Genomic DNA, 57,671 nt, shown 5'->3' on the forward strand with positions numbered 1-57,671 from the left:
GCACATTTTTCTGATTGTTCCCAAATCACTGGTGCCAGCACTTTGGTAATCTGCCCCGACTGCAACTGTATCAGTGGACGAAAAGCTGTCCGTGCCACCAGCATGCGCAAGCCATTCACGCCAAGCAGGCGGATGGCATTGTCCAGACTGCTGATCTTATCGACGGGACTGTAGTAAGAACTGTTGACTTCAGTGATCAGCTCCGCAACCAGGGCCACATCCCTGGAAATATGCCTGGCCAATTCTTCCCCCGATACATTTTCGTCACGCAGGCTTTTCAATAATTGCGGCAAGACGCTGGGTACGCGCGGTATCAGATTGGAACCGGCAAATTCTGAGCGGCACAGGCGATCCAGTGCCGCCAACAGGGGTTTTTCTGTGACATTTGCAATGAGACTGCCTTTCTCGCCCAACAGCCAGGGATAAAAGCGGGAATCCACGTCAAGCGCTGGCCGCCATGCCGTCGCCGTTTTCTCCGGGGCAGCCGTATTTTCTGGCGTATTTTCTGAGGCAAGTATTGGCTCATCAGCAGTTTCTATCTTTGCTAACCCGAAGAATCGTCGCAGGAAAGCAATCATTCTGCCCCCATACGCGATATCGACGGTTTGTCCCGATGACAGACACAGGTCTCGATTACAATAAAACCGCATAAGCAGCTAAGCATGTCACTCCGTCTGATGGGCAGTAATGCCTGCTATATTCGCATAAACTGTCAAGGTATGGCAGATCAGGCACGGTGTTTTTGACAGAGTCCAAATTTAAATAATTTGCATCCTTATAATATTCGAGGAGTAAGTCATGGTGTCTCCACACATGAATTCTTTCAACAAGGCAAATCACAAACTGGCTGTGATTACCGGTTGTTTTTGCCTGAGTCTGGTCATGGCCATGCCTGTCGCTGCGGCCAGCCTGCGGGAAAAAATCATGGAGCGCCGCCAGGAAAGAAAAGAACAAAACGCGGCACAACAGGCTGAAAAAAATGAAATGAGTGATGCGGATACAACAGACGCAACACCAGCAGGATTACCCGCCGGTACCAAAGTCTTGCACGATGTGGCCTACGGCAGCGACAAGCGCCAGACCATGGATGTTTATCTGCCTGCGAATGCGACTATTCAGAAAACCATGCCCATCATTTTCATGGTGCATGGCGGGGCCTGGAAAATAGGCAACAAGTCCGCCCGTGGCGTCGTGGAAAACAAGGCTGGGCACTGGCTGCCCCAGGGTTATATTTTTATCTCCGTCAATTACCGCATGTTGCCAGATATTAAACCACTGGAGCAAGCCGATGATGTGGCCAAAGCCCTGGCGACGGCGCAGAACAAGGCGACAGAATGGGGTGGCTCGCGCAATCGTTTTATCATCATGGGTCATTCTGCCGGGGCGCATCTGGTCGCCCTGCTTGCCAGTTCCCCTGCTATTGCCGCCAAGGCCGGCGCATCTGCCTGGCTGGCGACGATCGCGCTCGACAGTGCAGCTTACGATATCAGCAAGATCATGGAACAAAAGCATTACCGTTTTTATGATGAAGCTTTCGGTGCTGACCCTGCTTATTGGCAGGCCAGTTCTCCAACCCTGCAATTGCGGCAGGCCGCCGCGCCTTTTCTGGCGGTATGCTCAAGTATCAGGCCAGACAAACCCTGCGCACAGGCCGGCGTGTTCGTCGATAAAGCCAAATCTCTGGGCATGCAGGCCATGTTACTGCCACAAAGTATGAGTCACGCTGATATCAATAAAAACCTGGGGCTGGATAATGCGTATACCGCGGCGGTGGATAATTTCTTGAAACCGCTTGCTACCGCGCGTGACAATCCATGATTAAGCGTGGTGATATATTCTGGGCCAATCCAGATGAAGAGCGAGGTACGGTCTCCGGCCTGGCCCATCCGCATGTCGTTATTCAGGATGCAGATTGATTGTTTAAATTTTATTGGTTATTAGGGCTTAAAATGTCCTAATACCTGTATATGCTGGGCTCCGCTGCGTTATCACGCGATAAATTGTTATGGAGAACAGCGATGAACACTTCTACTATTGCCCTGATGGGTGCCACTTTATTGGGAGCGGTCGCTACGTCCAGTGCTGCTGAACTAGTTGGCAATGCTGTCACCAGAGAATGCTGCAATGTTGTAGAGTTGCGCCAGTATGTGACCTATCCAGGCAAGCGGGATGTATTGATCTCGCTGTTTGAAAACCACTTCATAGAAACTCAGGAAGAAACAGGCATACGTGTGCTGGGTCAGTTCCGCGATGTCAACGATCCTTATCACTACACCTGGTTGCGTGGCTTTCGCGATATGGCAGCGCGTAAACAAGCGCTGACGGATTTCTACTCAGGCAAGACCTGGCAGGCATATCGCAATGAAGCCAACGCAACTTTGTATGATAACGACGACGTATTGTTATTGCGCCCGGCTTCGCCTGGTAGTGGCTTCAAACCCGGCTCACGTATAAGACCTGCAATTGGTAACGCTGGCCCGCGTAGCGGTTTTGTCGTGGCAACCATTTATTACTTCAAGCAAGAAATAAATCCTGACTTCATCAACAAGTTCAATGAGCAACTCATGCCCATGTTTGAACGCCATGGTGCGCATGTCATTGGGCGTTTTGTCTCAGAAAAGAGTCCTAATACCTTTGAACGTTTACCCGTGCGTGAGAATGTGAATGTCTTTGTCTGGTTTGCTGCCTATGCTGACCGCCCGGCGTATGAAAACTATCTGGCACATCTGGCAAAGGATGTGCAGTGGCGTGACCAGGCTTTTACTGAATTGTATAAATCATTACAGCGCTGGCCGGAATTATTGATGCTGGAACCGGCATCGCGTTCGCTTTTGCCCTGACGGGCATTTTAATAATGCACACCGCCTGCAAGATCGATTTCTGGCGTCTTTTCATGCAGATTTTTGTATAAGCTGCGCAGCAGACTAGCGTCATCATCATCCTGCCCCAGATGCCAGAACATGGCGCCTGCCAGTTTATATTTTTTCAGGTAGGCGATTTTATAGGCGAAGGATTTTCCATCGTCATAGCTGATAAAAATTTTCTTTTCGACGTTATAAATCCAGGGTACTTTGGTCTCATTGCTGAAATGAGATTGGTAGCCCAGATCAGCGGCGAGCAGTTTCTTGATTTCACCGTAGCCAGGTGTGCGGGGGTCTTTGCGGGCCGTGCAGGCATCGCAGCCAGTCAGCAAACCGGGGTCGCCCGCATACACATCTCCAACTGGTGTGAGATGGGTTTGGTACAGGCCATGGTTTTCTCCGGCTTCTACCTGAAAGTAAGCACGTCCATAAAACGGCAGGCCCATGACCAGCTTGCTGGCAGGTACACCCGCATGCAGATACTGTTGTACCGTCGCATCCACCGTCAGCACCATGGGTGAGGGGAAGCGCTCTTCCATCTCTTGTTGTGTCAGGGTCGGTTTGAAAGCCAGCTTGCGCAAGGGGTTTTCATACATATGTTCCCGCGCTTCGCCAAACAGATGGGCATTGTGGTTCGTCAGTTTTTCCCAGGCGCCGTTAAAATCATAGCTCATGAGATTGACGTAATCGACTTGGGCGGCGATCTGCGGCAATTGCAGATAGGTGCGTGCCATATTGAAAGCACCGCCAGCAACAGCAATCGATAGCTGATTTGTTTTTCCTGCCTGCTTTAGTTGCAAGCGCATTTCCTTGAGCAGCGCCACAAAATTCTGTGCATCTTCTGCACGTGGATATTCCCAATCCAGATCAAGGCCATCGAAACCATATTCACGCATGAAGTGCACGCATGACTGCGCCAGCTTTTTTCGATTTTCTGCCGTCGCAGCTGCCGTGTGGTAGCGCCCCACAGTAGGGCTGTCATCATTGGTATACGCCCAGCCACCTATGGAAAACTGCAAACGCAAATCGACATTATATTTTTTGAGACCTTGCAATTCACGAAAGATTTTGCCTGCCGCCTGCAAATTGGTTCCCTCTTCCAGCGCACATTGACCGTCTTCGTTGATTGTCAAAAACGAGAAATTCAAATGCGTGAGCATGCGTGCTTTTGTTGCTGTAATGGCCGCTACAGGGAATGCGGTCTTTCCGTCATCGTAGTGATTGATATCTTCTTTGCCCAGCGCGTAATACGCCATGACCACGGGCTTGCTGGCATCTCTGGCCAGGCTGGCAGCATTGAAGCATAAGACCAGTGTGCCGGACAGGCATGAAACCAAAATTTTTTGAGTAAGGCAGGCGATTTTCATGTTCATAGCATGCAAGCTGGGGGTAGGCAGGTCAACAGGTTTTTGTTTTTGACGAAAGTGAGTCATACCACTTGCCCGTATAGCTTGTCAGGCGGGCATACCAGTCCACTAAGATACCAGACTGGTATGGCATACTGTGCGCTTATCTTGTAAGGAAGCGACATCATGACAACAGAAGAAAGACTGATTGATCTGGAAATACGCCTGACACGTCAGGATGATCTGGTAGATACCCTCAATACCCAGGTATATCGCCAGCAAAAAAAAATCGATGAGCTGGAGGCATTATGTACAGCGATTGCGGCGCGCCTGCGGGAAGTGGCGGTCGCCGCGAGCCAGCGGACCGCTGTAGTAGATGAAAGGCCACCGCATTATTGAGATGGATGAAAGTGTTTCCTGCTTATTTTTGTCGTTAACAACGTGGGTGTTCTTCGTAGAGCCAAGCCGGGTTGCCAGGCCCTAAGCGGGATAGCTAAAAAACACGTCAAACAAGGTCAGAAACAACCGTACCACTGTGCCAGTGGCTGCAACGAGTGATGAGCGGTCAGTTATAATTTAATTGGATGCATCAGAAGGAACGACCTTCCCCGTTTTGGGAACGAATGTCCGGGACGGCCCGGCTCTTTGAAAGGAGAGTCATCATGGCTTGGATAATGCTGGTCATTGCGGGGGTTTTTGAAGTCGTCTGGGCTTACTCAATGAAGCAGTCACAGGGATTCACAAAATTAATCCCGTCTGTCGTCACCATCACCGGCATGATCATCAGCTTTGTTTTGCTGGCACTGGCCATGCGCACTATTCCGCTTGGCAGTGCCTACATGATCTGGACAGGCATCGGTGCCATAGGTGCGTTTATCGCAGGCATCGTATTTTTGGGTGAGCAACTGAATTTGACCCGCATCTGTGCTGCCTTACTGATCGTCACCGGACTCATCATGATGAAAATAGCATCGCGCTAGGTGTTGCTTTAAGTTTCTGTTTTTGTTGACCGGGCTTACCGTGCCCGGTCAACCTATCTGATAGGCGTTAATCCGCCTGATAAACCCATTTGCCGCCCTTGATCTGCACCATCACGCGTGCCCTTTGATCCAGGCCCAGATGGTCGTTCTTGCTCATGTTGACCACACCATTGGTGGTTGCCACGCCTTGCGTTGCTTCCAGCGCATCGCGTAATGCAGCACGAAATTCGACAGTACCTGGGCTGGCTTTTTTCAGGGCCACCGGTATTGCCTGCTGCAATAATAAACCGGCATCCCAGGCATACGAGGCAAAGGCGGCAAGACTACCGTTACCATACATGGCTTCAAATTTATTGGAAAAATCCAAAGCGGCTTTTTTGACCGGGCTGCTGTCAGGCAATTGCCTTGCCACCATGACCGGGCCAGTCGGCAGCAAGGTGGCGTCACAATCCTTGCCGCACACTCGCAGGAAATCGCTGTTGGCAACGCCATGGTTATGATAGATGCGGCCCTTGTAGCCACGTTCTGCCAGCGTCTTTGGCGGCAGTGCAGCCGGTGTACCGGATGCGCCGACGACAATCGCATCGGGGTTGCCAGCCATCAGTTTCAAGACCTGGCCAACCACGCTATTGTCATTGCGGCTATAACGTTCAACGGCGACGACCTTGATTTTTTTTAGCTCGGCATATTTGCTGACTTCAACCAGAAAGGCTTCCCCCAGTGCATCAGAGAAACCGATGAAGCCCATAGTCTTGACACCCTTCCTGCTCATGTCTTCGGCAATCGCGATCGCCATCATGGTATCGGTTTGCGGCGTCTTGAACATCCAGGCTTTATTGGCATCCATCGGTTCGATAATGCGGTTGCTGGAAGCCAGGCTGATGGTCGGGGTCTTGCCTTCGCCAATCACACCCAGCATGGCGAGGGAATTTGGCGTGGTGGTGGAACCGATAATCGCATCCACCTTTTCTTCAGAGATCAGTTTGCGGGTATTGGTGACAGTTTGCGTGGTGTCAGACGCATCATCAAGGATGATGTAATCGACTTTCTTGCCGGCGATTTCTTTGGGCAGCATGGCAATCGCATTTTTCTCTGGTATCCCCAGCGATGCTGCCGGCCCGGTCGATGAAATGGTGACGCCAATTTTAATCTGTGCCTGTGCCGTCAGGCTGCTGCATAGCAGGCCAGCGCCCAGGGCGAGCAGGCCAAGTTGGTTGTGGCTGTTTTTTTTCATAGGGTCTCCGTTTTTGTTATGGGATGAAATAATCAGGAATTCAATTTTTCAGCTGACAAGGTACCGATAAAAACCCGCGAAAGCGCGCACGTCCACCTCGCACAAGTGCAGCTGTTAACCGGTATTCAGGAAAGCGCGCCAGCAAGCGTGAAATGGCAACCCTGCCCTCCAGCCTTGCCAGAAACATGCCCGCGCATTGGTGTATGCCAGACGCAAACGCCAGGTGGCGGTTGGGGTGGCGGCTGATATCAAGGGTGTCGGGGTTGGCAAATTGCAGGGGGTCGCGATTGGCTGCTCCTATGCACAGGCTGATACGGCTGCCGGCGGCGATATCGGTATTACCTATCCTGCTGGCGACAGTGCTGATGCGATTGCCCAACTGGTTGGAACTTTCAAAGCGCAAAAATTCTTCGATGGCGGTATTGATCAGGGTTGGCTCAGCGATGAGGCGTGCTTTCTGGTCTGGCCATTCCTGTAGCGCTACCAGGCCGTTGCCGATCAGGTTGGTGGTGGTTTCATGACCTGCATTGAGCAGGAAAACACAGTTTTGCAGCAATTCGGTTTCTGTCAGTTTTTCGCCATCGGCTTCACCCTCAATCAGGCGTGTCAGCATATCGGTCTTGGGGTCACCCGGATGGAGGCGGCGCTGGGCGACCAGTGCTTTCAGGTAGTCGAGAAATTCAGCCAGGCAGTGGTTCGCATGGGCAAAAAACTCTGGCGTGATCGCCGGTTCCAGCGCCCCCAGTATCGCCAGAGACCACTCACGCAAGGGTTCGCGTTCATCATGCGGTACCGCCAGCAGGTTGCCAATGATTTCTACCGGTATGGCTGAGGCAAAATCGCTGATGAGATCAACTTCAGCCTTGTCTGCCATCTGGTCGAGCAGGCCATCGACCAGCCTGATCAGACCGGGCTCCGTATCGGCCATGGCACGCGGTGTCAAACCACCCATGATGAGGCGGCGCACCCGCGTATGTAAGGGCGGGTCGTTGAAAACCAGGCTGTTTGTGTGGTGTTGGTAGAGCAGCGAATCACCAAATCGCGGTTTGAATTCCACCCGCTTGTCGGAACTATAAGTCTCGGTATCTTTATACACACTGACCAGGTCGGCATAGCGTGTCAGCAGGTAAGAACCGTCGGGCATCAGGCGCACCGGGGTTTGCTCACGCATGGCGTGGTAGTAGGGGTAGGGGTTGGTGTAGAAGTCAGCAGGCAGGTGTCGCAGATCAAAGTCATCCGTGATCAGCGGAGCTGATGCAACAGTATTTTGATACTCAGGATTCATGGAAAAGCCCGGCAAAGGACAGAAGATGCACTGTGTCCGATTTGCCGGGTGCTGTCAATCATGCGGATGACAATTCAGATCATGGCAGTGGCGAATAATTCACTGGTGTCCAGGCATAGCCTTTGCCCTCTTTGCGTACATAGCCTATGCCAGGGAATGACAGATGGGCGGCACCCACCATATACCCATGTTGCGCTGCATCGGCATAGGCTTTTTGCCTTTGGGCATAAGCAGCCTTGCTGTCACTGTCAAACTGTATGGTGACGGACGGATCTTCAAACTGAACTGCGGCGACGTGCATCAGATCACCCCACAAGACCAGCGTCTGGCCTTTGCTTTCAATCTTGTAGATGCTGTGCCCAGGCGTGTGACCATGGCTGGCCACAGCCTTGATGCCCGGCGCCAGTTCAGTATCGCCTTCAAACGGTTTCAGCTTGCCTGCCTGTACATAGGGTTTCAGGATGGCGATGGATTTTTCAAAACTGCCTTTGGCGTCGCCCGTAGCTTTGTCCAGATTGGCCTGGCTTAACCAGTAATCGGTGTCATGCTGGTCTATGCGCACAATGGCATTCGGGAAGGCAGCCTTATCACCATCGACCAGGCCACCGATATGGTCGGCATGCATGTGGGTGATATAAATTTCGTCGACCTGTTCTGGCAAGTAACCAGAGGCCTTCAGGTTGGCCTGCAATTTGCCAAGCGTAGGGCCGAAGAAAACACCGGCACCGCTATCAATCAAAATCAGTTTGCTGCCGGTATTGATCAAAAAGCCATTGACCGAAGTTGCCAGGGGCGCTTGCTGATGGTATTTGGCTAATGCCTTGCCGACTTTTTCTGGTGTGGTATTGGTCAGGATTTTATCGACTGGCAAAGCAACCGTGCCGTCGGATAAAACAGTGATTTCGAAATCGCCCAGCATGCTGCGGTAAAAACCTGGCGCATTGGTTTTTGCCATCGGTGCTGCCGCATAGGCACTTTCAGTCGCAAATCCAAGTGTTGCGATAGCCGCCATCATGGCGCTGGAAAAGAGGCTGGAGCGTAACAAGCGTGTCAATTGCATGATGTATCCTTTTTGAGTGACGGGATGGCTGGAGTAAAAAAATCAACAATCGCATTCGGGCAGTCAGGCCCATGCAGAACGCACAGGCGTGGCGATAGCAAATGCATAAATACAGCCTTGCATTATGCCGAAATTTTGAAAAACTTGTTGTCAGCAGAAAAAGCTAGCTGATCAAGGTGGCGGTCAGTGAAGCGACTTCTTCCGCCGATTCGGTAAGGATGGAGTGCAGTGTACCTTCGCCGACGGAAAAATCGATTTCCGATGCAGCCTGACGTATGCTTTCTGGTGACCTGGTATCCAATGGGGAAGGAATGGCAGCCAGTTCATTTGCCAGCAGCAGGGTGTCGCCCAGGGTTTCTGGCGGCATGACACGCATCCCATACCATAGGGCTTCTACGGCAGTGACGACGCGTTTTGGTACCAGCAGCTTGTTCAGTACGGCACGGCCGATAAAAGTCTCATCTGTTTCTGCCAGCGGGTCTTTGCTGACCGGTCTGGCGGCATTTGCCGGGGTATCAGGCTGATAGTCGATTTCCAGCAAGGACGGGAATTCCTGGGCACGTGACAGCAAATAAAACCCACCGACTTCATGCACGATACCGGCAAAGAGGGCCGTTTCTGCATCGACCTTGCTGACTTTGCGGGCGATCAGGTGAGCCAGTGCTGCTACATAGGCAGAATGCCGCCACAAACTTTCCATGCGCGCGCGTATGGCGGGGTCAGAGACGGCAGCGCTCAGTTGGCGCATGACAACCGCAGCTGTGACAGAGCGCAGGGTATTAAAACCCAATATGGTAATGGCGGTGCGGATGTTGGTGACGCCGCCGCCAAAGCGGTTGTAGGCGACGGAATTGGCAATGGCTACCACGCGGGCAGCCATCAGGGGTTCGGTCATGACCAGCTTGGCGGCAGTTTCTATGCCGCAATCGGGGTCATCCAGAGCTTGTTGTATCTTTAGTGAAGCATTGACATTGGTCGGAAAAACCAAATCGCCTTTGCTGGCTTGTGCGACGATACTTTGTAGTGCTTCCGACTTATTCATAATTTTTTGACAGAGAACAGGCCGCTTGCCTGCCCCCGACCAGCATCCCGCTTAATTTTTGTTGAAACCCAGTGCCCTCACTAGTTTACCAGCAGTTGCCATAATCATGGAGGGTTCATTATCTTCGCGGCTTTCTGTTGCTCTTACAACATGAACGCGTCTGGCATTGCTGCTTGCTTGTCTGATGGAGGCATCCAGTTTGAAAGCCGATACGGTACGGGCCAGGTTGCCGGCCTGTTCTTCCATACTTTCAGCTGCGGCAGCGGCTTGTTCAACCAGTGCGGCATTTTGTTGCGTCATTTCATCCATCTGGTTAATGGCGCGATTAACTTCTTCTATGCCTGAACTTTGCTCCTGACCAGCCGCAGTAATTTCAGTCATGATTTCAGCCACATGCTTGACCGAGCTGACGATTTCATTCATCGTTTTGCCTGCCGCATCGACCAGCTTACCACCGGCATCCACTTTTTCTACCGAATCACCAATCAGGGTTTTAATTTCCTTGGCGGCACTGGCGCTGCGTTGCGCCAGATTTCTGACTTCCGATGCGACTACGGCAAAACCACGCCCCTGTTCACCGGCACGGGCGGCTTCTACCGCCGCATTCAACGCCAGGATATTGGTCTGGAAGGCGATGCCATCAATGACACTGATGATATCGACAATTTTGCGTGAACTCTCTTTGATCGAGTTCATGGTGTGCACGACCTTGCCAACTTCTTCACCGCCCTTGACGGCAAAATTGGATGCTGACGTGACCAGTCCATTGGCCTGACGCGCATTGTCTGCGTTATGCCTGACCGTGGCCGTGATTTCTTCCATGGAACTGGCCGTTTCTTCAAGGGCACCTGCCTGGGTTTCTGTGCGTGACGACAGATCAGCATTGCCGGAAGAAATTTCACCCGCAGCAATGGCGATGGCATCAGTGCCCTGCCGGACTTCACTGACGATATTGTGCAGGTTGTCGTTCATTTCTTTCAGTGCGTTCAGCAACTCACTGATCTCGTCAGTACCATCAGCAGTTTCACGGAAAGACAGTTCACCAGCAGCCACACGTTTGGCAATGGCAACCGCGTCACGCAAAGGGGTAGTGATGCTGCGTGTCAAGAATACCGAGAAGCCAACACCAAATAACAGAATGACAGCACCGATGGCGAACAGCGTAAATGTCAGTTGCTTGCCGCGACTTTCAGCAATGGCTGATAATTCAGAGGCAGCCTTGTCTTGAATATCCACCAGTTTGTTAATTTCGAGCAAGGCAGTTTGTTGCAGGGGATCGACCTTGGTGGCAATCAGCTTGACCGCTTCTTCACCATTAAATGCCAGCAGCATTTTCATGGCTTCCTTGGTTGGCACGTCGACTTGCTTATCGAGTTCAGAGACGGAATCGATGATCTTTTTTTCTGCATCACTCAGACCAAGCGCTACCAGTTTGTCGCGTGCTTCTGCAAAGCGTGCCTGCTGTTTTTTGGAAACTGCTTTTTGCTTGTCAATTTCAGCGATATCACTTTGCAAGCCGATGTTGCGAATGGCAATGCCGCCTTCGAGCATGCTGCTCTTCATGGTTGCTGCCAGCTCGGTTTTGCTGTGTGACAATTCCAGCCCTGCCACCATCTGCTTGCGGTTGCTGGCGCTGAAGATACTGTCAATGATCAGGATAAGCACCAGCGTGGCTAAAATCACGCCAAAACCAACAGCAAGTCGGGTTCCTATGCGCAAGTTACGCAAATTCATAGTGAATCTCCCAGAGAGAAGTTTCGTAGGCTACAAGATAAGAAAAAAATATTTTTCAAAAATCAACATATCAGAGTCTGGGGAAGAGAAAATCCGGTATGTCTGCGTAACGGTGAATAAGCTTCGGGCTTGCTTTCAGGCAAACTGTTTTACATCGCGGGCTTTGTCTCCATACTATGCCAAAATTGCCTGAGCGCAAAGCTGATCTATGATGAAATTACTGTGCTGCAACAAGGATTTATAGAAAACTATTGTTAAATCCCATTCGGAGAAAGTAAGTATTGTCATGCCCATCATTCTATCCATCTTCGTATTGCTGCTCTCAGTGAGTGTATTTTGGTTGTGGTTGCGCTGGCACCGGGCTGCTCAGGCTGACTATATCCGCAGCTATATGTTTCCACCTGGTTTGTTGGAACGTTTCCACAAACAACGTCCGGATTTGTGCTTGAAAGACCAGCAATTGGTGGCGCGCGCCATGCGTCAATTTTTCCTGGTGTATCTGAAGTCAGGTTTCAAACATATTTCCATGCCTTCGCAGGTGGTCGATGATATGTGGCATGAGTTTATTCTCTATACAAAAAACTACGAGCAGTTTTGTAAAAAAGCGTTTGGCCGTTATATGCATCACACACCGGCTGCGATATTGGGTGCCAGCCAGCGCAGTAATGATGGCTTGCGCCGTACATGGTGGTTTGCCTGCCTGGAAGAAAATATCAATCCGCGTCGCGCTACCCGCTTGCCTTTGCTGTTTGCGCTCGACAGCAAATGGAATATCGCCGATGGTTTTCGCTATGAACCTGATTGCAGTGCCCTGCGCAAAAATGGCGATGGCACTGTGTATTGTGGTGGGGATTTTTATGGCGGCGACAGCAGCGATGTGTCTCACGGCTTTAGCCATCACGCCAGCGACGGTGCTGCCGGTTGCAGTGCCGATAGCAGTAGTGACAGTGGCGGCGGGGACAGTTCAGGATGCAGTGGTGGTTGTGGTGGCGGCTGTGGCGGAGGTGGAGATTAAGTCGTCACCACACGGCGTGATGGGCGAAATTGTTCACGATACGCAGCAGGTGACAAACCCGTATGCCGCTTGAACAGGCGGCGGAAAGAACTGGGGTCACTATAGCCAGTGCGCTCTGCCACTTGCTCCAGACCCAGTGTGGTGGTCTCCAGCAGGCGTTTGGCGATATCCATCTTGACTTGCTGGGCATAACTGGCTGGTGTGGTATCAAGCGTCTGATGGAAATGCCGTATCACAGTACGCTCACTGACCGCCAGATGGTCAGCCAGCGCTGGCAGACGGAAGGGCAGGTGATGATTCAGGCTTAGCCATTTTTGTGCACGCTGCACTAGGATGTTTTCATGCTGATGGGTGTCTTGCTGGGTCAGGCTCAGCATTTGCATATACGGCATTTGCGAAGTGCGGTTGGCATCGATAAGCAAGGTTTTGGCGACGCCACTGGCAATATCCTGGCCACCAAAGCGTTCTACCAGATGATAGGCAAGATTGAGAAAGCTGGTGGCTGCACCGCTGGTCAGGATATTTTCATATTCATCCAGCACCTCAGACAGGCGCAGGCTGACTTCAGGGTAACGGGTTTTGAATGCCCTTTCCAGCCACCAAGTGGTCGTTGCATGACCACCATTGAGCAAGCCTGCTTCGGCCAGCAAAAACGTGGCGCTGCAATTTGCCGCCAGCACACAGCCTTGCGCATGCCTGGCGCGCAATATAGGGAACAAATCCCGCATGGCATGCATGCCGCTCGCCAGGCCAGTGATGCCCTGTTCGATATACAGGCCGGGTAATAAAATGATGTCCGCCTTGCTGTCAGCCCTGATGGTGGCGTCCGCATTCAGGCTGACTTTGGCAGGTGTCATGACAGGCTTGCCATCCATGGAATGGGTAGTCCAGGTGAACAGGGGATCTACTTCATCCACGTTCTTGAACGACCAGATCGCATTGGCAACAGCAAACACATCCAGCGGGCCAGTGACCGCAGATGCCATGCATTGAGGGTAGAGCCAGACTTCGATATGCGCCATTTGTCGTAATCTGCATTAAAAGAGTCAATACTGACACTGTCAGCACTTTCCTGCAATAACTACAATGTAGCCGATGAGTAGTTTACATGCGCAAAGGAAAAATGATGACCTCAGCAGATACCGCCACTAACACGGTAGCAGTACAAGAACAGGCACAACGCCTGAACCAGTTTGGTGCCAAATTTTTACCTGGTCATTTAGGCATCAACATCCTGACCGTAGAAAAAGGCAAAGTCACCGCAGAATTGCCGGTCTTGCCCCACTTGCTGGCCCCCAACGGGTATCTGCATGCAGGCAGCGTGGTTACCCTGGCCGATACCGCCTGTGGCTATGGCTGTGTTGCCAGCCTGCCGGAAGGCGCGCAAAGTTTTACGACCATAGAACTGAAATCCAATCATCTGGGCACGGCCCGGGAAGGCACCATCAGTGTTGTGGCGACAGGTGTACACATGGGTCGCACTACCCAGGTCTGGGATGCCGTAGTCAGCTATCAGGGTAAAACCATTGCCCTGTTCCGTTGTACGCAAATGATTTTATTCCCCCGGAAGGACGCATGATGAGTGATGTAAAGAGTGACGCAAAAGGTGACGCAACTGCAGTCTTGAAACAATGGCAGGAACAGGAAGCCGCAGTCCGCGCCCGTATGGCAGAACCCGGGGTGCTGGGTCTGGAGCAATTGAAAGCCGTCAGCGGCATCGATTTTCTGCGTGGCATTCTCGAAGGGAAATACCCGGTCGCCCACATAGGCAAGACCCTGGATTTCATCCCGGTAGAAGGGGAGCCTGGCCGTATCGTCTTTCAGGGTACGCCGGGTTTGCAACATTACAACCCGCTGGGCAGCGTGCATGGCGGTTACTTCTGCACTCTGCTGGATTCTGCCGTTGGTTGTGCCGTGCAATCGATGCTGCCTGCCGGCGTTGGCTATACCACGCTGGAAATCAAGGTGAACCTGATACGTGCGATGAACGCCAGGACCGGGCCAGTGCGCGCAGAAGGCAAAGTCATACAGGTAGGCAAACAGGTGGGAACGGCCGAAGGCCGTATTGTTGATGCAGCGGGGAAGATTTATGCGCATGCAACGACGACTTGTTTGATTTTTCCTTTGCCTTGATAGGGCTTGATAAGCCTGTCTTCAAGCCCAAGACGCTGGTCTGAGCTTACGTTTATCCAGCTTGGTTATTGTTGCTAATGCTGTTAGTTGTACAGATCTTGCTCCTTCTCCTTCAAGGAGATTCGTGGAAAATTGCAAAGCGCAGCTTTGTGCCACGAATCTCTAAACCGCTTGCAGGTGCGGTGGAGAAGCTTGAGATACGGATGGGTTTTTGTTGTTGATTGACCACCCTATTTTTTAGCCGCTTCCTTCTCCTGCAAGGTTCTCCACATTACTTTCCCCGTTCCTGACTTCGGCAGACTATCCACAAACTCCACAAACTTGGGTACCTTGTAAGCAGCCATTTTTTCATGCGCCCAGGTCATGATGTCTTCCGCAGTCACGTCATTGCCAGGTTTTCTGACGACCACGGCTTTGACAGTTTCTCCGCGGTAGGCGTCGTGGGCGGCGATGATGCAGCATTCCTGGATAGCCGGGTGTTGATACATCATGGATTCGACTTCAGCAGGCCAGACCTTGAAGCCACTGGCGTTGATCATGCGTTTTAAGCGGTCAGTAAAAAAGAAGAAGCCTTCGGGGTCCATGTAGCCCAGATCGCCAGAGCGGAAGAATTGTTTGCCGTTGAGTTCAGCAAAGGCATCGGCGGTTTTTTGCGGATCATTCCAGTAACCCTGGAAGACTTGCGGGCCGTGTATCCAGATTTCACCTGTCTCGCCCTGCTTCACTTCTTGCAAAGTGGTCGGATCAACGATGCGTGAATCGACATTGAAGTAAGGCATGCCCAGGCATTGCTGCTTCATGCGCTGGGGTGGATTCAAATGCGATGGGGCCATGGTTTCAGACAGGCCATAGCCTTCCATGTACACCTGTCCTGACAGTTCCAGCAGTTTTTGTGCGATCGCAGCTGGCATGGCTGCCCCACCACCGGATACCCGTGTCAGCCTGGAAATATCATATTCAGCCAGTCTCGGATTCGACAAAAAGTCTATCATCATCGATGGTACCAGGGTCCAGTTGCTGACGGCGTAGCGGGTAATCAACTGTCCGGCAACATCCTTGTCCCAGCGCGGCAGGATAACCAGCGTGCCGCCGCAATAGATCATGGCATTCATGACGGACTGCATGCCGGTGACATGAAAGAACGGCAACACGGCGAGCGCCACATGGGTGGCCACGATGGCACCGGACCAGGTCGGGCTGCCAACGATGTTGAACATGACCGAACGGTGATTATGTATGCAGCCCTTGGGTTTGCCTGTCGTACCAGAGGTATAGGGCATGCAGGCCAGGTCGTCTGGACCAGCTTCGTGAGTGCGTGGCTGGTGAGCAGCCTTGATGGCTGCCTGCCAGCTGATGACGCCCGCCTGTTCCGGCACCTGCCGTTCGGCCTTGACGAAGTCGGGGATGGCCAGGCTGGTTGCTACAGTCAAATGATCAGAGTAAGTAGCCACTATCGCGTTTTGCAATATGCTGCTGCCTACCAGTGGTTGCAGGCGTGAAAAAATCTCTTGTGATACCAGAGCAGTTCTGGCGCCACTGTCACTGATGTAATGCGCGAGTTCGTCCGTCATCAACATCGGATTGACCGGTACTACCATCGCGTCGGCACGCATGATGGCATAAAAACCGATGACAAATTGCGGGCTGTTTTGCATGTTCAGCAAGACCCTGTCGCCCTTTTTAACACCACAAACCTGTTGCAAATAGCCAGTCAGTGCCAGCACTTCTTCATGTAATTGCCGGTAAGTGATGACCGAGTCGTAAAAGATAATGGCAGGTTTGTCGGGGAAACGTAAGGCCGATACCTGCAAATTGGTATAGACGCTGGCCTCAGGCGCGATCAGATGGTGGGGCAAGCCTTGCGGCCAGTGGGCATAGTGCAAAGTATTCATCAGGTGTCTCCTGCGTGTGATTTTTTATCCGGGCCCAAGTCCAATATCCGGCAGTCTGGTTTTGCCTGCGGGAATTATTTTGCTTTTGCTCTGTTGATATTAGAGTGCCACATCTAAGCTATTTTTGCACGGTCGTTCTAAAACCTGCAAGATGAAACTTTTTGTCAACAAATCCAGCGTGGGTATTGCAATTGCCTGCATGACGCTACAATGATGGTAATTTCCTCATTTTATTCCTACCCATCCAACGGAGTCAGCGTGTTTCAGCAAATCAGACTAGCCTTGATCGTGTTTTTCAGCCTGGCACTGGCGGCCTGCGGTGGTGGTGGCAGTTCCGGTAGCGGCAGCACAACTGGCAGTGGCGGTACTGGTGGCACAGGTACGATGGCAATTGCCGTGCCTGACGCATTGACCGTCATCAGCAGCGACCCCTTGAGCTTTAATGGTCAGGTCAGCAGCACTGCCGGTGTCATTACCAATATGTTCTGGCAGGTAGAAGCGCTGACACTGGGTGCGAACGCACTTACCTCGGTTACCAATGCCGACTGCAAGCTCATGACAAAAAGTGCCACAGGCGCGGATGCCAGTTGCATTCTGCAAGTGACACCGCCTACACTATTGACCGCAGACTATACCTACAAGCTGACCCTGAACGGTACGGATGTCAAGGGCAATACCATCAAGGCATCGACGACCTTGCTGGTCAAGAAAGAAGCATCGGCGACATTTAACCCTGTCGCCAAGACGGGTGGTGATGTGACTGCAACTTCCGGGGACAAAGTGACGTTGAGCTGCGCTGGCAGTGGCGGCACTCCGGCAGTCACAGGCGATCCCTATGCCTATCAGTGGGTGATTACTGACGCCGCAGGCACGACCTTGAAACTGGCAACCACAGATACCGCGACAACCAGTTTCATTGCGCCCGTTGTAACGGCGCAGACCACGTTGAAATTCCAGTGCCGCGTGACCGATGACAAGCAAAAACTTGGTACGGCCGTGCAAACCGTCGTGGTCAACCCCATCATCAAGCCAACGGTAGTCCCCATCTCTTATAGCGGTGGCGTGGTGGCGGCCGGCGCGACCGTCACCCTGGATGGCAGCAAATCCGTCAAATATGATGCCAATGGCAAATTGATAGATGGCGGCGTGATCTTCTATTTCTGGAAGCAAAAATCCGGCCCTGCCGTGGATATCTTCAATGCCTTCAGCAGTGTCGCCAGCACCGCCCTGCCCAAGTTGGTCAGTACCAGGACCACTTTCGTCTTCACGCTGAACGTCTCCAATGCAGTGATTACGCCTGGCGGCTTTTCGACCGATCCGATTACGTCGATGGACGTGGTATTTTATGTCGACCCGTTGCCACCTATCTCCCTGGTGTCCTACACGCCCACGCAAGTGGTTGCCAGCGGTAGCGCAGTTGTCCTGAAAGTCGATGCACCTTCCAATACCGGGACCAGTCTGGTCTATTACAGCTGGACCCAGGTGTCTGGCCCACCGGTCATTCTGGCAGGCTCAACCACGGGCAATGCCGGTTTTGTGGCCCCTACCGTAAGTGCGGATACGCTGATGGTGTTCCGTGCCAGTGGCAGCTATCAGCCAATTACCGTTTCCAACCCCGGCACGGCTGCGATTGATGTCCTGGTGCTGGTACAGGCAGTACCTATACCGAAGAGCAATTAATCGCCTGAAATGGCTTGAACCCTGCAAAAAGCCCGTACCAGTTCAGAAACTGGTACGGGCTTTTTAATGTAGATCGCTACTGCCGGGTGGCAGTTATATCGTCGTTTGATTAACGTGCGATGATTTTATGTCGTCCCAGTTCGCGCTGGCGTGTCAGGGTTTTTGTCGCGACGAAAATCTCACGCAAGAAGTAAATGAAGCTGCCTATCAGGGAAAAAACGCCGGCAACAAACAGCGCGGCAATGAGTTTATCCAGGCTCAGGCTGGTAGCGTCACCCAAAAACAGGGTGGCGATCACCAGACAGATGAACAGGCCGCAACAGGTGCTCAGGGTGATCGCACGGTTAATCAGGTGTGAACGTTCATACAGCTCATGCAGTTCTTCTTCCAGGCCGGGAGCGGGAGGTACGACTGCACCGCTGCCATGCAGCATTTCTTCTGCCACCCTGGAGCGGTCTATGATGCGCGCCAGCCGGCTGGTTAGTACAGACAGCGTGGTGCCGACGCCGGTGAGCAGGAATACCGGTGCAATCGAGAGCTGGATAATATGGCTGACATCGCCTAGTTGTAAGTTGATCATTTTTCATCCTTGAGCTTTTTCGCGATTTTACCGTGGCTACCGCTGTTTGGGTTCACGCGTATGCATGCCTGTGCAAGCTATTTTCATGGATTATGGAATTTGCAAAGAAGGGATGGAGGAAAAATCGTGTCACAGGTGGCTGTGATGAGTCGATAAACTTGCAGTTGCAATGTTTTTTTAATCAGACGGCGGGTATGACAGACGCAGTACGAAGTTGAACAGAGATGGGGATATTGCGTATAGGAGTGCATGGACAAGCGCACCCGGCCTGTCCATACACGCGTGCTTTGTTATCAGGCCAGTTGCAAAGGCAAAGTCAGCCGCACTTCCAGCCCGCCCTCGGTCAAGTTGGTCAATTGCAGCTTGCCGCCATGTTGCTGGGCGATATTTTGTGCAATCGTCAGGCCCAGGCCGGTACCGCCGGATTCTCTGGAACGGGAGGTTTCTATGCGAAAGAAGGGTTCGAATACCTTGCTTTGCAATTCTGCCGGTATGCCGCTACCGCCATCACGTATCAGGACATACAGGACATCACTGGCGGCTTCCTTACCCGCCACCAGGCTGACGGTAGCGTAATGGCCGTATTTGACGGCATTATCGATCAGATTGGTCAGACAGCGGCGTAATGCCTGTGGCCTGGCCATGACGGTAACACCTGGTTTGCCCTCAAAACTGACATTTTGCCCGGCATCGGCCGCGTCTGCACACACACTGTCAAGCAAGGAATCAAGATCAAGTGGCCTCAAGGGTTCGTTGCTATCCATGCTGCGGGCCAGGTCCAGGCCTTCGCGTATCATCATTTGCATGCCCGACAAATCGTCGATCAGCTTATCGCGCAATTCTTCATCCTTGACTTTTTCCAGACGCAGGCGCAAACGTGTCAAAGGGGTTTGCAAATCATGGGTAATCGCCGCCAGCATATGGGTGCGCTGCGAGATGTGCTGGCGTATGCGTGCCTGCATGGCATTAAAGGCACGGGTGGCCTGCAAAATTTCAGTCGCCCCTTTTTCAGGCAAAGGCGGGCGGTTGATATCTTGTCCCAGGTCAGTTGCTGCTTGCGCCATTTGCTGCAAGGGACGCATGGTCATGCGTGAAATCAGATACGCCAGTACGGCAATACTGGCCATGAACAAAAAGAAATACTGGATAAAATCCGCACGCAAAGGTGGTGCCGGGTTGCGTGGTGGCAGTACCGTCAGGCGCAGGGCAGTACCATCATGCAGAGTAATACCCAGTGCTTCACAGGGAAGTCGGTTGGTTTGCGCATTTTGTGGCAGGCGCGGGCAGGATTCGGGGTCCTGGGCCAGCGACATCACGCGGAAAGTCTTGCCCAGACGCTCACTGACAGCTGCTGCATATTCCGAGCGCGGTGCCTGGTCTGTGGTTTCTGATGGAAGTGTGGCAACTTTCAGACCCAGCCGGGGGGCTGTTGCCAGAAAGGTTTCCCGGTTGGCAACAGGCAGTGCATCCAGCGCCAGTACCAGTTGTTCTGCACGTTCAACGGCATGTGAGTCACGATATTGTGAAATGGTCTTTTGCCGTTCGCCAAAAGCCAGTGACCAGGTCAATACTGCCGAAGCGATCACTCCCAGCAAAAGGATGGCAAATACCCTGCCCCACATGGACGCTAAAATTTTCATTCTTCCTGCTCCACCGTGACAGTCACGGCCAGCACATAACCGCCGTTCCTGACAGTTTTAATGATTTGGGGTGAGCGCGCATCTTCGCGCAATTTTTGCCGCAAGCGGCTGATCTGGATATCGATGGACCGGTCAAACGGATCAGCATCGCGCCCGTGGGTCATATTGAGCAACTGGTCACGGTTCAACACGCGGTTTGGATGTTCAAGGAAAATATTGAGCATGCGGAATTCGGCGCCCGACAAGGACACTACCATCCCGTCCGGGCTGACCAGATGGCGTGCAGTCAGATCCAGCGTCCAGTCGGCAAACTTCAGTTTTTGCAGTGCCTCGCCAGTATGTGAAGTGAGATTGGTCTGGGTGCGCCGCAACACACTGCGTATGCGCGCCAGCAATTCACGGGGTTCGAAAGGTTTAGGCAGGTAATCATCTGCACCCATTTCCAGGCCGAGTATGCGGTCAAGTGGTTCGCCACGGGCAGTCAGCATGATGACTGGCAAGCTTGATTTGCTGCGCAGAGTACGGCATAAGGTCAGACCATCTTCACCTGGCAAGTTCAGGTCGAGTACGATCAAATCTACCTGCTGGTTTTGCAGGGCTGCCCACATGGCATTGCCCTCGGCAGCGGTGACGGTGCTGTAACCGTTATTGTCGAGATAGTCGGCCAGCAGATTACGGATGTCGCGGTCATCATCAACAATGAGAATTTTATTTGGTGTATCCATGTTTTTCATTATGAGCCTGGTCAATGCGATAGAGACGATGATTTTGTATCGGCTTGTTATGATAAACCGACGAGGAAACAGTGCGTAACATACCATCGTACCCCATTCGCCACTTGTTACACGTCGATACAAAGCCGGCGCAGATCGACATTTCATAGTTACATCCGTGCAGCAAGATACGCTCCATGTCTGAGGCAGCAATGCCGGGATTCAGTTGAATTGCTTTACTTTGAGTTTGCTCAATAACAGGGTGTATTTGTCATACCCTGCTTCAGTAAGCATTTTGCCTGAGTTCTGAATGTAATACGTCACAGTCAGGTTAGCTCACATTTTGCCTTGTTCCATTCGCAGAATTTGAGCATTTTCAGTCTGTTCAGAAAGAGAAAATTATGAATACCTTACAAAAAAAATTGTTTATCGGTTTGACGGTGATGACGATGGGAATCGCGGGTAGTGCTTTGGCACAAAGCGCTGCGCCAGCTTCTGCCTCAGCCCATGGCCAGCCAGGCGATCCTGCCAAATGGGCAGAAAAAATGAAAGAGCGCATTGCCAAGCATCAGGCTGAATTGCATGATAAGTTGAAAATCACGGCGGCTCAAGAACCTGCGTGGAAAACTTTTATTGATGCCATGACCCCCGCTGCCATGCCAGCACGTCCTGACCATAAGGCCATGGAAAAATTGACCACGCCGGAACGCATGGAAAAAAGCCTGGAAAAGATGAAAGAACATTTGGCAAAGATGCAAAATCGTCTGGCCGCTCTAAAAACCTTTTATGCCGTACTGACACCGGATCAACAAAAGATTTTCGACGAAAGCCATCGTCGCATGGCCATGCATATGCGTGAAAGCATGGGTGAACACGGCCGTGGCCCAAACATGCCAAAAGGCGGCGACCGTCCTCCTATGGCGGACAAGAAAAACTGAGAGTGATTGATTAAAACAATCTCCGGGCAGCTCTAAACCGCTGCCAGAAAAAAGCGTATGTGCCAAAACACATACGCTTTTTTTCTGCTTTCCTGCTCTTCAGGTTCGTGCTGCGCGGGATGCAATCCAGTCCCTCAGATTGTCTTCCAGCATCGGCCTGCCTATATAAAATCCCTGGCCCTCATGGCAGCCCATGGCTTCCAGTGTTTTCCAGTGGATTTCATGCTCGACACCTTCGGCAATCACTTGCAAACCCAGTTTTTTGCCCAGCTGGGTAATCAGCTCGGCAATGCGCGGGCCTTCGGGGGTATCAATCTGGTTCACAAAAGCACGGTCTATCTTCAGCCTGTCCACTGGCAGTTTGTCCAGGTAACTCAAGGAAGAAAAGCCTGTACCAAAATCATCAATGGCGATTTTTACGCCCAGAGTCTTCAATTTGCTCAGCCTTGTTTCAAACATGGCAGCGCTGCTCATGGTGACAGATTCAGTAATTTCCAGCTCCAGGCTGGAAGGGTGCAGGCCAGTATCTTGCAGGGCCTGTTCGACTATCCCGATAAAATCATCCTGTCGAAATTGAACGACCGAGACATTCACGCCCATTCTCTCTGGCGCGATACCGGCTTTTTGCAATCTCACCATCATGAAACAGGCTGTACGCAAGACCCAGGCGCCAAGGCTGATAATCAGGCCCGAGTATTCTGCCAGCGGGATAAAATCATTCGGTGGTATCAGCACGCCATCATCATTACGCCAGCGTATCAAGGCTTCGAGTCCGGTGAACTGGCCGCTGACCAGGTCGATTTGTGGCTGATACATGAGAAACAGGCGTTCGGCATCAAATGCCCTGTGCAAATGCTGCATCAGCGTCGCACGTTCACGTATCTCTATGCCCATAGAACGGGTGAACAGCGTGTAGCTACCGCGTTGATGAATTTTGCTGCGCTTGAGGGCAATGCTGGCGTCTTTCAGAGGCTCGGCACCATCGCCGTCATAGCCTTCCAGCGCGACTATGCCGACAGACATGGACACGGCGTGTGCCGTCTCTTCTATCGTGAATGGATCAACAAACAACTGGCGCAGGGTTTCCGGTTCCAGCAAATGCTGGTCGCCCAGCAGGCCGAATACATCGCCTGAAATGCGGGCAAAGAAAATGTTTTTGCCCAGCCTTTCGCGCAGGCGATCAGCCACGGCTTTCAGTAATAAATCGCCATAGCGGTGTCCCAGTACATCATTGATCTCGGCAAAATCATCAATGTCGATGAGGGCAACCATTTGTCCGTGGATATTTTCTGCCAGCGCCAGACTGATTTGGTCTATGAATTTCAGGCGGTTGGGCAGCTTCAGTAACTGGTCACGGTAAGCATGATTCTTGAGCTGGCTGACGAGACTCAGGTTATCAAGACAGACACCCAGGTTGGAACAAAACACTTCCAGCAAATTCTGGTTTATTTCAGACAGCTGGAACGGTAAATCAACATACGCTGCCAGGGGACGATTGCCACGACCAGAAAAATACAGTGTCATGCTGTGATCGGTAAACAGGGGCTCACGTTTGGTCAGCACGTGGCGCAAGGCTTCCCTGACTTTGCTATCGATAATTTCATCGATGGGACAATTCATCAGGTTGCTGTAATGTCCCGCAGAAGCAATGACATTAAAAACCTGGTGCGTCACTTCATCAAAATCGCTGAATTCACCCTGCGCGCATAGCAAGCCTTCGGGCGGCACGCCACATAATGCAGCGATCTGGGTAATGACCCCACTGGCAAAAGTCTGAATCCCATGTTCAAAGGTAAATGCCGAGCTTGACGTAATTATCTGATGCAGGCCACGCCTGCTGGCATCGATGGTGCGTATCTGTTCATAAGAGCGTATTGCCGCCGTCAGCGAGGTTAGCAATTTCTTGCGCGTCAGTTCGTTTTTTGTTTTGTAATCATTGATGTCATAGTCGCGTATGGCTTCTTCTTCCGGCGCATAGCCGGGCTGACCAGTGCGCAGGATGATGCGTGTATCCCTCCAGCCCAGCTCATCACGGATGAAACTGACCAGTTCCAGGCCCGCATGCTCGGTTTCCATGACGACATCCAGCAGGATAACGGCGATGTCGGTTTCGCCAGCAAATACACGGCGGGTTTCTTCTTTGGAGTAGGTGTGGATGAATTCCAGCGGACGATTCAATATCTGCACATATTGCAAGGCAAAGCAGGTCGTACGGTGGACATCCTCATCATCATCGACGATGGCGATTTTCCAGCTGCGCGCAAGCTTGCCCGTCTCGGGTATGTCCGCTAAGTCCTCTACTATGAATAGCTCGTCATCATCGTCTTGCTCAATCGACATGCCTGCTCCAGATAGGAAAGCCTACGTAGATTCAAGTATAGTGAAGATTAGCCAGCCCGCGCACACAAAACAGCTCTCGCCATGCTCTGATTCGAAAAATATTGTGACATGCGCTGCCATGTGTATAAGCACATCGCAAGGCTAAACTGACAAGCTGGGTGAGAAATGAAAGTGTCAGGAGGGTTTTTGCTAGCGGAAGCGGCGAGTGGCATCCAGGCCCAGACCCGCACCGATGCTGCCAAACAAATCACCTTCGACCTTGGTTGCGGCGGGGACGATACTGCCGATTTGTTGACGCAAGCCACGCACACCGCTGGAACCACCGGTAAAAAATACGGTATCGACCTGGTCTGGGCGGATATTGGCCGTGCGTAGCACTTCTGCCACAGTGTTACCGATATTGGTGGTTAAATGAGCAATGGAGGCTTGCAAGCCATCCTGGTCAAGTATCAGCTGGCAGGGCTGCGTGGGCTGTTTGCTGCGCAGGCGGTTCAGCGACAGGCTGATGTTTTGCTCATCGGATAATAAAATCTTTGCTTCTTCAGATTTGATGGCGAGCCAGTGACCGTCGCGCTCTTCGACCAGATTAAGCAAGCGCTCAAAGCGCAGGCGCAGGTCAGCGTTATTGATGTCACGGTACACTTCCTGCAATTCCCGCCAGACCTTTTGGGTATAGACCAGATTGATCGTGTGCCAGGTTGCCAGGTTGAAGTAATAGCTGGATGGCACGTCGATCTGGCTACCCAGCCTGCCACCTAGCCCAAGTAGCGGCATGACATGCGTCAGACTCAGGTATTTATCAAAGTCGGTGCCACCGATATGGACACCGCCGTTGCCAAGGATATCGTCCTTTCTGTCGAATTTGCTGGCGCGTTCAGGCGATAAACGCACCAGGGAAAAATCGGACGTACCGCCACCTATGTCGGCAATCAGTACCAATTCTTCCTTGCTGATGCGTGATTCATAATCAAAAGCGGCAGCAATAGGTTCATATTGAAATTGTACTTCCGTAAAGCCGGCGGCACGGGCGATTTGCTCCAGCGTGTCTTGTGCCAGCCGATCAGCGGTGCTGTCATCATCGATGAAATGGACAGGTCGCCCCAATACGGCGCGGGTAAAGCTGGTGCCGGCAGAACGCTCTGCACGTTGCTTCAGCTCACCGATGAATTGGGCCAGTAGTTGACGAAATGGCAGCGCCTTGCCCTGCACTTCGGTTTGTCCGTCCATCAGGCTGGTACCGAGCAGGCTTTTCATGGAGCGCATGAGCCGGCCTTCATAGCCTGCCAGGTAGTTGGTCAGTGCCGCCCTGCCATAGGTGACTTCGTCGTCTTCAACATTGAAAAACACGACGGAAGGCAAGGTGACTTTGTCCTCTTCCAGCGCCAGCAGCGCAGACTGCCCCGGCCTGTGCCAGCCCACGGTTGAATTCGAGGTACCAAAATCTACTCCACAAGCTTGCGACATGAAACTTCCTGACTAAAACGGATAAAACTAGATGAAAGCACAATTGCAGCCCGCCCGGCAGGCTGCAACGATAACGGTGAATGTTAAGAGACTGTGGCAGACTCGCTGCCATCAAGGCGAACCACAAGCAATTGATCAATACGGTAATGATCGATATCGACGACTTCAAATTTGTAGACGCCGACCATGACGTAATCCGTGCGCTTGGGTATTCTCTTGAGCATCGTCATCATGAAACCGGCAATAGTCTCATAGCTGCCCTGCTCAGGCAAGCCGTCTATATCAAGCGCGCGACAAACATCTTCTATGGTGGTGGCACCGTCGATCAGCCAGGAATTGGCATCACGTCTGACGATCTGGTCTTCCAGGAAAGGATGAACCAGATTACCCATCAGCGTGCTCAGCACATCATTCAGGGTGATCACGCCTACCACCAGGGCATATTCATTGAGGATGACGGCGAAATCTTCACGGGTGCCCTTGAATTGCTCCAGCATTTCTGACAGGGTCAGTGAATCAGGTACTGCCAGCGCCGTGCGTATCGATAATTCCTGCACCTTGGTAAATGCCTGATTGGTCAGCACGCGTTTCAATATATCTTTTGATTCTACATAGCCAACGACATTGTCGATATTGCCATCACAGACCAGAAACTTGGTATGCGGATGTTCGGCAATTTTCTGGCTGATGATCACATCTGTGTCCTGCAACGTAAAAAATACGATGCTGTCGCGTTGCGACATGGCAGAAGGGACGGTACGGCTTTCGAGTTCAAACACATTGCCTATCATGTGATGTTCATGTTCATGTAACACCCCGGCTTCGGCACCGGCATCCATCATGGCGTAAATTTCATCCGAGGTAATCTGGTCATTCCTGGAGGTCGGCAAACCCAGCACGTGGAAAATCAGGTTCGACAAGCCATTGAAAACCCAGACCAGGGGTTTGAACAGGCGCACGCATAACAGCATGGGCGTGACCACCCGCAAGGCAACCTTTTCCGGCGAAATCATCGCCAGCTTCTTTGGCATCAGGTCGGCAAACAGAATGAAGATCGAGGTGACAAACAGGAATGAAGTGACGAAACTGACACTTTCCACCCAACTGGTCGCACCAAAGATGGAATGAAACACCTGTGAAATATACGGTGTCAGCGCCTGTTCGCCCAAGATACCACCCAGTATGGCAACGGCGTTCAGGCCGATCTGCACTACCGTGAAAAAATGCCCGGGTTCACGTTGCAGTGCCAGCACCCTGGCGGCACGCATCTCGCCTTCTGCTTCCATCACCTGTAGCTTTACCCGGCGCGCGGCGGCCAGTGAAATTTCAGACATGGAAAAAAATGCGCTGATAATGACCAGCAATGCAATGATCAAAAAGTGGTCAAACAGAGCCATAGTGCGTCCTTTGCGGATGTGTTTAGTGCTTATCATATACTATTGGGATTCGAATATTCCGCCTGAAAGCCCGCAAGCATGAGTAGCCCAGATCAAACTGCTGCCGCAGCACCATTGCCGACCAATGTGCGTTTTGTGCTGATTACCGTATTTCTCGATATTCTCGGGATAGGCCTGATTATTCCCGTGCTGCCGCGCCTGGTTGCCAGTTATACCTTGCAGGCCGACAGCCAGGCTTACTGGTATGGCCTGATCGTGGCAATTTATGGCGTCATGCAATTCTTTTTTGCGCCCATGATCGGTGCACTCAGTGACCGATTTGGCCGTCGCCCGGTATTGTTGATCTGCGTTTTTGGCCTGGGGCTGAATTTTCTTCTGCTGACCCAGGTCACCAGCATTTACTGGATGCTGGTAGTACGTGCGGTAGGCGGGATCACTGCGGGTAATTTGTCGGTCGCCAACGCCTACATCGCCGATGTCTCTTCGCCGGAAAACCGCAGCAAGGCTCTGGGTAAGATCGGTGCCATGTTTGGTCTGGGGTTTATCTGCGGCCCGGTCATCGGCGGCATGCTGGGTGAAGCGCATATTCATTATCCGTTTTACCTGGCAGCAGCAGTTTCACTGGCAAATGTTGTATACGGTTATTTTTCCCTGCCTGAATCCCTGGCAGCGGATCATCGCAAGACCTTTCATATTTCTGCAGCGAATCCTTTCGCCGGCCTGACTGGCCTGGCGCATTTACGCGGCGTTGGTGCGCTGGTCTGGGTATATGCACTGACCATGTTTGCGCAATTCACCTTGCAGACAACCTGGGTGCTGTCGACAGAATTGCGCTTTGGCTGGACACCGATGCAAAACGGCTTTTCCCTGTTCATGGTGGGTATTTCCAGTGTCCTCATGCAAGGTGTTTTTCTTGGCCGTTACATCAAGCGTGTGGGGGATGCCAATGCCGTGCTGATTGGCCTGGCTTCGTCGACCATTGCCTTGACCATGTATGGCCTGGCCAGCCAGGGCTGGATGATGTATGTGCTGATCCTGTGCAATGTGCTGGCTTTTGCTGCCGGGCCAGCCTTGCAGGGATTTTTCTCACGTGCGGTCGATGCCCGTTCGCAAGGTATTGCCATGGGGTCACTGACAGCGCTGGCCAGTATCATGAGCGTGGCAGCGACCCTGATAGGCACGTCGCTGCTGGGGCAGGTCAGTCATCAGGCCAAGGGCAGCCTGTTACTGGGCGCCCCTTTCTTCCTGGCGGCGACCGTACAGCTCATGGCGCTGACTTTGGCGATGCGCCATTTGCGACAGGCTAAATAATCAACGACATTGCCAGCGAAAATGAAAAAGCGGACATCAAGTCCGCTTTTTTGCATGGAAGCATTTACCGAAATCAGTGATGTGTCGCCATTTCTGCATGGGCTTTGTCAAGCACCAGTTCAGGGTCGTCTGACTCTTCCGGTGTCTCATTGTTGAGGCGTCTTTGCATTTTCAGGATATCCACGTCATTGCCCCATTTACCTACCACGATAGTGGCAACACCATTGCCTATCAGATTGGTCAAAGCGCGGGCTTCAGACATGAATCGGTCTATACCCAGGATCAATGCCAGTCCTGCTACAGGAATGCCACCAACAGCAGACAGCGTTGCTGCCAGTACGATGAAGCCACTGCCGGTAATGCCTGCCGCACCTTTGGATGTCAGCAGCAACACCGCCAATAAGGTCACTTGCTGCATGATGGTCATCGGCGTATCCGTGGCCTGGGCAATGAATACCGCCGCCATGGTCAGATAAATGGACGTACCGTCAAGATTGAAAGAATACCCGGTAGGTATTACCAGACCAACCACCGATTTCTTGACACCCAGATTTTCCAGCTTCGCCATCATGCGTGGCAGTACCGACTCTGATGAGGATGTACCCAATACGATCAGTAACTCTTCCTTGATGTATTTGACAAATTTCCAGATGCTGAAGCCATGGAGTTTTGCGATGGTGCCCAGTACGCCAAAAATAAAGATCAGACAGGTCGCATAGAAAGTACCCATGAGATAACCAAGCTGCACCAGAGAGCCGACCCCATATTTACCGATCGTGAAAGCCATCGCACCAAAGGCACCAATTGGAGCGGCCTTCATGATGTAGCCGACGATGACGAACAATACGTGGGAAAATTTTTCGACGAAATCAAAAATCATCGTGCCGCGACCACCAAAGCGGTGCAGCGCAAAACCAAAAAATACCGAGATCAGCAAGACTTGCAGAATTTCGCCTTTTGCAAAAGCATCGATGACCGTAGTCGGTATGATGGCCATCAGAAATTCAGTGGTTGTCTGCATTTTCCCTGGACCGGCATAGGCAGCAATTCCCTTGGTATCGATGGTATTCACGTCGATATGCATGCCTGCACCAGGTTGCACGACGTTGACGATAATCAGCCCGACAATCAGGGCCAGCGTGCTGACAACTTCAAAATACAGCAATGCCATGCCGCCGGTTTTGCCAACTTTTTTCATATCTTCCATACCGGCAATACCCACTACCACGGTACAGAAAATAATCGGTGCGATCATCATCTTGATCAGCTTGATGAAGCCGTCACCCAGTGGTTTCATGGATGCACCGGATTCAGGGTAAAAATGACCTAGCAACACGCCCAGAACGATGGCTGTAATGACTTGAAAATACAGCGATTTGTAAAGCGGCTGATTTTTCATCCTGGGTCTCCATTGGATGTTTTAGGGCTCGCTCATCTGTAAAAGACTGTGGCGAGCACGGCGCGGAATGATTTCCGTCAGTGCTGCCATTATGGAAAACTGCGACCGTGCTCACAATTGTGGGTTTCCACAGCTAGAGGGTGTTACAAGCGGTTTATGCGGCGATGTGTTGTTTTATGCTTGCATTGTGATGGACAATGCGGCCAAGTATGCGCATGGCGTCATCCAGTTCCGGGGTATACGGCATGCCACAGTTAATGCGCAGGAAATGGTCAAAACGATTTGAATTTGAATATAAAAGACCGGGGGACACCAGTATGCTTTGCTCCAGTGCAGCATCAAAGATGGCCTTGGACGATATCTGTGGCGGCATTTCTACCCATAGCGACACGCCCCCTGCCGGCATGGTCAGGCGCGTACCCTCGGGGAAATAGGTGGCAACTGCTTCGGCCATTCTTTCCCTTTGCTGGGCCAGCGTCGTGCGCAGCTTGCGTAAATGCCTGTCATAGGCGCTGGACTGCAAAAACGTGGCAGTGACGATCTGTGACAGTTCTTCGTTATAGCGGGTATGCGCATATTTCAGCATGTTCACACGCGCCTGCCAGCGTCCGGCCAGCATCCAGCCGACCCGCAAGCCGGGGGCCAGGATCTTGTGCATGGACGCACAAAAAATCACATTGCCGCTATGATCCCAATGCTTGAGCGCAGTCGGTATCCTGTCGCCATCGGCCAGGGCACTATAAGAGTCATCTTCTATCAGCGGTATTTTCTGCGCTTCACACAGGGCAACCAGCTTTTGCTTGTGCTGGTCAGGCATGATGCTGCCCAGCGGGTTTTGCAAATGCGGCACCACCACCACGGCCTTGATATTGTCATAGGTGCGCATCGCCAGCTCCAGCGCTTCTATGGATATGCCGGTACTGGGGCTGGTCGGGATTTCCAGTGCTTTCATGCCCAGGCTTTCCAGTACCTGCAACAGGCCATAAAAGGTTGGGGACTCCACCGCAATCACATCACCAGCCTGGGCCACGGCGCGCAAGGCCAGGTTCAGCGCTTCGATACAGCCATTGGTAATGACGATCTGGTCAGACGAGGTGCTGATGCCGGAATCCAGCGCCCGCTTTGCCAGTGCCGCTTTCAGTTCACGGTTACCACCTGGTGTGATGGCCTTGGTCAGCAATTCCGGGAAACGCCGCAAGGTACTCAGTGTCAGGGCGCGCAACTGTTGGTGCGGATACAAGCCCTGACCACCAGTCGCACGAGCCAGATTGCATTTCACCTGGCGCTGGCCGAGTGCGATGATTTCTGATACCTGTTCATGAATGCCGATGAATTGCGCCGGGTCGATGGCATTGCCTATCTGCGGTTCTTGTGCCGGTACCAGGCGCACGCGGCGTGGCAGGCGCACAAAATAACCAGAGCGCGGGCGCGCTTCTAGCCAGCCTTCGGTTTCCAGCTGACGGCACAGTTGCAAGGCAGTGGACAGACTGACGCCGTGTAATTGCATCAACTTGCGCACAGACGGCATACGGTCACCGACGTTCAGCGTACCGGAACGTATCGCAGTCAGATAATGTTCGGCCAGCTGCCGGTAGAGCGGTAGGGTTTGCATAAGCTGATTTTGCGTTCTTTGCTACGGGCTGGACAGATACAGTTCAGGCATATACACACAATAACAGATAACAAATATGCCTGCTGCTACGATACAGATAGCATTTTCCTGTGTCTGTTCGATGTCGCCGGGAAATTCTATTCTGTCAGTATTGATCCGCCGGGATCACAACTTACAGGAGCACCGTGATGTCGCTTACCCTACTCAACAAAGGCCAGAGTTTGTATTGCCATGTCAGCGCTGGAACCGTCTACAGTCTGAACAAGGGCAGCCTCAGGCTCAGCTGTGTGCCGCAGTTTCTTGATGGTCTGGCATGGCAGGCCGACCGGGTTTTACATCAGGGCTTGCATTACCGTGCCGAACGCAGTGGCTGGATAGAATTGCAGGCAATCGAGACCAGTGAATTGTTCATACAGCAAGTTGAGCCTGCCAGCTGGTGGCAGACCTTGCAGCAGCTTTGGCATGGGAGATCAGTAAAGGCTTATGGTCAGGGTTAGTCGGTTTGCGCTGCAAGGTATCACCTCTACAGGCTGCCGGGATCTGAAAATTTAAGGGAAAAATTCCTTCAGCAAAAAGTTTTCCAGCTCTGCTGAATCTTCCAGGCGGGCCGACTTGACTACAACACGGCCCAGGCGCCTGGATTCCCAGTTGAAGTCGCCCTTGTACTCCATGCGTATGATGTCTATCATGCGGCGTACCAAGGCCAGTCGTACGTCGCCACCAAGACCGGCATCGACTTCAAAAGACTGTCTGCCGCCAGAGGCCACCACGCGCGTGTTCCAGCCACGGAAAGTGAAGCTGGCTACCCTCGTGCCTACTGTCCCCAGTTCAAATACACCACTGCCACCAGCGCGACCGCTAGCTTGTTGCATGCTGCGCTTTACATTGGCTTCGGCTACTTCTTGCGGGCTCATGCCACGACCCGCCTGACGCGCGCCTTCGTTTTCCTGCGCTGCGGCTTCTTCTGAAGCGCGACGGCGTGCTCGTGCTGCTTCGGCCATGGCCATCATGTCCATTTCTGGTGGTGCATTGACTTGCGGTGGCGGTGGCTGGGAGATTGGTGATTCAGTCGCGACGACCACCGGCGGCAGCTTGGGCTGGGTGATGGCATTTCTGGATGGTGGGATGCGTACCGGGGGTGTTGCCGGTGCTTTCTGCTTTTTGGGTGCAGCTGCCTTTGGCTGTTTCACCTGGTCCATCAACAGGACTATAGGGTTGTCAGAGCTAGCATTGTCGCCCTTCTTTTTCACAGGACTATGCATGCTCAGTATGAAATAAAGCAATAACGCGTGGATCAGCAATGCCAGCAGGATGCCGAACATGCTGGCAGGACGAAAGCGGATATGTAAATGCACCTCACCCGGCAGGGTAACTTCATTTTCTGGTGCTTCTATGCTCAACTTCATGGACTGTGAACCGGTATGCGGAATTTCAAGGTGGCAAGCATAACCCAAACTAGGCTTATCACCTGTAACAAAGATTGTCTGCACAGAGGTTTTATAAAACTCCAACAAACTGCGTAAACCGAAAGTGTAACAAATGCTGCGCATTTGTCTCAGCCTTACTCGCAGATGTGGTCAATTTTTATGTAAATCCTTCACAACTCCTGACAACTACTTACAAATCCGTAATGTGTGCCGACCGTAATCATCTAATGTAGAAACCTGGATGGTTCGCCAGCGAACATCCAGGGGACAGGCAGGTATCAGGTTTTACCTGATCCGCCTCGACAATCCAAGCCAAAATTTCACAGGAAGAAGAAAATGGAACAGCCATCAGCCAGCGAGACAAGCGCAGCCATCACCCTTGACATGCCCGAATTGGAAAACACCAGTCACCCGGCCTACCTCGCTGCGGCACTGACGGCCAGCGCCCTGTTGTCTGCGTGCGGTGGCGGGAGTGACCTGCGTTCTGCCGACAGCCTGACGCAGCCACAGGCGGCACCGCTGGCTGCTAGCCCGGCACCTGCACCAGCGGCGCTGGCAAGTATTTCTGAACTTGAGGCGGCACGCTTTCTGGCGCAGGCGAGCATGGGTGCATCGGGTGAGCAAATCGCCCGCGTGCAGGCACTTGGCTATGCGGGCTGGCTGGACGAGCAATTCACCCTGCCCGGCAATGGCAACCGCTGGGACTGGCTGGTTTCCAAAGGCTTGAACGATATGACGTACCGTAATTCGGAAACCGGGTTTGATTCGGCCGCCTGGCGCAAGCTCATCGGTTCGCCAGACACCCTGCGTCAGCGCATCACGCTGGCACTGACAGAAATCATCGTGGTTTCTATTGATGGCCTGATCGGCGGTGGCTGGAAAGCTTTTTCTGCGGCGGCTTATCTCGACATGATGGAGGCAGCCTGTTTTGGCAATTACCGCGATATCCTGCAACAGGTGTCTACCAGCCCGGCCATGGGGGAGTACCTGACCTTTCGTGGTAACACCAAATACAACCCGCAAACCGGGGCCCTGCCAGATGAAAACTATGCGCGTGAACTCATGCAGCTGTTCAGCATCGGCTTGCTGGAACTCAATCTTGACGGCACACCCAGGCTGGCCAACGGGAAAAACATAGAAACTTATACGCTCGATGATATCACCGGCCTTGCCAGGATATTTACCGGCTGGGATTTTGATCTGGCCGGAGGCAAGGCAGATACGCCTGATTTCATGCGCCGTCCCATGATACAGGTACCAGGCAGGCATGAAACAGATGCCTCGACATTTTTGAAAAGCACAGTGCCCGCCGGTCTTGGTGGTGCAGATGCGCTGAAGGCTGCACTGGATATTATTTTCGCCCATCCCAATGTTGCGCCATTCGTCAGCCGCCAGCTCATACAAAGGCTGGTTACCAGCAACCCTGTACCTGCCTATGTGGCACGGGTGGCGGCGGTCTTCAATAATGATGGCACTGGCAGCAAGGGTAATCTGAAGGCAGTGATCAAGGCCATCCTGCTTGATGATGAAGCTCGCAATGCCAGCAATATCAGCAACCCGCAATTTGGCAAATTGCGCGAACCCATGTTGCGTTTCCTGGCCTGGGCACGTGCTTATAAAGCCACGGCTGCCAATGACATCTGGAATATCGGTAACACCAGTGACCCGGCTACACGCCTCGGCCAAAGCCCCCTGCGTTCACCATCAGTATTCAATTTCTTCCGGCCTGGTTATGTACCGCCTAACAGTTCCATCGCAACTGCATCACTGGTCGCGCCTGAATTCCAGATCACCAATGAATCATCAGTCGTTGGCTACGTAAATTACATGCAGCATGCGATCAGTGCCGGTGTCAGTGACGTCGATGCGGACTACAGCAGTTTGCTGCCGCTGGCCGATAACGCCGCTTCGCTGCTTGATGAAATCAACCTGGTGCTGGCAGCCGGGCAGTTGAGCAATACGACTTTGCTTAATCTGCGCACTGCTGTCAACAGCATGCCCTCAGGGACTGACACCAGGCGCACACAGAGAATCTACGCAGCGCTGACACTGGTCATGGCCGCACCAGAATTCATCGTTCTTAAATGAGCGGGCCAGGTATCCACTGTTTTTGCACATCGCCTGCTTCACTTATCTCTGTTTTCCGAACTGGAATCAATCATGAAAAATATGACTACGCCAAATGCTTCACGCCGCGCTTTTCTCCAGCGCGCCTCCGCCCTCTCCATCGCCGGTGTGGCAACACCGTGGGCGCTGAACCTAGCCGCCATGGCCGAAGCTTCTGCTGCCAATGCTGATGACTACAAGGCCATCGTCTGCGTGTTTTTATACGGCGGCAATGATTATGCCAACACCCTCGTGCCATATGACATCGCCAACTACAATGCTTATTATCAACTGCGCCCTACCCTGGCCTATGCACGCGACAAGCTCAGCGGTACGGTATTGCAGCCTTTGTCTGCCCCGGTGGACAGCGCGGGCGTCAGCCGGCAATACGCAATGGCACCAGAACTCGCGCCGCTGATGCCCATCTTCAACGCTGGCAAGATGGGAGTGCTGTTGAATGTCGGTACGCTGGTGCAACCGACCAGCAAGCTGCAATATACGAATAAGACTGCCCCTCTGCCACCCAAGCTTTTTTCACATAATGACCAGCAATCGGTGTGGCAGTCTTCTGCACCAGAGGGGGCAACTTCGGGCTGGGGTGGTCGTATTGGCGACCTGTTCCAGGCTGGCAATGGCAATGCAACTTTCACCTGTGTGAATGTATCCGGCAATGCCGTTTATCTGTCAGGTAACACAGCCGTGCAATATCAGGTATCGACCAATGGTTCCGTGCCTTTCAACGGCTTGCAGGCACCCTTGTTCGGTTCTGCCAATTGTTCGGCGGCCTTGCAGGCGCTGGTCACGCAGGCACGTCCGCATCTGTTTGAAAATGAATATACACGTGTCACCAAACGTTCTATTGATGCCAATGGCGTATTGACTTCAGCACTGGCTGGCGCGCCTGCCATCAAGACTTCTTTCACTGCCGGCAATAACCTCGCAGATCAGTTGAAAATGGTGGCCCGCATGATTTCTGCGGCAAGTACGCTGGGTGCAAAGCGCCAGGTATTTTTTGTGTCCATGGGCGGTTTTGATACCCATGATGGCCTTGTTTCCACCCACCCGGGTTTGCTGGCCAGTGTGGCCGATGCCCTGTCTTCCTTCTATAACGCCACCGTCGAACTGGGTGTCGCCAACAAGGTCACCAGTTTCACCGCATCGGATTTTGGCCGTACACTGAGCGGCAATAATGATGGTTCCGACCATGGCTGGGGCAGCATGCATTTCATGCTTGGTGGTGCCGTACAGGGGCAGCGCTATTACGGTACTGCGCCCGTGGTTGCCAGCAATGGCCCTGACGATGTCGGCCAGGGGCGCTTGCTGCCAAGCACGTCGGTTGACCAGTATGCGGCCACACTGGGTAAATGGCTGGGCGTATCCGACAGTGATTTGCTATCGCTGCTGCCTAATCTGGTGAACTACAATGCCAGCGCCCGCAACCTGGGGTTTGTCTGAATTTTTGACGCTTCAGATCAACCCGAACCAGCCCAGTATCGCACCTGCCAGCAATAGCCATAAAAGATGCAGGCGGGTGCGCCATACTACCAACGTACAGGCTACGGTCAGCAGCCATATTGGCCAGTCTTTGGTGGCTTCTTTATGTGCCGTGGCCATGATCCAGCCGGTTGCCAGCAACAGGCCGATGACGATGGGTGCCATGCCGAGTTTGAATGCACGCACGCTGCGCAATTCACGATTGGCATGACCCCAGCTGGCCGCCATATAGGTCAGCGTGGTACTGGGTAGCAGGATGCCGGTCATGGTCACGGCCACACCCAGCAAACCGGTCCACATGCCGCCGGCATTCATGCCTATGTTCCAGCCCATCAGGGCAATGAACAACACGTTTGGCCCTGGTGCTGCCTGGGCGATGGCGACCGAGGCATTGAATTGTGAATCTGTCAGCCAGTTATTCTGGTCAACCAGGTAGCGGTGCATGTCCGGCAGGGTGGAAATTGCACCGCCGATAGACAGCAGTGACAACATCATGTAATGCATCAGCAGATGCAGCCAGTCCTTGCCATCCATGGAAATGTGCAGGGCAGTGTGGATTGCGTCCGGCATTATTTCAGCCTCCTGTAAATCAGCGCACAAGTGATGCTGCCCAACCCAAACAGCACATAGGCCAGCGGCAGGCGTAACAGGGCGATGCCGACAAAGCATAGGGCGGTAAAAACCAGTGCGATGTTCCTGCCCAGAGGGTTATTCTTTAAAGCAGGGATGAGCTTGAGGGCAGTGGCGATAATCAGGCCAGCCGTGACGGCACTCATGCCGCGTAGCGCACCAACTACACCGGGGTGGCTGGCAAATTGTGCGTAGATCACTGCCAGTACCAGAACCAATAACAGGGGGATGGACAGCATGCCCGCCAGCGCGGCCATGGCACCGCGCAGGCCAAAATGACGGTGGCCTATCATCAGCGATAAATTGACGACATTCGGGCCGGGTAAAATCTGCGCGACTGCCCAGTCTTCGACAAATTCTTCCATGGTCAGCCAGCGTTTGCGCTCCACCATTTCACGCTGCACGATGGCCAGTACGCCACCAAAGCCCTGCAATGCCAAAATGGTAAATGAAATATACAAATCCGCGAGGGATGTGGGCCGCTGGCTCGGAAGTTCTGTGGACATGATGATGGCAGCTTGGTGTTGAGGCAGGCTTACATTGTAAAGCAGCAGGGAAAATGCTGCTGAGCAAATCTTTCACGATCCCTGATTTAGTCTGCCGGACAGATTCCGTGATGGTGCTTTTCATATGCAAAAGGTAAGTACTTGTATCATTTGAAACGAAAATGCCTGTGCGCCGGTTTGTGAAGCTGTTTCAGCTAAAGTATTAAAATTTTATACTTGAAAGAACAATTTCATGATCGAAGACAAGATCGTCATGCAGGAAGGCGAAAGTCCGGCCATGCGTACCGCAGCTGAACGCGCGCGCAAAAGTTTCAAATATTTCTGGCGCGAATTGTCGTGGGAATACCGGCGCATTATCCCCAGCCTGGGCCTGGCTGCGGTCAAGGTCGCCTTCCCTACTGGCCAGACTGGCGATGTCCCTGAAGTCGAGCATATGTGGATCAATGAAATCCAGTTCGATGGTGATACGGTGACCGGTGTACTGCTCAACAATCCGCAATGGTTTGACAGTATCAAGGCCGGTGATGCGGTCAGCGTGCCGCTGGCCGAAATCGGTGACTGGATGTACAGCATCAATGGCAAAGTGTATGGCGGTTACAGCATTGATGTCATCCGCAGCGAAATGTCATCTTCTGAACGCAACGAACATGACCAGGCCTGGGGCCTTGATTTTGGTGTGCCTGGCGAAGTGGCGGTTGTGCCTGCCCAGGTCAAGGAAAAGCCAGGATTTTTATCCGGTCTGTTTGGCAAAAAAACGAATGTGGCAAGCGCAGATAACGAAGACTTGCCTGAACACGCCATGAGTGAAAACATGGCAGAGAAAATGGATAAGGGTTTGCAGGACGAGCCAGCTTTTGCCCGCAGTGTTGATGAAACAGGCTGGACCCTGCTGCAAAGAGATGCACCGGCGGGCAACCTCGCACCCGTTACCTTGCTGGTCAAACATGGCGCCGATGTTGCAGCCCGCAATCCCAAAGGTGAATCTGCGCTTGATCTGGCGCGCAAAATGGGCTGGCCCAGAATTGTCGCCTTCCTTGATACAGTTGACATCCTCGGAAATAGTAATACAGTAAGTCATCAAACTATCGACAACCGCTTTGAGTTTTGAATTAAAACCCCTGACGCATTTCAAGAGCTGCTAGCGTATTGGGAAACGGCACATTTTTCCATTTTTTTTATTTGTTCGTTTGCTAGCTGAATTGACCCGGTCATACGACCCTTCAAATCCCAGTTCTTTCAGATCCAGATGAAGCTGTTTCAGGCTGTGGCGTTGCTTCCAATTCTTGCCTGCTTCGGATTTTTCAGTGCAAATCAACCCTTAAATAGCAGAGACGATGTTTCCCTATTTCAATACGCCCGAATAAAACTTCTTAAGAAAGCCAGACTTGGTAATCGATACCATTCTGAATCTGCCCGATGACCTGTGCTTGATTTTCCGCACTCTCACAAAAACTGGCAAGGGCTCCAGCAGGTGAAATTAGTCCATGGTTAAGTTGATTGGACCAATAATTAAAACCTGCCTGATCTGGAGCACGGTGCAGGACATTCTGATAAAAATTCGTAATCAAGGTGGCGGTACTGGGATTGCTGCCATATTGATTCTGAAATTCTACCGATTGAAAAAAACCTCCAGCTACATCTGACAACGTGGCACCGTGATCCATTGCATTTATCCAGTATCCTAGACCCTTCAAATCCGGTGTACGTCCAAATGCTGCCTGATATAGGCGATATGTTTGACCAGCCGCACCATCAATATCAAAGGCTATAGCGCTATCTGTGAATATTAAACGCTGTATGTGAGATGCTGTTTCTGTCCCATCAACGCCAGTCACATCTTTAATCACAAAATTGTTGGAAGTTCCATTGATACTGTAATTGTCAATTTTCCCAGACAAAATTAGCGAATTGAGTCCAGTACCGCCATGAATCGTGTGATTGCCTGGGCCACTAAAAAAGGTATTGTCACCAGCGTTACCGTACACAGACTGTCCAACTGCGGGAGTCGCACTTAGGCCAACTATATAATCAGTGGCAGCATATTCAAGATTGATGATTTTTATATAGAAACCACCATGTGAATAGTTGCCTGCATAACTGAAATTAATTCCTCCATCGTAATTAGCATTGGCGACAAGAGGTGACAGACCTGGCAAGGGATTGCCAGCTCGGTCTGTAATCTGCACAGCGATACCCGTGTAAGTCGAATTCCAGTTATTGGTAGCGCTGTAATTATTGACAGGATCAGTTGATACAAGCAACGTGTAGTTGCCGGGACCATCCAGGTTAAGTTGATACCAGCCTGTCAAATCACTTGCAGATAGCTTGCCAAAAGACACGGTACCTGAACTTACCTGAAAATTCGGGTCAGGGTGAGTTGCATTGTAACCGTAGGTTCTCGCATCGAAACCAGATTCCGCACCAGGGATGAACGCCATACTTTCTCCTCGAAATAAACGAATTGTATGGTGAGCAGTCCAAGTCAATATAACGAGGTCTTGAGCGCTGATGTAGATTTCGCCTATCAAACGGCGCACAAATTCTTTAATGCCTAGGCTGCTTCACTTAAGAGTGACAGACAATCCGCTGTACTCTCTTATTCCTTAACGAAGTGAATTGCCATTTGGATGACAGTATTGTTAAAAAACTTTAACTATCTGAACGATGCAAAAATTTGAAAGACTAATCGAGCGAGCACTGAAGCTGAATATACTGAATGAACAAGACAAGATAAAAAATACGGCAAAACGAAGAATTAAGTATTGACGAGGCTGGCAGCAATATTGATAGTTAATCCAATTATTGCAACGTTAAACAAGAAACTTAGAACTGATTGTCCCATTACTGTCTTTCGCATTGAACGCGTCAACACGGATACATCCGAAGTTTGAGCAGCCACCGCGATGGTAAATGAAAAATACATGAAATCCCAGTAATCAGGGTTTTGTTCATCGTCTGGAAATCGTAATGGACGTTGCGTTGGCGTAGACTTGTAAAAAACGAGCGCGTAGTGAAATGTAAATAAAATAGCTACTAAGCACCAAGATCCCAATACTGTAAAACCAGTAAGAAGGTAATGTAACAATTTGTGCCCAAACGAGAGGTTTTTAAGGATAGAAAGCTCCAGAATAATGGCAGCGAGACTCGCCATTGAGGCTAACGACATAATGGCGAGCACGGCGATGGCACCTTGATGTTCTTTGGCAGCAATGGTGCGGATTCTTGCATGGCTTGCGTGCACCATCAGCCATCCCATTAAGCATAGATAAGACCAAACGGTTACATTCCACCCTATAAGGATGCGAGTGACAGGATTCATTTGCAATGGCGCAAATATTCCAAGGCTGAGGCCCAATATAATTGCCGACATGAGGCGGGGGCGCGTACGCGTAAATTTAGGCAGGGTCATCATTTTTTAATCCTTTAGGTTATTGAAATGAATAAATATTTCCCGATTTAGCGTAATAGCCGCTCGGCCTAACTGCGCCCAATAGTGAGCATTCCCTAAATAACGCATCGCTTACTGAGGGTTTAAAATTCAGTCAAGGAAGGAAGCATGTCACAAAACAAACAGGCAGGCTATACGCAGAAATTCGAGATTGACGGGGTTGGATTAGTGCGAGCTCCGCAGAGCGTTACCTCAGTCACTAAAATCCCGGGGATAATGTGCAATGGATTTTTGACGAAACGGGCGACGTTAACAGCTACTGTTTCGGCGGCTGCATCTAACGTCGTGTTCACCAGATTTGCAACTTGACGTGTGCCGATAGACCAGCTTGGCAACTAAGTTTTCAAAGCAATCGATCATGGACGATAATATATTTTCCCAGCCAGATTCTGTAACTCCATGATGTCGGTAAGGGTGTCTAAATTGAATCTGGGCAGTTCCTCATGGATGTTCCAGGTCATACGCGTGTCGGACCGCATCGTATCGATTTCTGTAAAACGGCGTATGACCTCCGAATCGTCAATCACTGATTTCATTTATTCCAGCGCACTTCCCATCAACAAGGCCAAGGTTTCTCTGACATGGGCTGTATGGAAACGCAAATAATCCTCGATCTGCCGACGGACCGCGTCAACAATTGGCCAAGGGTAATCGTAATGTCAACTGTAATTCAAAAAACTGCATTAATCTTTTTGCTTGTGGTGCGCACGTATGCGGGCGCGCCATTCACCCAGCACCGTCAGTGCACTCTGAAATTCCCGCTCTATCAAATCAGCTTCGGCATCGGTAATCACACCGTCCAGCAATGCTGTTGATACCGCTTCGGCCACATCGCCTACGCGGCTCATGACGCGGCATACGGTTTGTGACAAATCATCTTCACTGACCTGATTCGGTTCAGGAATGACAAAGGCCGCCATGCCATGCCGGCTTAACAGTGCATGCAGGGGCATGTGCGCATCCTTGACGCCGGCTTCATCGCAATGCTCGACGATGACGGACAGTTCTTCAAAAGAAGGGTAGTGCGATTCGATGCCCGGTGCCAGCTTATTGCGCAAGACATTCACAGAAACGCCCATTTTTGCCGCCAGCGCTTCCAGGCCGCCGGGATAGGCGCGGGCAATTTTATACAGCGCGTCGTGTTGGTTCATGTCGGAGTATTTGCGTGTCATGGTGAATTTCCTGTTTTATTACCGATGATCTTTGTAATTTTGCTCACTATGATGAGCATCAATAAAGAGCTGCACCAAGCGATTACGGATTGTACAGAGGCCTTAACATTATTTCTATAGATGGAAATCATGAACAGATTGAAAAGCAAACTACTCATCATCATGCTGGCGCTGATATTGCCAGGCATGACACTGGCCGCCAGCAGTTCACGTGGGTCGTCTGGCGGCTTCAAAAGCGGCTTCTCTTCCCAGAGAAGTGTCAGCAGGCCAGCGGCACCGCCGCCAACCAATAGCTCTTTTGGCAAATTTGATACCAGCAAACCAGCGTCATATAACAAATCTGACTCTGCCCTGAACCGTGACCTGGAAAAAAACCAGGCGCAGGCGAATGCCCTTAAAAGCATGGACGCCAGGAACCAGAAGAGTAACAGCAGTGCTGGCAATACCAGCAATATCAGCAATACCAGCAATACCAGCAGTAATGCCACTGCGCCAGGCAACCAGTCCGCAGCAAATTATGGCAATGCCACGAATACAGGCAGTGCTGGCAATTACAGGCAGACAGCGCCGGTAACGCCATCGGTCATGCCAGCTGCGCCTATATACCAGCCTGCGCCAGTGATTGTGCAGCAGCGCGGCAGTGGTATTGGCGGTGCAGTCACCGGTGGCATTTTAGGCTTCATGCTGGGTAGCGCGATGAGTCACTCACAAGCTGCAAACCACGATAGCCGCAGTGGCCAGCTTGACCCTTTTCCAACGGCAGGTGCTGCAAACAGTGCAAATGCGGATGGTGCAGTCAAGTCATCTGCAACGGACTCTGCAACAGCGGCACCGGTCGAGCATGAAGCGGTGGGCTGGTCCCTGTTGCGGGTCAGTCTGTGGGCTTTACTGCTTGGAGGCATGGGCTGGCTGGGCTACAAAATCTGGCGCTTCATCAAACCGGTGCAGCCACAGGAAAAGCAGGTTCACTACAGTTTAGGAGGAAATTAATATCATGGCCTGGAAAGACGCTTATCAATACGTGGGGAAAATTTTCAACAAGCAGGAGAGAGTCAACGGCACAGCACAGGACCTGCATCAGGAAGCCGGGCGTCAGGATGCTGCCCTGCCACTGGCTGCCCGCATAGGCAGTGTCGTCAACCTGCAAAAGACGCCGTTGATAAGAGCGATCAGTCAGGGTTCATTGATCGCCATGCCAGACGACGCAGAAACCCGCATCGTTGCCATCAGCCGGGTGGAATTACCGATCAGCGGCAAGATGTATCGTTACTACCTGAATGCTGATGATGAAACCCAGGAAAAATTCTTGCAGCTGTATTGCGATGCCAGTGGTGCAGTCGTGGAGATGTTGTATTGCAGCCGCCTGACCCGCCTGATACCGGAAACAGTAGAAGACCAGCAGGCTTATCTGGGCGAAAACGGGGTCGGCCTGGGTGACCGCAGCTATAGCCTGTGGCGCGAACAACTGGCCGCAATCGGTTGGGACAATGACAGCCTTGATACGGTCTTTGCCGATGCCGACAGTGTTGTGTATGAACGTGATGCCGGCGACGCTGCGCAGGATTTTGTCGCTCCCTTCAAGGGTATCGAAACCCGTATCGACGATGCCGCAGGCCAGCATGGCTTGCAACAGGAAGTGGTGTTCATGCCTTACCGCCGCAACCTGGCAGAAGAGGGTAGTCAGACAGAAATTTTACTGATCAGTACAGAGATTTTACGTAGCAGGGATGGCGACACCAATTCGCGCGGCATCCATGTTGATTTCATGATTGCCATACCGCTGGAAGCGGAAAGGCTGTTGGTGCAGTAGCACCGTTTCAAGCAGTACCCGTTAGTTCTTAATAAAGCAAATTTTGCGTAGCACCTGTAACACATAACCGCGTCACATACTGAAAGGAAGTAACATGAGTAACTTGAATGGCTGGGGCCTGACTGCACGTTTAATTTCCAAACACTTCGGCGCACTGGGCGACAAAGTGTCGGAAGCCATCGCCAATTTTGATCCCGAAACGGCAACAGAAGCAGACCGTGATCGCCTGGCGGCAACGCTCAGGGAAACTGCGCAGAAATTGGCCGCAGCGCGTGCTTCGTTTGATAAGGAACACCAGGACGTCGTGCGCCTGCGCGAACTGATCGCCAACGATGAAAAGGCCACGGCAACCTTGGCCGATCGTCTGGCCGCAGGCAAGATTTCTGAAGCAACGGTGACACTGTTCTGCGATGAACTGGAAGCGAATAAAGCCCGTTTGCCGCTGGAAATCCAGGAAGAAATTGATGCGCAGGAATACATGAACGAATTGCAGAAAATCGTTGATGCATTTTCCAAGCAGCTTGCTGATTTTGATGCCGCTGCCAAAAAAGCCCTGCAAAACCTGGCCTCTGCCAAAGCACAGAAAGACTTGCAGCAACTGCGCGTGGAAAGACAGGAGCAATTGAGCAACCTGTCAGGCATGCAAGGCCATTCCACCGCGCTCAATGCTTTGACACGCCGTGCACAAAGTGTCAGCAATGAAGCTGCCGGTTTGCGTATCGTTGCTGATATTACGCAAAAACCTTTCGATCAGGCGGCGGAAATTGATGCCATCCGCAAATCTGTCGCACAGGCTGACACCAGTGGCGAAACCGCACTGGAAAGGCTGAAACGTTTGTCTGGCAAGCCAGCAGAGGTGGCAGCGCCAGCCGCAGATGCAGCTGTAACGGCAACCGCAACCGCAACCGCTGCTTGATAGGGAATGATCAGTTTGCAGTGATCCTTTGTGTCAGCAAACTCAGCCAGCGGTCTGCACCATCGACTTCACTGACGACTTGTGCATAGTCTGTGACGGTGCGGGCCGCCCGCTCAAGTAACTGGATGTCAGCTTCATGCTGGCGTGCCACATGCGGATCTTCCAGAAACAGGATGCGCCGTATTTTCCTGTCCAGTACCAGTTCTGCCAGTTGCGCATCGCCGCCCATAGGGCCGGATAAATAAGGTTTTACCCAATTTTTTCCGGCTTCTTCCCCTTTGATTTTTTGTGCCAGTTGATTCAGCAAGCCACCCGTGGTCCCGGTGGCATAGCGATAGCCAAAACGGTCCAGTACTGCAAAATGTTTTTCTGCCATCGCCAGCATGCGCTGCTTCATGGCATCATGGGCAATCAGGGCGATACCTTCCTGTGCCAGCACAAAACTGGAATTGAGCGTCACATCGGCCTCTGCACCGGCAGCCTTTGCTTCCAGTTCCAGCCATTCACGTGCGCTGGCCAGCGTGGCAAGAAATGGTTTGCGATGAATGACGCATTGCCGTTTCAGCGCTTGCGCCTCGGGGAAAACCGAAGAAGGGTCAACTGGATCAATCAGATAAATCACTGCGTCAATAGCCAGCTCAGGGGTACTGTCAACGACCCGTGACACGAGTTTCATCAAGCCCCCATCACGCCCATAGGGAAAGCGTTCTATCAATGGGCAGTTTTCCACTAGACCATGGCCTATGATGGCATCCAACGTGCGGCCGACGATGACCATTTCTGCCTGAAGATGTTGCAATGCTGGACCAGCGCCGCGCAGTAACTGCACCAGGGCAGAGTTGGGCGCATCCTGATGAGAACGGTTGGCAATTAGTCCTATGCGCAGTTTTTTGTTGTCGGTCACGGTGGCTATCCTTGATAATGATCAAAATTCATTCTTATTTATCAAATGAATGTGGATGAAATAAATGCATTTACACAGCTTTTTGTATCTGAATTAACGCTAGTTTACTCTGTGTCTTCTCAGGCTGTATCAATCTCGCTACATTTTGTTACCTATTCAAACACTTGCGAAACATGCATGCCGTTTTTGAGGCGTAGCATCCTTGGTCATGCAATATGACAGGTGAGGATAAAATGAAAAAATGGCGACATCTGTTAGTAGTGTTGGGCGTCATGCTCGCTTGTGCCTCTGCATTGGGCGATGACGATTTCGACGACGAAATGCAAGTGCGGCGCTGGGCTCTGTTAGGTGATACCCAGGCGCAAAACATGCTCGGGCTGCTGTACCTCGAAGGTGAAGGCAGCGTGGAAAATATCCAGGAAGCGGCGTATTGGCTGGAACAGGCGGCTGACCAGGGACATGCGGGCGCGCAAGCCAATCTGGGTGTCATGTATCTGACTGGTGAAGGTGAAGAAGCAGACGAAAGACACGCGTTTTCCTTATTTCGCCGTGCGGCCATGCAGGGTCTAACTTCAGCACAAGTGGCTTTGGGTTATATGTATGAAAATGGTAAAGGTGTAGATACCAATGTAGAAGAAGCTGTATTCTGGTATCAGCAGGCTGCGCAGCAAGGCAACGCAAGCGCACAGCATCACCTGGCGCTGGCGCTGCAAGAGGGCGAAGGCGTAGAGAAAAATATTCCACTGGCCGCACACTGGCAAGCGTTGGCGGCAGAACAGGGTTTGTCGACAGCCCAGTTTCAGATGGGTTTGCGCTACCTGCACGGTGATGGCGTTGAACGTGACCTGATCACTGGCTACACTTATTTGCTCAAAGCCAGCATGAAAGTTGGTAGCATGGCCTTGGATAGCCGTGAGCTGGTCAGTAGTGACCTGACAGTGGAACAGATTTCTGAAATACGTGATGATTCGCGTTACTGGAAAGTGCGTTCCTGATTTTTTAGCTGCCTGCTTGAGTGCGCCGCGCATTAGTGCAGGTAGCGTTTTTCAAAGTCTTCCGCAGACATGGCCTGCGAAAATAAATATCCCTGCATTTCATCACAATTCAATTTGCGCAAATAGTCACGCTGCTCCGTGGTTTCCACGCCTTCTGCAATCACCCGCAACTTCAGGGCATGCGCCAGATGAATAATGGCTGTCACGATGGCCACATCACTTTCATCACCAGGCAAGTCATCAATAAAAGAACGGTCTATTTTCAGCTTGTAAATGGGAAAGCGTTTCAGGTAACTGAGGCTGGAATATCCTGTACCAAAGTCATCAATCGCCAGTTTCACCCCTAGCTCTGCCAGTGATTGCAGTTTCCTGAGTGCTTCTTCCACGTCGCGTATAAGGATCGATTCGGTCAGTTCCAGTTCTATGCATTGCGGTTTCAGATCATGTTCCTGCAAGGCGGCGGCGATGCTGTCAACAAAATTGGTTTGCTGAAATTGCAGCGCCGAAACATTGATAGCCACGCGTATTGCCTTGCCATCACGGTTCCACAGTGCTGCTTGGCGGATCGCAGTTTGCATCACCCAATTACCGATGGGAACAATGACACCCGATTCTTCTGCCACCGGTATAAACTGGGCAGGGCTGACTTCGCCCAGGTCTTTATCTGTCCAGCGCAACAGCGCTTCGACCCCGAAGATTTTGCCGGTATCCAGGTCAATCTGGGCCTGATAATGCAGGCGGAACAGATCATGTTCAAGTGCCTGGCGCATCGCATGATCCAGCTTCATGCGCGACAGCAGGCCGATATTCATCTGGCGCTGATAAAAGCGGAAATCTGAACGTCCGCGTTCTTTCACGTGGTACATCGCGCTGTCTGCATTCTTGATCAGATCAGCCATGCTGTGACCGTCTGCCGGGTAGAGCGCAATGCCTATGCTCGACGTGACGGTAAAGTTCATGCCATCCAGTGAAAACGGCGCTGATAATTCTTCCAGCACACGCCGCGCGCAAATTTCTGCACCTTCTGCATCCGCTTCATGCAAGAGCAGGACAAATTCATCCCCACCAAGGCGCGACGCAGTATCCACCTGGCGTACGCATTTTTTCAGGCGCTCCGTCACTTGTTGCAGGACGCGGTCGCCAAACGGGTGACCGAGGGAATCATTGATCTGCTTGAAATGATCAAGATCCAGAAACAGCAGGGCAAAAGTGCTGTTGTTGCGGCTGGCAACGGTGATCGACTGCTTGATACGTTCGCTGAGCAGCAGACGATTTGGCAGCCCGGTCAGCACATCTGAAAATGCCAGTTCTTCTATTCTTTGCTTGGCAGTATGGGTCTCCGTCCTGTCCTTGAAAAAGCCGATATAGTTCAGCGCCTTGCCTTGCTCATCCTGCACCCTCACCAGCGAAATCATGCACAGGTAGGCATGGCCATTTTTGCGGCGGTTCCATAACTCACCTTCCCAGAAGCCCAGGTGCTCCAGCTCCTTCATTAAATTTTCTACCTGCTCGGCATTGTCTTCTTCACGGAAAAATTCCCTCGGTGTCTTGCCGACCATTTCCTGTTCGGTATAACTGCTGAGGCGTTCGAAGCTGGGATTGGTGGTGATGATATTTTGATTGGCATCCGTGATGAAAATCGCGTCCGTACTGGATTCAAATACCTTCGCGGCCAGTTGCAGGCGTGCTTCGTCGGCCAGCCTCTGGGTGATGTCGCGGTAAGAATACACGCGCCCTATCGGCCTGCCCCTTGCGTATTGCGGCAAGGTCACGCGTTCCAGGATCTTGCCGGAACGCAGCACCAGCACATCCGTCGCTTCCATCAGTGGGGAACGGGTAATGGTACCCAGCCTTTCTGAATAATGATGGGCGTCCAGCATGCATTTATCCAGCCATGCATAAATCGCCCTGTCGTCCCGCTGTGTCAGCAAATCATCAGGCAAGCCCCATAGCTCGGCAAACAAATGGTTGTAACTGCGGATGGCCCCATCCAGGTCAGTCACCAGAATGCCGTCGGCTGTGGATTCCAGCGTCGCACGCAATTCGGCAATCAGTTTTTCCAGTTCGTTTTCTACCTGTCTCTGGCCCGAGCGGTCATGAATGGCAACCACATACACAGAACTGTCCATACCCACCCTGACCAGGGTGACCCGCCTTTCAACTTGTACGATGCTGTTATCGGCGCGTTGCAGCAGGGTTTCTGAATGAATATTTTCTGACAAACCGGCAGCTACATCTTCCCAGAAAAACACATCTTCGGGCGCAGCTGCCAGATCTACGATGCCTTTTCCGATCAGGCTGTCAGCATCCATTTTCAGAAGCTGATGCATGGCGCGGTTGGCAGCGACTATGCGCAACTGTATGGGATCAACCAGAATAACCGCTTCCAGCATGCCTTCTATCAGTGCCAGCCATTGATGCGGTCTCATGTTGCTGCCCCGCCTTCTGTCTTGTGCCCCACTTCCAGCCCACGCTCAAAGAAATAACAGAGCCGCTTGCGTGGCGACAGATAATCATAAGCCGCCCTGGGCAATTGCAAAGGTTTCAGGCTGCGGTGTATGCAAAGGATTTTTTCATGTTCCAGGTTGACCACCATCGCCTCATCACGGGGTACTGAGGGGTTGTGTATGACCACCTTGGGTTTGATCGGGCGCATGGAATTGACAGACACCACCATTGCATATCGCTCATCGGTCAGTTGCACGACCGAGCCCGGCGGGTAAATACCCATCATGCGTATGAAGGCAGTCAGGGTCGGCACATGAAAGCGCAACTTGTGCTGAGTGAAAATCTGTGACAAGGCCTCATGTGGCGTCACTGCCAATGCGGGGTTGGCCGGGTTGCAAAGATTGTCGTAGTGGTTGACCAGGGCGACAATGCGCGCAATCGGGCTTAATTTTTCACCTGGCAGATGACCCGGGTAGCCAGTGCCATCAGCATGTTCATGATGTTGCGCGATCAATAGCATGGCGTTTGGCGTCAAGCCCATCTTGCGGGCGAGATTGACGCCATGTACGACATGATCGTGGTACAACTGGCGCTCGGCATGATTGAGATGTTCGTCCGGCCAGCGCAGACGGTCAGGCAGTTCAATCTTTCCAATGTCGTGCAGGAGTGCGCCTATGCCAAGATCGAGCATGTCGGTCTTGCTCAGATGCAGGGCCTGTCCCAGCAATAGCGAGATTACGGTGACGTTGATGGAGTGCAATGAAGTCTTTTCACCGGCTTTTTCAGACAACAGGCGTATTGCAGCTTCATCTTCACCCAGGATCTGCCCCAGAAACCCCTGTATCAATTTTTCTGCCAGCTCTTTCGCCAGCGTGGGCTGTGCATGGGCGATTTCAGTGACTTGCTTGAAGGTCTGTGCCGCGTTGGAAAACTGCCGTTCGCATATTTGCAGACTGGCCTGCTGGTTTGCCAGCAGTTCCCGTCTTTGCCTGGCGTCATAGGCATCGGCGCTTTCCTGCTCTTTTAATGCGATATGGGCACTGGCTAGCTTACTTGATTCAGCTTCTGCGGTGCTTTTGTCTGGTGCATAGCGGATACGGTCCAGGCCAAGCGAGCGTATGGTGTCGATTTGTGACTGGCTACTGATCTTGAAATTTGAAACCGGAAATGGATGATCCATCCAGCCTACGTCAAGATAGACAAACATCCCGATGCGTAGCTGAGATAGTTCAATAAACTGTGTGTGAATATCAGTCATAACACCGGTTTCTGGAAAACAGACCCTGAAGTTTGATGTGTATTCTCAGCAGTTGCCTGCCAGGCAGTAGCTATTTGAGGTATCAATGCATGGTACATCAGCTTTTTACAAGCATAGCTACAAATCCGGCGTGATGTGGATATTAAGCGCCAGTTTGCCGATATTTTCGTCTTAAAACCCTGTTTTTGTGTATTTTAAGGCTTGGCGCAATCGCAGACATCATTACCCTTGTCGAAAATAATGCGCCAGACGCCCGGGCTTTCCTGCCGCCAGATCGACGTGAATGTTGCGATCAGCTTGCCCTGCTGGTCTCTTACCGGGCCTGTACTTAAAGCCAGGTTGCCTGAACTGAGGACTTCTACGGTTTCAGGTGCCCATGAAAAGGGCGCAGCCGGGCCTTCATAAAAGCGTTTCCACGAAGCGGCGACCTCTTGCTTTCCATGCAAGTTTTTTTTCCCAGAAAAGAAGATCGCATCATCGGCCAGAAATTGGCTGAAGGCCTGATGATCGCGCGTTTCCATGGTTTTTGCGAAAGCCCGCTCAGTCTGCATGACTTGCCGCGTCAGTTCAGCGGTATCATCAGCAGCACTGGAAAGACTGGTGGTAATAGCCAGCACAACAAATAGCAAGCGGGATAAATAGTGGCCTGGCATGACATATCCTTTCAGATGAAACGGTGTGTGAAACCCGGGAGGAAAAGAGATTTAAAAGAAGCTGGCAATCTGCTCCAGTGGCTTTTTCTGGATATTTGGCACCTGGCAGTGTTCTGCCGGATAACCTACTACCAGCAAGATATATGGTTTTTCATTGTCCGGGCGTTCCAGCAACTGGTTCAGAAACCCCATCGGGCTTGGCGTATGCGTCAATGTCGCCAGACCGGCATGATGCAGGGCTGAGATTAAAAATCCCGTGGCAATCGAGACTGATTCAGGTACATAGTAATTTTTGACAGCGGTTCCGTCGTCCATCAAGGTGGATTTTTGACCAAAGATGGCGATCAGGCACGGAGCAGTATCCAGGAATGGCTTGTCGGCATCCGTACCCAGCGGGGCCAGTGCATCTTTCCATTCCTGGGGCGCACGGCGCTCATAAAATTCGCGCTCTTCAATTTCCGCTTCTACCCGTATCTTGTGTTTCAGGGCGGGATCGGCAACCACGGCAAAATGCCAGGGCTGGTGATTGGCGCCGGAGGGCGCAGTACCCGCAGTCAGCAGGCAGGCTTCTATGACCGCCCTTGGTACCGGCCTGTCAGAAAATTCGCGTATCGTCTTGCGGCGCTTCATATCTTCGTAAAAATTTTGTGCACGTTCTAGCATCTCGTTTTCGGGATAGGCCTGGTACGTCGATAATGGAATGAACTGCGGTGACCCCTGATTGAATGAAAGTTTGCTCATGGCTTGTTCCCTGCAATAAGTTGGAAAGAAGACGACATCGCTGATGGCATGCCGTCAGGTGGGTTTTTGCTAATCATTCCTGTTTCTTCTGAACGCCAGCCAACCGGCGATCACGGTAAACGTGGCAACGATGGCGACCACGATCCAGAAACCATTTTCATGCTGTGCCAGCGGTATGCCACCTACATTCATGCCCAGCAAACCGGCAATGATATTGATGGGCAGGGCCAGTACGGTGACAATGGTCAATACGAATAGAGAACGGTTATTTTGCTCGTTGACACTGGCGGCGATTTCTTCTTGCAATAGCTTGATGCGTTCTTGCAGCGAGGCCATATCGCTCAGGACCACAGCAAATTCTTCGGTCGACTGGCGCAGTTCCTGTACATCGCGTTCCGCCACCCAGACTGGCGGTCTTTGCAAAAGGCGAAACAGGGCAGCAGGTTCTGGTGCCAGCAATCTTTGCAGGCGTACCAGCACCCGACGCAATTCTCCCAGATTTGCCCGCCTGTGATTAAGCCGGTCAGCCAGCAAATGGTCTTCGATATCGTCGATTTTTTTGATGACATTGCGTACGATGCCGATCAGCACATCGGCCTGGTCACGCAACAAGTGCGTCAATAATTCTGTCGGTGAACTGAAATGCTCACCCTGGTTGACGGCATTGCGCAGCCTGTCGACAGATTGCAAGGGCTTGCGCCTGGCACTGATCATCATGTTGCTGGTGACGTTGAGCCATAAAGTGGCGATGTCGGATGCTTCAAAGGCAAAATCGTGGAGTACATCATTGACCACCGCAATCAGGCTGTGACCGGCATGTTCAATACGGGTGGAACGCGAACCTTCATGCAGGGTTTCGAAAAATTCCTCGGCCAGGTCAGCATATTCACGCAACCATTTTTCCGCTGCTACATTCGATAAATTAAAATGCAGCCAGACGAAAGAGTCGTCCAGTGCGCTGCGCCCTGACTGCATCCACTCCATGACTTCCTTGGTATGCATGATTTTGCCGGGCTGGTCGCGCGCAAATACATAACCGCAGATAAGTCCTGACTGATCTGATCCGTAAGAGAGTTGCTCTGTTTGCATGGGCTGTCCTGGCTGAAAAACTGGCCATATTGTAAATCAGGCCGGCTGCCCATATGAGACACTTTGATGACGTATCAGCAGTACGCCACCTCAAAAATCAGCGTAGGTGTCAGTTCAGGCGATCAGCATATTCTTGTACGCCAGCGAAGCCTGGCGTATGCATTCCTGGAAAGTCAGTGCGGCATGTGACAAAGGGCGGCTCTTGTTCCATATCATGCCAACCGGACTGGGCAACGGCCCCAGGTTCAACGGCAGGATTTGCAAGACCCCTTCAGCTACCAACTGGCGTGCGGCTGACAGAGACAACAAGCCCAGCCTGGGCGGTTCCATCAGCAAGGGAACATTGACGGAGCGCGAAACAGACTCGATAACATCAGTCGGCTTGTTCAGGCCATTTTTTGCCAGCAGGTTAACCATGCGCTGATGCGTGGGTGAGTCTTCCACTGACAAAATCCAGGGTAAATTATTTAAATCCATCCAGGTCAGGTTATCGCGATGGGCCAGCGGGTTCTTGCTGGAAGTGACGATGACCAGCGGGTCGTCATACAAAACTTCTTCCTGCAAATGTTCGGCAGCGCGTTCTGAAAAGACGCGGCCTATGATCATGTCGATTTTGCCTTCACGCAAATCCTGTAATTGCTGATCGACGGTACCATCCATTATACAAATCGTTACATTCGGCCAGTTGGTTTTCAGGATTTTGACAGCCTTGGGGATAATCGTCGTCGATACGACACTCAATATGCCCACCGTGACCTTGCCTACCGTGCCGGTGGCGAGCGAGCGCATTTCCTGATGCGCTTTTTGCAAGTTAAACAAAACTTCACGCGCATGCCGTATCAGGCATTCACCCGAAGGTGTTGGTTTTATACCACGTCCGGCACGCTCGAATAGTTTGACGCCTATCCCTTCTTCCATCTCACCCAGCATTTTGGAAATGGCTGGCTGGCTGACGTGCAAAGCCGCCGCTACCTGAGCAACCGTTTGCTTGTCAGCCAGTTCCACCAGCAAGCGCAAATGCTTGATTTTCAGGTGGCGGGCGAAATACTTTTCTATAGGCAATGAATCAATCATAACGATATGTATATATTTTTCCGTCAAATTCTCATTGGACGGTAATGAAATGGTAATGGGATGATACACGCATGAAACAAAGTGTAACAGCGTGTATATGACTATGGCGCGTGCAATGGCTGTTTATGGGCAATGCATATGCAACTTTGTTAAGCCTTTCTTTATTTCGACCACGATCCGGCAGCTCAGTTCAAGAAATGCCGGCTTCGTTCTCACTGCAATTTGAAGCGGTTCATGTATTCCCAAGGAGACCCTGGATGTTTTATCAAGAAAAGAAGTGCGCTTTTGCCGTGAAACTGGCCCTGGCCGTATTGTCTGGCGGCGTGCTGGCAAATGCGCAGGCGCAGGATGTGCAATCCGTACCGGCAGAAAAAGTACAAAAGGTTGAAGTGACTGGTTCTCACATCAAGCGTATTGATAAAGAAGGCACTTCCCCGATACAAACCCTGACATCCAAAGACATCAGCCAAAGCGGCGCAACGACTGTTGCCGAATTGTTGCGCACCATACCTGCCCTGGGCAGTGGTGGCGCATTTGATGCCGTTGATGGTGGTTTTTCGCGTGGCGTTGCGACGGCCTCCCTGCGTGGCCTGGGTTCAAGCTCTACCCTGATCTTGTTGAATGGCCGCCGCATGACGCCATCGGCATATGCCAATCCTAACCAGGGGCAGTCGACCCTGTACGACATCAACAGTATCCCTTTGTCGATGCTGGAACGCGTAGAAATTTTCAAGGATGGCGCATCGGCAGTGTATGGCTCTGATGCCATTGCTGGCGTTATCAACTTCATTACCAAGAGCGATTACCAAGGTTTTCAGGTAGATGCTACCATGGGCGCGAATGACGACAGGCAGTTCAAGAAGAAAAGTGCCAGTGCTTCTGCCGGTTTTGGTAGCTATGCGCAAGACGGCTATAACATCACTTTCAGTGCTGAAGTATCCAAGCGTGACAGGGTTGCTGTCAAAGATGCCAAGGATGTCGAAAAAGATTTGTACAGCGTGCTCAACAGCCGTCTGTCACCTTATTCCAGCTTCGCCAGTAACCAGCCTTTCTTCTACCGTGAGCGTAGCCCAGGCAGTAACACCTTCTTCTCTGCCAACGATGCAAACGTCGTCAACCGCGTGAATTGCGATCCATCACGTCTGGTCACCGGTGGAGCACAATACAATATTGCCACGACCAGTGCCTTGTACGGTCGTCAGTTCTGTAACTATAACCTCAACGATTATGCTGAAGTCCAGGGCGCAGCACAGGATGTCAGCCTGATGTCACGTGGCATGTATCAGATCAACGATACGATGTCGGCTTTTGCTGAACTGGCTTATTCCAAGACAGACCGTAACTACACCGGGCCATCGCGTACGATTGATGGCCGCACGCCATCCACAGCGTTTGCCTTGTCTGGCGCTGGCACACCGTTCCAGGCAGTTTTGCCGGTTGGCCACCCTGATAACCCGTTCCCAAAAGACCGGGCTGCTGTTGTCTATCGCTTTGAAGATATCCCAGGCGGTACCACCACGACCAATGAAGCCCTGCGTTTCGCAGCCGGCCTGAAAGGCAGCTTCAAGAGCTGGGATTGGGAAACAGGCGTTCTGTGGAACCGTTCCGAGCGTACCGATATTTCCAATGGCTTCTTGCTGGTACCAGAAATACAAAAGCTGATCAGCCAGAATATGTCATTGGCAGACGTGGCCAAACAACCTAATCTGAGCCGCCAGTTGAAAAGCGTCGGCGTTGCTGAAATTGCGCAGGCCGATTTCAAGGCCAGCACAGAATTTGGTAATCTCCCGGGCGGTGCGATTGGCATGGCATCCGGTGTTGAATTCCGCCAGGAAAAAATGACACTGACGCCAGATAACCTGACCAGCTCTGGTCAGGTACTGGGTCTGGCTAACCAGTTCATCCAGGGTCAGCGCAATGTCACCTCTGCTTTTGTTGAAGTACGTACACCGTTCCTGAAGAATTTTGAAATGGATTTTGCCGGCCGTATCGACAAATACCCTAGTTTTAAAACCAATTTTGTTCCAAAAGTGGGTGCAAAATGGACGGTCAATGACTCACTGGCTTTCCGTTCCACTTATGCACAAGGTTTCCGTGCGCCAGCATTGGTGCAGGTGACGGCAGGTGGTACACAGACGTTCCTGAACGGCCTGGTTGACCCTATTCGTTGCCCTGACGGTAAAACGCCATTGACTGGCGCAGACAGTACCGATTGCTCCAGAAGCATTTCGACCCTGATCCGTCAAAACGCCAACCTGAAACCTGAAACATCCAGAAGCTTCTCGCTGGGCATGGTGTTGTCACCTACGCGCGATTTCGACATCCTGGTGGATTACTACAACATCCGTAAGGAAGATGAAGTAGCGGCCTTGTCTTCTACGCTGATACTGAACAATCAGGATGCTTATCCAGGCACCGTGATCCGTGATACCAACCCTGTCAATTTCGTCAAGGACAAGAATGGCAATGTTGTTCCCAACTCCGGCCCGCTGATCTCCCTGCTGCGTAACTATATCAACCAGGGCAGTACTGTAGTAAGCGGCGTTGACGTTGAAATGGCCATGCGTAACAACCTGGGTGACAGCGGCAAACTTGATACCCGTCTGCGCACTTCCTACACGATAGAATACCGTCGTGCGGAAAAACCGGGCGATCCTGAAACCAACCTGGTTGGTACACGCGGCGGTATTTCCAACTTCTCTACCAGTGTCGGCGATATCCCCCGTCTGCGTGCCAGCCTTTCTTCTTCGTGGACGAAAGAAGCGCATACAGTCAATGGCGCAATTAACTTCGTTGGCGGCGTATCCCTGATGCGTTATACCAATGCAGCAGAGACTTATCCGGTTGCTTATTGCCACTACGGTTCTGGTCAGCCAGCGACTGCCACTTCACTGGGCGGCGTTGCCAAATACCTCACGTATGTACCGGAATGCGCCGTGGCAAGCTGGACTACTGTGGACCTGGGCTATACCTACAAGGGCTTCAAAAATGTGACACTCGGTGTTCGCGTACTCAATGCGCTTGACTCCAAGGCACCGTATGATCCAAGTTCCAGCTACACAACAACGGGTTACAACGATAGCTTGCACAATGCGTATGGCCGTGCGTTCAGCCTGAACCTGGGTTATGTATTTAAATAATCTACGCTGATACAAGTTGGTGAAAGAGAAAACAGGGGCTTCATGCCCCTGTTTTTTTAATTGTGTGTATATGCAGCAATGTGGCCTTGTATAATGTTTTATGGGAAAAATAGTGTTTTATCAGCATTTCTAAACGATTTTCCTTAATTTTATAGCTTACCCATATTGAAGCCGTTTCGTTTCCATCAGAGGATAGTGTATGTT

50 protein-coding genes (2 of these 50 only partly in view) are annotated in these 57,671 nt (G+C 51.8%); 20 read left to right on the forward strand and 30 right to left on the reverse strand.

What is annotated here, in order from left to right; all coding sequences use genetic code 11:
* Positions 1–578: the 5' portion of an HDOD domain-containing protein gene (locus ACO0LH_RS07860; RefSeq protein ID WP_422940477.1), read on the reverse strand. Its footprint begins 427 nt before the window's first position; only the first 578 of its 1,005 coding nucleotides appear in the window; its start codon is at positions 576–578; its stop codon lies beyond the left edge, outside the window.
* A gap of 220 nt (positions 579–798) precedes the next feature.
* Between ACO0LH_RS07860 and ACO0LH_RS07865 the strand changes: the two genes are divergently transcribed.
* Positions 799–1,818: an alpha/beta hydrolase gene (locus ACO0LH_RS07865; protein ID WP_422940478.1), complete on the forward strand. Its 1,020-nt coding sequence runs from the start codon at positions 799–801 to the stop codon at positions 1,816–1,818.
* Positions 1,819–2,018: 200 nt separating this feature from the next.
* Entirely contained in the window at positions 2,019–2,840 is an 822-nt protein-coding gene (locus ACO0LH_RS07870; RefSeq protein ID WP_422940479.1) for an NIPSNAP family protein, read from the forward strand.
* Between the two features lie 8 nt (positions 2,841–2,848).
* Here the strand turns inward: ACO0LH_RS07870 and ACO0LH_RS07875 are convergent, their stop codons facing one another.
* Positions 2,849–4,294: a glycoside hydrolase family 18 protein gene (locus ACO0LH_RS07875; RefSeq protein ID WP_422940480.1), complete on the reverse strand. Its 1,446-nt coding sequence runs from the start codon at positions 4,292–4,294 to the stop codon at positions 2,849–2,851.
* Between the two features lie 99 nt (positions 4,295–4,393).
* Here ACO0LH_RS07875 and ACO0LH_RS07880 point away from each other — a divergent pair, with 99 nt between their 5' ends.
* Positions 4,394–4,606, forward strand: coding sequence for a SlyX family protein (locus ACO0LH_RS07880; RefSeq protein ID WP_422940481.1), 213 nt, complete (start codon positions 4,394–4,396; stop codon positions 4,604–4,606).
* A gap of 263 nt (positions 4,607–4,869) precedes the next feature.
* Positions 4,870–5,187, forward strand: coding sequence for a DMT family transporter (locus tag ACO0LH_RS07885; RefSeq protein ID WP_422940482.1), 318 nt, complete (start codon positions 4,870–4,872; stop codon positions 5,185–5,187).
* 67 nt (positions 5,188–5,254) lie between these two features.
* Here ACO0LH_RS07885 and ACO0LH_RS07890 read toward each other — a convergent pair whose 3' ends face one another.
* The 5 genes from ACO0LH_RS07890 to ACO0LH_RS07910 form a co-directional block, all read right to left on the reverse strand.
* Positions 5,255–6,421, reverse strand: a complete 1,167-nt coding sequence (locus tag ACO0LH_RS07890) for an ABC transporter substrate-binding protein (protein WP_422940483.1) — start codon at positions 6,419–6,421, stop codon at positions 5,255–5,257.
* Positions 6,422–6,461: 40 nt separating this feature from the next.
* Positions 6,462–7,706, reverse strand: coding sequence for a cytochrome P450 (locus ACO0LH_RS07895; protein WP_422940484.1), 1,245 nt, complete (start codon positions 7,704–7,706; stop codon positions 6,462–6,464).
* A gap of 79 nt (positions 7,707–7,785) precedes the next feature.
* Positions 7,786–8,766 (reverse strand): MBL fold metallo-hydrolase, encoded by a 981-nt coding sequence (locus tag ACO0LH_RS07900; RefSeq protein ID WP_422940485.1) that lies wholly within the window; start codon positions 8,764–8,766, stop codon positions 7,786–7,788.
* Between the two features lie 163 nt (positions 8,767–8,929).
* Positions 8,930–9,808, reverse strand: a complete 879-nt coding sequence (locus ACO0LH_RS07905; protein ID WP_422940486.1) for an HDOD domain-containing protein — start codon at positions 9,806–9,808, stop codon at positions 8,930–8,932.
* A 51-nt stretch (positions 9,809–9,859) separates the two neighbouring features.
* Entirely contained in the window at positions 9,860–11,542 is a 1,683-nt protein-coding gene (locus ACO0LH_RS07910) for a methyl-accepting chemotaxis protein (protein ID WP_422940487.1), read from the reverse strand.
* 286 nt (positions 11,543–11,828) lie between these two features.
* Between ACO0LH_RS07910 and ACO0LH_RS07915 the strand changes: the two genes are divergently transcribed.
* Positions 11,829–12,557, forward strand: coding sequence for a glycine-rich domain-containing protein (locus ACO0LH_RS07915; protein ID WP_422940488.1), 729 nt, complete (start codon positions 11,829–11,831; stop codon positions 12,555–12,557).
* Here the strand turns inward: ACO0LH_RS07915 and ACO0LH_RS07920 are convergent.
* The gene (locus ACO0LH_RS07920; RefSeq protein ID WP_422940489.1) at positions 12,554–13,579 is read right to left on the reverse strand and encodes a GlxA family transcriptional regulator; all 1,026 of its coding nucleotides are present in this window, start codon (positions 13,577–13,579) and stop codon (positions 12,554–12,556) included. The genes ACO0LH_RS07915 and ACO0LH_RS07920 overlap by 4 nt on opposite strands.
* Before the next feature lie 104 nt (positions 13,580–13,683).
* Between ACO0LH_RS07920 and ACO0LH_RS07925 the strand changes: the two genes are divergently transcribed.
* Both ACO0LH_RS07925 and ACO0LH_RS07930 read left to right on the forward strand, forming a co-directional pair.
* Entirely contained in the window at positions 13,684–14,136 is a 453-nt protein-coding gene (locus tag ACO0LH_RS07925) for a PaaI family thioesterase (RefSeq protein ID WP_422940490.1), read from the forward strand.
* Complete coding sequence (locus ACO0LH_RS07930; protein WP_422940491.1) at positions 14,136–14,690, forward strand: PaaI family thioesterase; 555 nt, start codon at positions 14,136–14,138, stop codon at positions 14,688–14,690. The genes ACO0LH_RS07925 and ACO0LH_RS07930 overlap by 1 nt, the downstream gene beginning before the upstream one ends.
* Before the next feature lie 230 nt (positions 14,691–14,920).
* On the opposite strand, the gene ACO0LH_RS07935 is transcribed toward ACO0LH_RS07930, so the two are convergent.
* Entirely contained in the window at positions 14,921–16,582 is a 1,662-nt protein-coding gene (locus ACO0LH_RS07935) for a long-chain fatty acid--CoA ligase (protein WP_422940492.1), read from the reverse strand.
* A 258-nt stretch (positions 16,583–16,840) separates the two neighbouring features.
* Here ACO0LH_RS07935 and ACO0LH_RS07940 point away from each other — a divergent pair, with 258 nt between their 5' ends.
* Positions 16,841–18,262, forward strand: coding sequence for a hypothetical protein (locus ACO0LH_RS07940; RefSeq protein WP_422940493.1), 1,422 nt, complete (start codon positions 16,841–16,843; stop codon positions 18,260–18,262).
* A 109-nt stretch (positions 18,263–18,371) separates the two neighbouring features.
* Here the strand turns inward: ACO0LH_RS07940 and ACO0LH_RS07945 are convergent, their stop codons facing one another.
* The 3 genes from ACO0LH_RS07945 to ACO0LH_RS07955 all read right to left on the reverse strand — a co-directional run bounded on the left by ACO0LH_RS07945 (position 18,372) and on the right by ACO0LH_RS07955 (position 21,207).
* A complete protein-coding gene (locus tag ACO0LH_RS07945) occupies positions 18,372–18,839 on the reverse strand; it encodes a DUF2721 domain-containing protein (protein ID WP_422940583.1) in 468 nt (155 codons plus the stop codon).
* Between the two features lie 296 nt (positions 18,840–19,135).
* Positions 19,136–20,482 carry an ATP-binding protein gene (locus ACO0LH_RS07950; RefSeq protein WP_422940494.1) on the reverse strand — a complete coding sequence of 449 codons (1,347 nt, stop codon included), beginning with the start codon at positions 20,480–20,482 and terminating at the stop codon, positions 19,136–19,138.
* Positions 20,479–21,207, reverse strand: a complete 729-nt coding sequence (locus ACO0LH_RS07955; RefSeq protein WP_422940495.1) for a response regulator — start codon at positions 21,205–21,207, stop codon at positions 20,479–20,481. Before ACO0LH_RS07955 ends, ACO0LH_RS07950 begins: the two co-directional genes overlap by 4 nt.
* Before the next feature lie 389 nt (positions 21,208–21,596).
* On the opposite strand from ACO0LH_RS07955, the gene ACO0LH_RS07960 reads away from it, so the two are divergent.
* Entirely contained in the window at positions 21,597–22,133 is a 537-nt protein-coding gene (locus ACO0LH_RS07960; protein ID WP_422940496.1) for a Spy/CpxP family protein refolding chaperone, read from the forward strand.
* A gap of 99 nt (positions 22,134–22,232) precedes the next feature.
* Here ACO0LH_RS07960 and ACO0LH_RS07965 read toward each other — a convergent pair whose 3' ends face one another.
* The 3 genes from ACO0LH_RS07965 to ACO0LH_RS07975 form a co-directional block, all read right to left on the reverse strand.
* Positions 22,233–24,473, reverse strand: coding sequence for a bifunctional diguanylate cyclase/phosphodiesterase (locus ACO0LH_RS07965; protein ID WP_422940497.1), 2,241 nt, complete (start codon positions 24,471–24,473; stop codon positions 22,233–22,235).
* Positions 24,474–24,662: 189 nt separating this feature from the next.
* The gene (locus ACO0LH_RS07970; RefSeq protein WP_422940498.1) at positions 24,663–25,937 is read right to left on the reverse strand and encodes an Hsp70 family protein; all 1,275 of its coding nucleotides are present in this window, start codon (positions 25,935–25,937) and stop codon (positions 24,663–24,665) included.
* Positions 25,938–26,020: 83 nt separating this feature from the next.
* Positions 26,021–27,334 carry a hemolysin family protein gene (locus ACO0LH_RS07975; protein WP_422940499.1) on the reverse strand — a complete coding sequence of 438 codons (1,314 nt, stop codon included), beginning with the start codon at positions 27,332–27,334 and terminating at the stop codon, positions 26,021–26,023.
* A 78-nt stretch (positions 27,335–27,412) separates the two neighbouring features.
* On the opposite strand from ACO0LH_RS07975, the gene ACO0LH_RS07980 reads away from it, so the two are divergent.
* Positions 27,413–28,645, forward strand: coding sequence for an MFS transporter (locus ACO0LH_RS07980; RefSeq protein ID WP_422940500.1), 1,233 nt, complete (start codon positions 27,413–27,415; stop codon positions 28,643–28,645).
* A 73-nt stretch (positions 28,646–28,718) separates the two neighbouring features.
* Here ACO0LH_RS07980 and ACO0LH_RS07985 read toward each other — a convergent pair whose 3' ends face one another.
* On the reverse strand, positions 28,719–30,044 hold the full coding sequence (locus tag ACO0LH_RS07985) for a dicarboxylate/amino acid:cation symporter (RefSeq protein ID WP_422940501.1): 1,326 nt from the start codon (positions 30,042–30,044) through the stop codon (positions 28,719–28,721).
* Between the two features lie 154 nt (positions 30,045–30,198).
* On the reverse strand, positions 30,199–31,656 hold the full coding sequence (locus ACO0LH_RS07990) for a PLP-dependent aminotransferase family protein (protein ID WP_422940502.1): 1,458 nt from the start codon (positions 31,654–31,656) through the stop codon (positions 30,199–30,201).
* A gap of 188 nt (positions 31,657–31,844) precedes the next feature.
* Here ACO0LH_RS07990 and ACO0LH_RS07995 point away from each other — a divergent pair, with 188 nt between their 5' ends.
* Positions 31,845–32,153: a hypothetical protein gene (locus tag ACO0LH_RS07995; RefSeq protein ID WP_422940503.1), complete on the forward strand. Its 309-nt coding sequence runs from the start codon at positions 31,845–31,847 to the stop codon at positions 32,151–32,153.
* Between the two features lie 51 nt (positions 32,154–32,204).
* On the opposite strand, the gene ACO0LH_RS08000 is transcribed toward ACO0LH_RS07995, so the two are convergent.
* Positions 32,205–33,062 carry a hypothetical protein gene (locus ACO0LH_RS08000; protein ID WP_422940504.1) on the reverse strand — a complete coding sequence of 286 codons (858 nt, stop codon included), beginning with the start codon at positions 33,060–33,062 and terminating at the stop codon, positions 32,205–32,207.
* A 357-nt stretch (positions 33,063–33,419) separates the two neighbouring features.
* On the opposite strand from ACO0LH_RS08000, the gene ACO0LH_RS08005 reads away from it, so the two are divergent.
* Positions 33,420–35,171 carry a DUF1800 domain-containing protein gene (locus ACO0LH_RS08005; protein WP_422940505.1) on the forward strand — a complete coding sequence of 584 codons (1,752 nt, stop codon included), beginning with the start codon at positions 33,420–33,422 and terminating at the stop codon, positions 35,169–35,171.
* A 72-nt stretch (positions 35,172–35,243) separates the two neighbouring features.
* Positions 35,244–36,644, forward strand: a complete 1,401-nt coding sequence (locus ACO0LH_RS08010; protein WP_422940506.1) for a DUF1501 domain-containing protein — start codon at positions 35,244–35,246, stop codon at positions 36,642–36,644.
* A 12-nt stretch (positions 36,645–36,656) separates the two neighbouring features.
* Here the strand turns inward: ACO0LH_RS08010 and ACO0LH_RS08015 are convergent, their stop codons facing one another.
* Together ACO0LH_RS08015 and ACO0LH_RS08020 are read right to left on the reverse strand one after the other, a co-directional pair.
* Entirely contained in the window at positions 36,657–37,253 is a 597-nt protein-coding gene (locus ACO0LH_RS08015) for a chromate transporter (RefSeq protein ID WP_422940507.1), read from the reverse strand.
* Positions 37,253–37,819, reverse strand: a complete 567-nt coding sequence (locus ACO0LH_RS08020; RefSeq protein ID WP_422940508.1) for a chromate transporter — start codon at positions 37,817–37,819, stop codon at positions 37,253–37,255. The genes ACO0LH_RS08015 and ACO0LH_RS08020 overlap by 1 nt, the downstream gene beginning before the upstream one ends.
* Positions 37,820–38,051: 232 nt before the next feature.
* Between ACO0LH_RS08020 and ACO0LH_RS08025 the strand changes: the two genes are divergently transcribed.
* Entirely contained in the window at positions 38,052–38,927 is an 876-nt protein-coding gene (locus ACO0LH_RS08025) for a DUF2314 domain-containing protein (protein ID WP_422940509.1), read from the forward strand.
* 262 nt (positions 38,928–39,189) lie between these two features.
* Here ACO0LH_RS08025 and ACO0LH_RS08030 read toward each other — a convergent pair whose 3' ends face one another.
* The 3 genes from ACO0LH_RS08030 to ACO0LH_RS08040 form a co-directional block, all read right to left on the reverse strand.
* Positions 39,190–40,257 carry a DUF4214 domain-containing protein gene (locus tag ACO0LH_RS08030; RefSeq protein ID WP_422940510.1) on the reverse strand — a complete coding sequence of 356 codons (1,068 nt, stop codon included), beginning with the start codon at positions 40,255–40,257 and terminating at the stop codon, positions 39,190–39,192.
* Between the two features lie 317 nt (positions 40,258–40,574).
* Entirely contained in the window at positions 40,575–41,231 is a 657-nt protein-coding gene (locus tag ACO0LH_RS08035; RefSeq protein WP_422940511.1) for a DUF1345 domain-containing protein, read from the reverse strand.
* A 719-nt stretch (positions 41,232–41,950) separates the two neighbouring features.
* Entirely contained in the window at positions 41,951–42,439 is a 489-nt protein-coding gene (locus ACO0LH_RS08040; RefSeq protein ID WP_422940512.1) for a phage regulatory CII family protein, read from the reverse strand.
* Between the two features lie 129 nt (positions 42,440–42,568).
* Here ACO0LH_RS08040 and ACO0LH_RS08045 point away from each other — a divergent pair, with 129 nt between their 5' ends.
* From ACO0LH_RS08045 to ACO0LH_RS08055, 3 genes are all read left to right on the forward strand, one after another.
* The gene (locus tag ACO0LH_RS08045) at positions 42,569–43,429 is read left to right on the forward strand and encodes a hypothetical protein (protein WP_422940513.1); all 861 of its coding nucleotides are present in this window, start codon (positions 42,569–42,571) and stop codon (positions 43,427–43,429) included.
* Between the two features lie 4 nt (positions 43,430–43,433).
* Positions 43,434–44,249 carry a DUF2491 family protein gene (locus ACO0LH_RS08050; RefSeq protein ID WP_422940514.1) on the forward strand — a complete coding sequence of 272 codons (816 nt, stop codon included), beginning with the start codon at positions 43,434–43,436 and terminating at the stop codon, positions 44,247–44,249.
* A 94-nt stretch (positions 44,250–44,343) separates the two neighbouring features.
* A complete protein-coding gene (locus ACO0LH_RS08055; protein WP_422940515.1) occupies positions 44,344–45,165 on the forward strand; it encodes a hypothetical protein in 822 nt (273 codons plus the stop codon).
* A 10-nt stretch (positions 45,166–45,175) separates the two neighbouring features.
* On the opposite strand, the gene ACO0LH_RS08060 is transcribed toward ACO0LH_RS08055, so the two are convergent.
* The gene (locus ACO0LH_RS08060) at positions 45,176–46,069 is read right to left on the reverse strand and encodes a methylglyoxal synthase (protein ID WP_422940516.1); all 894 of its coding nucleotides are present in this window, start codon (positions 46,067–46,069) and stop codon (positions 45,176–45,178) included.
* 233 nt (positions 46,070–46,302) lie between these two features.
* Here ACO0LH_RS08060 and ACO0LH_RS08065 point away from each other — a divergent pair, with 233 nt between their 5' ends.
* Positions 46,303–47,064: a tetratricopeptide repeat protein gene (locus ACO0LH_RS08065; protein ID WP_422940518.1), complete on the forward strand. Its 762-nt coding sequence runs from the start codon at positions 46,303–46,305 to the stop codon at positions 47,062–47,064.
* 32 nt (positions 47,065–47,096) lie between these two features.
* On the opposite strand, the gene ACO0LH_RS08070 is transcribed toward ACO0LH_RS08065, so the two are convergent.
* From ACO0LH_RS08070 to ACO0LH_RS08095, 6 genes are all read right to left on the reverse strand, one after another.
* Positions 47,097–49,493 carry a sensor domain-containing protein gene (locus ACO0LH_RS08070; protein ID WP_422940519.1) on the reverse strand — a complete coding sequence of 799 codons (2,397 nt, stop codon included), beginning with the start codon at positions 49,491–49,493 and terminating at the stop codon, positions 47,097–47,099.
* Complete coding sequence (locus tag ACO0LH_RS08075; RefSeq protein WP_422940520.1) at positions 49,490–50,770, reverse strand: HD-GYP domain-containing protein; 1,281 nt, start codon at positions 50,768–50,770, stop codon at positions 49,490–49,492. The genes ACO0LH_RS08070 and ACO0LH_RS08075 overlap by 4 nt, the downstream gene beginning before the upstream one ends.
* A gap of 194 nt (positions 50,771–50,964) precedes the next feature.
* Positions 50,965–51,423 (reverse strand): YybH family protein, encoded by a 459-nt coding sequence (locus tag ACO0LH_RS08080; RefSeq protein ID WP_422940521.1) that lies wholly within the window; start codon positions 51,421–51,423, stop codon positions 50,965–50,967.
* 51 nt (positions 51,424–51,474) lie between these two features.
* Entirely contained in the window at positions 51,475–52,164 is a 690-nt protein-coding gene (locus ACO0LH_RS08085) for a nitroreductase family protein (protein ID WP_422940522.1), read from the reverse strand.
* 69 nt (positions 52,165–52,233) lie between these two features.
* Positions 52,234–53,253, reverse strand: coding sequence for a transporter (locus ACO0LH_RS08090; protein WP_422940523.1), 1,020 nt, complete (start codon positions 53,251–53,253; stop codon positions 52,234–52,236).
* Positions 53,254–53,367: 114 nt separating this feature from the next.
* Positions 53,368–54,327, reverse strand: a complete 960-nt coding sequence (locus ACO0LH_RS08095) for a LysR family transcriptional regulator (protein WP_422940524.1) — start codon at positions 54,325–54,327, stop codon at positions 53,368–53,370.
* 257 nt (positions 54,328–54,584) lie between these two features.
* Here ACO0LH_RS08095 and ACO0LH_RS08100 point away from each other — a divergent pair, with 257 nt between their 5' ends.
* Both ACO0LH_RS08100 and ACO0LH_RS08105 read left to right on the forward strand, forming a co-directional pair.
* Positions 54,585–57,467, forward strand: coding sequence for a TonB-dependent receptor plug domain-containing protein (locus tag ACO0LH_RS08100; RefSeq protein WP_422940525.1), 2,883 nt, complete (start codon positions 54,585–54,587; stop codon positions 57,465–57,467).
* Positions 57,468–57,666: 199 nt separating this feature from the next.
* Positions 57,667–57,671 carry the 5' portion of a hypothetical protein gene (locus ACO0LH_RS08105; RefSeq protein ID WP_422940526.1) on the forward strand. It continues 295 nt past the right edge of the window, so only the first 5 of its 300 coding nucleotides appear in the window; its start codon is at positions 57,667–57,669; its stop codon lies off the right edge, out of view.

Origin of the sequence: Undibacterium sp. TJN19 (assembly GCF_049339485.1) — a bacterium.
In the GTDB taxonomy this organism is placed as follows: Bacteria; Pseudomonadota; Gammaproteobacteria; order Burkholderiales; family Burkholderiaceae_D; genus Undibacterium.

Bases quoted from the DNA above. Each gene is read 5' to 3' on its own strand.
- ACO0LH_RS07865 (WP_422940478.1), top strand. From the start codon at position 799: ATGGTGTCTCCACACATGAATTCTTTCAACAAGGCAAATCACAAACTG.
- ACO0LH_RS07870 (WP_422940479.1), top strand. From the start codon at position 2,019: ATGAACACTTCTACTATTGCCCTGATGGGTGCCACTTTATTGGGAGCG.
- ACO0LH_RS07875 (WP_422940480.1), bottom strand. From the start codon at position 4,294: ATGACTCACTTTCGTCAAAAACAAAAACCTGTTGACCTGCCTACCCCC.
- ACO0LH_RS07880 (WP_422940481.1), top strand. From the start codon at position 4,394: ATGACAACAGAAGAAAGACTGATTGATCTGGAAATACGCCTGACACGT.
- ACO0LH_RS07885 (WP_422940482.1), top strand. From the start codon at position 4,870: ATGGCTTGGATAATGCTGGTCATTGCGGGGGTTTTTGAAGTCGTCTGG.
- ACO0LH_RS07890 (WP_422940483.1), bottom strand. From the start codon at position 6,421: ATGAAAAAAAACAGCCACAACCAACTTGGCCTGCTCGCCCTGGGCGCT.
- ACO0LH_RS07895 (WP_422940484.1), bottom strand. From the start codon at position 7,706: ATGAATCCTGAGTATCAAAATACTGTTGCATCAGCTCCGCTGATCACG.
- ACO0LH_RS07900 (WP_422940485.1), bottom strand. From the start codon at position 8,766: ATGCAATTGACACGCTTGTTACGCTCCAGCCTCTTTTCCAGCGCCATG.
- ACO0LH_RS07905 (WP_422940486.1), bottom strand. From the start codon at position 9,808: ATGAATAAGTCGGAAGCACTACAAAGTATCGTCGCACAAGCCAGCAAA.
- ACO0LH_RS07910 (WP_422940487.1), bottom strand. From the start codon at position 11,542: ATGAATTTGCGTAACTTGCGCATAGGAACCCGACTTGCTGTTGGTTTT.
- ACO0LH_RS07915 (WP_422940488.1), top strand. From the start codon at position 11,829: ATGCCCATCATTCTATCCATCTTCGTATTGCTGCTCTCAGTGAGTGTA.
- ACO0LH_RS07920 (WP_422940489.1), bottom strand. From the start codon at position 13,579: ATGGCGCATATCGAAGTCTGGCTCTACCCTCAATGCATGGCATCTGCG.
- ACO0LH_RS07925 (WP_422940490.1), top strand. From the start codon at position 13,684: ATGACCTCAGCAGATACCGCCACTAACACGGTAGCAGTACAAGAACAG.
- ACO0LH_RS07930 (WP_422940491.1), top strand. From the start codon at position 14,136: ATGAGTGATGTAAAGAGTGACGCAAAAGGTGACGCAACTGCAGTCTTG.
- ACO0LH_RS07935 (WP_422940492.1), bottom strand. From the start codon at position 16,582: ATGAATACTTTGCACTATGCCCACTGGCCGCAAGGCTTGCCCCACCAT.
- ACO0LH_RS07950 (WP_422940494.1), bottom strand. From the start codon at position 20,482: ATGAAAATTTTAGCGTCCATGTGGGGCAGGGTATTTGCCATCCTTTTG.
- ACO0LH_RS07955 (WP_422940495.1), bottom strand. From the start codon at position 21,207: ATGGATACACCAAATAAAATTCTCATTGTTGATGATGACCGCGACATC.
- ACO0LH_RS07960 (WP_422940496.1), top strand. From the start codon at position 21,597: ATGAATACCTTACAAAAAAAATTGTTTATCGGTTTGACGGTGATGACG.
- ACO0LH_RS07965 (WP_422940497.1), bottom strand. From the start codon at position 24,473: ATGTCGATTGAGCAAGACGATGATGACGAGCTATTCATAGTAGAGGAC.
- ACO0LH_RS07970 (WP_422940498.1), bottom strand. From the start codon at position 25,937: ATGTCGCAAGCTTGTGGAGTAGATTTTGGTACCTCGAATTCAACCGTG.
- ACO0LH_RS07975 (WP_422940499.1), bottom strand. From the start codon at position 27,334: ATGGCTCTGTTTGACCACTTTTTGATCATTGCATTGCTGGTCATTATC.
- ACO0LH_RS07980 (WP_422940500.1), top strand. From the start codon at position 27,413: ATGAGTAGCCCAGATCAAACTGCTGCCGCAGCACCATTGCCGACCAAT.
- ACO0LH_RS07985 (WP_422940501.1), bottom strand. From the start codon at position 30,044: ATGAAAAATCAGCCGCTTTACAAATCGCTGTATTTTCAAGTCATTACA.
- ACO0LH_RS07990 (WP_422940502.1), bottom strand. From the start codon at position 31,656: ATGCAAACCCTACCGCTCTACCGGCAGCTGGCCGAACATTATCTGACT.
- ACO0LH_RS07995 (WP_422940503.1), top strand. From the start codon at position 31,845: ATGTCGCTTACCCTACTCAACAAAGGCCAGAGTTTGTATTGCCATGTC.
- ACO0LH_RS08000 (WP_422940504.1), bottom strand. From the start codon at position 33,062: ATGAAGTTGAGCATAGAAGCACCAGAAAATGAAGTTACCCTGCCGGGT.
- ACO0LH_RS08005 (WP_422940505.1), top strand. From the start codon at position 33,420: ATGGAACAGCCATCAGCCAGCGAGACAAGCGCAGCCATCACCCTTGAC.
- ACO0LH_RS08010 (WP_422940506.1), top strand. From the start codon at position 35,244: ATGAAAAATATGACTACGCCAAATGCTTCACGCCGCGCTTTTCTCCAG.
- ACO0LH_RS08015 (WP_422940507.1), bottom strand. From the start codon at position 37,253: ATGCCGGACGCAATCCACACTGCCCTGCACATTTCCATGGATGGCAAG.
- ACO0LH_RS08020 (WP_422940508.1), bottom strand. From the start codon at position 37,819: ATGTCCACAGAACTTCCGAGCCAGCGGCCCACATCCCTCGCGGATTTG.
- ACO0LH_RS08025 (WP_422940509.1), top strand. From the start codon at position 38,052: ATGATCGAAGACAAGATCGTCATGCAGGAAGGCGAAAGTCCGGCCATG.
- ACO0LH_RS08030 (WP_422940510.1), bottom strand. From the start codon at position 40,257: ATGGCGTTCATCCCTGGTGCGGAATCTGGTTTCGATGCGAGAACCTAC.
- ACO0LH_RS08035 (WP_422940511.1), bottom strand. From the start codon at position 41,231: ATGATGACCCTGCCTAAATTTACGCGTACGCGCCCCCGCCTCATGTCG.
- ACO0LH_RS08040 (WP_422940512.1), bottom strand. From the start codon at position 42,439: ATGACACGCAAATACTCCGACATGAACCAACACGACGCGCTGTATAAA.
- ACO0LH_RS08045 (WP_422940513.1), top strand. From the start codon at position 42,569: ATGAACAGATTGAAAAGCAAACTACTCATCATCATGCTGGCGCTGATA.
- ACO0LH_RS08050 (WP_422940514.1), top strand. From the start codon at position 43,434: ATGGCCTGGAAAGACGCTTATCAATACGTGGGGAAAATTTTCAACAAG.
- ACO0LH_RS08055 (WP_422940515.1), top strand. From the start codon at position 44,344: ATGAGTAACTTGAATGGCTGGGGCCTGACTGCACGTTTAATTTCCAAA.
- ACO0LH_RS08065 (WP_422940518.1), top strand. From the start codon at position 46,303: ATGAAAAAATGGCGACATCTGTTAGTAGTGTTGGGCGTCATGCTCGCT.
- ACO0LH_RS08070 (WP_422940519.1), bottom strand. From the start codon at position 49,493: ATGAGACCGCATCAATGGCTGGCACTGATAGAAGGCATGCTGGAAGCG.
- ACO0LH_RS08075 (WP_422940520.1), bottom strand. From the start codon at position 50,770: ATGACTGATATTCACACACAGTTTATTGAACTATCTCAGCTACGCATC.
- ACO0LH_RS08080 (WP_422940521.1), bottom strand. From the start codon at position 51,423: ATGCCAGGCCACTATTTATCCCGCTTGCTATTTGTTGTGCTGGCTATT.
- ACO0LH_RS08085 (WP_422940522.1), bottom strand. From the start codon at position 52,164: ATGAGCAAACTTTCATTCAATCAGGGGTCACCGCAGTTCATTCCATTA.
- ACO0LH_RS08090 (WP_422940523.1), bottom strand. From the start codon at position 53,253: ATGCAAACAGAGCAACTCTCTTACGGATCAGATCAGTCAGGACTTATC.
- ACO0LH_RS08095 (WP_422940524.1), bottom strand. From the start codon at position 54,327: ATGATTGATTCATTGCCTATAGAAAAGTATTTCGCCCGCCACCTGAAA.
- ACO0LH_RS08100 (WP_422940525.1), top strand. From the start codon at position 54,585: ATGTTTTATCAAGAAAAGAAGTGCGCTTTTGCCGTGAAACTGGCCCTG.